This window comes from Planomonospora corallina (assembly GCF_042650625.1).
GTDB classification, from domain to species: domain Bacteria; phylum Actinomycetota; class Actinomycetes; order Streptosporangiales; family Streptosporangiaceae; genus Planomonospora_B; species Planomonospora_B corallina.
This window is the reverse complement of the sequence record NZ_JBHSBM010000009.1, coordinates 102,011-148,980: the sequence shown is the minus strand read 5'-3', so window position 1 is coordinate 148,980 and position 46,970 is coordinate 102,011. Positions and strand designations below refer to the sequence as shown.

General features: G+C 73.1%; 47 protein-coding genes. 26 read left to right on the top strand and 21 right to left on the bottom strand.

Annotation, left to right across the window (positions count from 1 at the left end; all coding sequences use genetic code 11):
- Positions 1 to 19 precede the first annotated feature (19 nt).
- The 3 genes from ACFOWE_RS03595 to ACFOWE_RS03585 are packed head-to-tail and all read right to left on the bottom strand — an operon-like array spanning position 20 to position 5,267.
- On the bottom strand, positions 20 to 1,966 hold the full coding sequence (locus ACFOWE_RS03595; RefSeq protein WP_377285324.1) for an amino acid transporter: 1,947 nt from the start codon (positions 1,964 to 1,966) through the stop codon (positions 20 to 22).
- 8 nt (positions 1,967 to 1,974) lie between these two features.
- Positions 1,975 to 2,643 carry a response regulator gene (locus ACFOWE_RS03590; protein WP_377285323.1) on the bottom strand — a complete coding sequence of 223 codons (669 nt, stop codon included), beginning with the start codon at positions 2,641 to 2,643 and terminating at the stop codon, positions 1,975 to 1,977.
- The gene (locus ACFOWE_RS03585; protein ID WP_377285335.1) at positions 2,640 to 5,267 is read right to left on the bottom strand and encodes a sensor histidine kinase; all 2,628 of its coding nucleotides are present in this window, start codon (positions 5,265 to 5,267) and stop codon (positions 2,640 to 2,642) included. Before ACFOWE_RS03585 ends, ACFOWE_RS03590 begins: the two co-directional genes overlap by 4 nt.
- Positions 5,268 to 5,501: 234 nt before the next feature.
- Here ACFOWE_RS03585 and ACFOWE_RS03580 point away from each other — a divergent pair, with 234 nt between their 5' ends.
- On the top strand, positions 5,502 to 6,290 hold the full coding sequence (locus tag ACFOWE_RS03580) for an arylamine N-acetyltransferase family protein (protein WP_377285322.1): 789 nt from the start codon (positions 5,502 to 5,504) through the stop codon (positions 6,288 to 6,290).
- Here ACFOWE_RS03580 and ACFOWE_RS03575 read toward each other — a convergent pair.
- A complete protein-coding gene (locus ACFOWE_RS03575) occupies positions 6,277 to 6,708 on the bottom strand; it encodes an SRPBCC family protein (RefSeq protein ID WP_377285320.1) in 432 nt (143 codons plus the stop codon). The two genes, ACFOWE_RS03580 and ACFOWE_RS03575, sit on opposite strands and share 14 nt — an antisense overlap.
- A gap of 120 nt (positions 6,709 to 6,828) precedes the next feature.
- Between ACFOWE_RS03575 and ACFOWE_RS03570 the strand changes: the two genes are divergently transcribed.
- Entirely contained in the window at positions 6,829 to 7,080 is a 252-nt protein-coding gene (locus tag ACFOWE_RS03570) for a TfoX/Sxy family protein (RefSeq protein WP_377285319.1), read from the top strand.
- 6 nt (positions 7,081 to 7,086) lie between these two features.
- On the opposite strand, the gene ACFOWE_RS03565 is transcribed toward ACFOWE_RS03570, so the two are convergent.
- Genes ACFOWE_RS03565 through ACFOWE_RS03545 form a run of 5 tightly spaced genes read right to left on the bottom strand, consistent with a single transcriptional unit; the run spans position 7,087 to position 11,813 of the window.
- Positions 7,087 to 8,367, bottom strand: a complete 1,281-nt coding sequence (locus ACFOWE_RS03565; RefSeq protein ID WP_377285318.1) for an ABC transporter substrate-binding protein — start codon at positions 8,365 to 8,367, stop codon at positions 7,087 to 7,089.
- Positions 8,368 to 8,370: 3 nt separating this feature from the next.
- Positions 8,371 to 9,396 carry a branched-chain amino acid ABC transporter permease gene (locus ACFOWE_RS03560; RefSeq protein ID WP_377285317.1) on the bottom strand — a complete coding sequence of 342 codons (1,026 nt, stop codon included), beginning with the start codon at positions 9,394 to 9,396 and terminating at the stop codon, positions 8,371 to 8,373.
- Complete coding sequence (locus tag ACFOWE_RS03555) at positions 9,393 to 10,274, bottom strand: branched-chain amino acid ABC transporter permease (protein WP_377285316.1); 882 nt, start codon at positions 10,272 to 10,274, stop codon at positions 9,393 to 9,395. Before ACFOWE_RS03555 ends, ACFOWE_RS03560 begins: the two co-directional genes overlap by 4 nt.
- Before the next feature lie 4 nt (positions 10,275 to 10,278).
- The gene (locus ACFOWE_RS03550) at positions 10,279 to 11,019 is read right to left on the bottom strand and encodes an ABC transporter ATP-binding protein (RefSeq protein ID WP_377285315.1); all 741 of its coding nucleotides are present in this window, start codon (positions 11,017 to 11,019) and stop codon (positions 10,279 to 10,281) included.
- A complete protein-coding gene (locus ACFOWE_RS03545) occupies positions 11,016 to 11,813 on the bottom strand; it encodes an ABC transporter ATP-binding protein (protein WP_377285313.1) in 798 nt (265 codons plus the stop codon). The genes ACFOWE_RS03550 and ACFOWE_RS03545 overlap by 4 nt, the downstream gene beginning before the upstream one ends.
- Positions 11,814 to 12,004: 191 nt before the next feature.
- Here ACFOWE_RS03545 and ACFOWE_RS03540 point away from each other — a divergent pair, with 191 nt between their 5' ends.
- Positions 12,005 to 13,462, top strand: coding sequence for a PucR family transcriptional regulator (locus ACFOWE_RS03540; RefSeq protein ID WP_377285312.1), 1,458 nt, complete (start codon positions 12,005 to 12,007; stop codon positions 13,460 to 13,462).
- Between the two features lie 45 nt (positions 13,463 to 13,507).
- Here the strand turns inward: ACFOWE_RS03540 and ACFOWE_RS03535 are convergent, their stop codons facing one another.
- Both ACFOWE_RS03535 and ACFOWE_RS03530 read right to left on the bottom strand, forming a co-directional pair.
- Positions 13,508 to 14,719, bottom strand: coding sequence for an ATP-binding protein (locus ACFOWE_RS03535; protein WP_377285310.1), 1,212 nt, complete (start codon positions 14,717 to 14,719; stop codon positions 13,508 to 13,510).
- Positions 14,720 to 14,826: 107 nt separating this feature from the next.
- A complete protein-coding gene (locus ACFOWE_RS03530; RefSeq protein ID WP_377285309.1) occupies positions 14,827 to 16,836 on the bottom strand; it encodes a beta-galactosidase in 2,010 nt (669 codons plus the stop codon).
- 208 nt (positions 16,837 to 17,044) lie between these two features.
- Between ACFOWE_RS03530 and ACFOWE_RS03525 the strand changes: the two genes are divergently transcribed.
- The 7 genes from ACFOWE_RS03525 to ACFOWE_RS03495 all read left to right on the top strand — a co-directional run bounded on the left by ACFOWE_RS03525 (position 17,045) and on the right by ACFOWE_RS03495 (position 23,406).
- A complete protein-coding gene (locus ACFOWE_RS03525) occupies positions 17,045 to 18,364 on the top strand; it encodes an ABC transporter substrate-binding protein (protein ID WP_377285307.1) in 1,320 nt (439 codons plus the stop codon).
- A complete protein-coding gene (locus tag ACFOWE_RS03520) occupies positions 18,361 to 19,260 on the top strand; it encodes a carbohydrate ABC transporter permease (protein WP_377285305.1) in 900 nt (299 codons plus the stop codon). Before ACFOWE_RS03525 ends, ACFOWE_RS03520 begins: the two co-directional genes overlap by 4 nt.
- Positions 19,260 to 20,162, top strand: a complete 903-nt coding sequence (locus ACFOWE_RS03515) for a carbohydrate ABC transporter permease (RefSeq protein WP_377285304.1) — start codon at positions 19,260 to 19,262, stop codon at positions 20,160 to 20,162. The genes ACFOWE_RS03520 and ACFOWE_RS03515 overlap by 1 nt, the downstream gene beginning before the upstream one ends.
- A gap of 39 nt (positions 20,163 to 20,201) precedes the next feature.
- Positions 20,202 to 21,200 (top strand): LacI family DNA-binding transcriptional regulator, encoded by a 999-nt coding sequence (locus tag ACFOWE_RS03510; protein ID WP_377285302.1) that lies wholly within the window; start codon positions 20,202 to 20,204, stop codon positions 21,198 to 21,200.
- Positions 21,201 to 21,598: 398 nt separating this feature from the next.
- Complete coding sequence (locus ACFOWE_RS03505) at positions 21,599 to 21,805, top strand: hypothetical protein (RefSeq protein ID WP_377285301.1); 207 nt, start codon at positions 21,599 to 21,601, stop codon at positions 21,803 to 21,805.
- Complete coding sequence (locus ACFOWE_RS03500) at positions 21,802 to 22,218, top strand: type II toxin-antitoxin system VapC family toxin (RefSeq protein WP_377285300.1); 417 nt, start codon at positions 21,802 to 21,804, stop codon at positions 22,216 to 22,218. The genes ACFOWE_RS03505 and ACFOWE_RS03500 overlap by 4 nt, the downstream gene beginning before the upstream one ends.
- A gap of 99 nt (positions 22,219 to 22,317) precedes the next feature.
- Entirely contained in the window at positions 22,318 to 23,406 is a 1,089-nt protein-coding gene (locus ACFOWE_RS03495; protein ID WP_377285299.1) for an RNA ligase, read from the top strand.
- A 252-nt stretch (positions 23,407 to 23,658) separates the two neighbouring features.
- On the opposite strand, the gene ACFOWE_RS03490 is transcribed toward ACFOWE_RS03495, so the two are convergent.
- Genes ACFOWE_RS03490 through ACFOWE_RS03475 form a run of 4 tightly spaced genes read right to left on the bottom strand, consistent with a single transcriptional unit; the run spans position 23,659 to position 25,360 of the window.
- Positions 23,659 to 24,114: a HEPN domain-containing protein gene (locus ACFOWE_RS03490; protein ID WP_377285298.1), complete on the bottom strand. Its 456-nt coding sequence runs from the start codon at positions 24,112 to 24,114 to the stop codon at positions 23,659 to 23,661.
- On the bottom strand, positions 24,111 to 24,695 hold the full coding sequence (locus tag ACFOWE_RS03485) for a helix-turn-helix domain-containing protein (RefSeq protein WP_377285296.1): 585 nt from the start codon (positions 24,693 to 24,695) through the stop codon (positions 24,111 to 24,113). The genes ACFOWE_RS03490 and ACFOWE_RS03485 overlap by 4 nt, the downstream gene beginning before the upstream one ends.
- A gap of 53 nt (positions 24,696 to 24,748) precedes the next feature.
- Positions 24,749 to 24,886: a hypothetical protein gene (locus tag ACFOWE_RS03480; protein WP_377285295.1), complete on the bottom strand. Its 138-nt coding sequence runs from the start codon at positions 24,884 to 24,886 to the stop codon at positions 24,749 to 24,751.
- A gap of 3 nt (positions 24,887 to 24,889) precedes the next feature.
- The gene (locus tag ACFOWE_RS03475) at positions 24,890 to 25,360 is read right to left on the bottom strand and encodes a MarR family winged helix-turn-helix transcriptional regulator (protein WP_377285293.1); all 471 of its coding nucleotides are present in this window, start codon (positions 25,358 to 25,360) and stop codon (positions 24,890 to 24,892) included.
- A gap of 59 nt (positions 25,361 to 25,419) precedes the next feature.
- Here ACFOWE_RS03475 and ACFOWE_RS03470 point away from each other — a divergent pair, with 59 nt between their 5' ends.
- The gene (locus ACFOWE_RS03470; RefSeq protein ID WP_377285292.1) at positions 25,420 to 25,833 is read left to right on the top strand and encodes a cupin domain-containing protein; all 414 of its coding nucleotides are present in this window, start codon (positions 25,420 to 25,422) and stop codon (positions 25,831 to 25,833) included.
- Here the strand turns inward: ACFOWE_RS03470 and ACFOWE_RS03465 are convergent.
- Both ACFOWE_RS03465 and ACFOWE_RS03460 read right to left on the bottom strand, forming a co-directional pair.
- The gene (locus ACFOWE_RS03465; protein WP_377285291.1) at positions 25,826 to 26,530 is read right to left on the bottom strand and encodes an SIR2 family NAD-dependent protein deacylase; all 705 of its coding nucleotides are present in this window, start codon (positions 26,528 to 26,530) and stop codon (positions 25,826 to 25,828) included. The two genes, ACFOWE_RS03470 and ACFOWE_RS03465, sit on opposite strands and share 8 nt — an antisense overlap.
- Before the next feature lie 46 nt (positions 26,531 to 26,576).
- Positions 26,577 to 27,626, bottom strand: a complete 1,050-nt coding sequence (locus tag ACFOWE_RS03460) for a phosphotransferase family protein (protein ID WP_377285290.1) — start codon at positions 27,624 to 27,626, stop codon at positions 26,577 to 26,579.
- A 449-nt stretch (positions 27,627 to 28,075) separates the two neighbouring features.
- On the opposite strand from ACFOWE_RS03460, the gene ACFOWE_RS03455 reads away from it, so the two are divergent.
- From ACFOWE_RS03455 to ACFOWE_RS03430, 6 genes are all read left to right on the top strand, one after another.
- Positions 28,076 to 28,441, top strand: a complete 366-nt coding sequence (locus tag ACFOWE_RS03455; RefSeq protein ID WP_377285289.1) for an isoamylase early set domain-containing protein — start codon at positions 28,076 to 28,078, stop codon at positions 28,439 to 28,441.
- 297 nt (positions 28,442 to 28,738) lie between these two features.
- On the top strand, positions 28,739 to 29,809 hold the full coding sequence (locus ACFOWE_RS03450; RefSeq protein ID WP_377285288.1) for a polysaccharide deacetylase family protein: 1,071 nt from the start codon (positions 28,739 to 28,741) through the stop codon (positions 29,807 to 29,809).
- Positions 29,810 to 29,855: 46 nt separating this feature from the next.
- The gene (locus ACFOWE_RS03445) at positions 29,856 to 30,746 is read left to right on the top strand and encodes a 1,4-dihydroxy-2-naphthoyl-CoA synthase (protein ID WP_377285287.1); all 891 of its coding nucleotides are present in this window, start codon (positions 29,856 to 29,858) and stop codon (positions 30,744 to 30,746) included.
- 28 nt (positions 30,747 to 30,774) lie between these two features.
- Positions 30,775 to 31,839: a DUF2293 domain-containing protein gene (locus ACFOWE_RS03440; RefSeq protein ID WP_377285285.1), complete on the top strand. Its 1,065-nt coding sequence runs from the start codon at positions 30,775 to 30,777 to the stop codon at positions 31,837 to 31,839.
- 154 nt (positions 31,840 to 31,993) lie between these two features.
- Entirely contained in the window at positions 31,994 to 32,368 is a 375-nt protein-coding gene (locus ACFOWE_RS03435) for an MmcQ/YjbR family DNA-binding protein (protein ID WP_377285284.1), read from the top strand.
- A gap of 190 nt (positions 32,369 to 32,558) precedes the next feature.
- The gene (locus tag ACFOWE_RS03430; RefSeq protein ID WP_377285282.1) at positions 32,559 to 33,611 is read left to right on the top strand and encodes a DUF418 domain-containing protein; all 1,053 of its coding nucleotides are present in this window, start codon (positions 32,559 to 32,561) and stop codon (positions 33,609 to 33,611) included.
- Between the two features lie 23 nt (positions 33,612 to 33,634).
- Here the strand turns inward: ACFOWE_RS03430 and ACFOWE_RS03425 are convergent, their stop codons facing one another.
- Entirely contained in the window at positions 33,635 to 34,354 is a 720-nt protein-coding gene (locus ACFOWE_RS03425; protein ID WP_377285281.1) for a MarR family winged helix-turn-helix transcriptional regulator, read from the bottom strand.
- A 94-nt stretch (positions 34,355 to 34,448) separates the two neighbouring features.
- On the opposite strand from ACFOWE_RS03425, the gene ACFOWE_RS03420 reads away from it, so the two are divergent.
- From ACFOWE_RS03420 to ACFOWE_RS03410, 3 genes are read left to right on the top strand one after another with little or no spacing between them, the layout of a single operon-like run.
- Complete coding sequence (locus tag ACFOWE_RS03420; protein WP_377285280.1) at positions 34,449 to 35,693, top strand: flavin-dependent oxidoreductase; 1,245 nt, start codon at positions 34,449 to 34,451, stop codon at positions 35,691 to 35,693.
- A 59-nt stretch (positions 35,694 to 35,752) separates the two neighbouring features.
- The gene (locus ACFOWE_RS03415; RefSeq protein ID WP_377285279.1) at positions 35,753 to 36,202 is read left to right on the top strand and encodes a DUF3237 domain-containing protein; all 450 of its coding nucleotides are present in this window, start codon (positions 35,753 to 35,755) and stop codon (positions 36,200 to 36,202) included.
- Positions 36,203 to 36,242: 40 nt separating this feature from the next.
- Positions 36,243 to 37,841: a CocE/NonD family hydrolase gene (locus ACFOWE_RS03410; RefSeq protein ID WP_377285278.1), complete on the top strand. Its 1,599-nt coding sequence runs from the start codon at positions 36,243 to 36,245 to the stop codon at positions 37,839 to 37,841.
- A 111-nt stretch (positions 37,842 to 37,952) separates the two neighbouring features.
- Here the strand turns inward: ACFOWE_RS03410 and kynU are convergent, their stop codons facing one another.
- Together kynU and ACFOWE_RS03400 are read right to left on the bottom strand one after the other, a co-directional pair.
- Positions 37,953 to 39,188: a kynureninase gene (gene kynU, locus ACFOWE_RS03405; RefSeq protein WP_377285277.1), complete on the bottom strand. Its 1,236-nt coding sequence runs from the start codon at positions 39,186 to 39,188 to the stop codon at positions 37,953 to 37,955.
- A gap of 144 nt (positions 39,189 to 39,332) precedes the next feature.
- Positions 39,333 to 40,805, bottom strand: a complete 1,473-nt coding sequence (locus ACFOWE_RS03400; RefSeq protein ID WP_377285276.1) for an MFS transporter — start codon at positions 40,803 to 40,805, stop codon at positions 39,333 to 39,335.
- A gap of 162 nt (positions 40,806 to 40,967) precedes the next feature.
- Here ACFOWE_RS03400 and ACFOWE_RS03395 point away from each other — a divergent pair, with 162 nt between their 5' ends.
- The 4 genes from ACFOWE_RS03395 to ACFOWE_RS03380 all read left to right on the top strand — a co-directional run bounded on the left by ACFOWE_RS03395 (position 40,968) and on the right by ACFOWE_RS03380 (position 43,582).
- Positions 40,968 to 41,672 (top strand): dienelactone hydrolase family protein, encoded by a 705-nt coding sequence (locus ACFOWE_RS03395; RefSeq protein WP_377285274.1) that lies wholly within the window; start codon positions 40,968 to 40,970, stop codon positions 41,670 to 41,672.
- 106 nt (positions 41,673 to 41,778) lie between these two features.
- Positions 41,779 to 42,312 carry a VanZ family protein gene (locus tag ACFOWE_RS03390; protein ID WP_377285273.1) on the top strand — a complete coding sequence of 178 codons (534 nt, stop codon included), beginning with the start codon at positions 41,779 to 41,781 and terminating at the stop codon, positions 42,310 to 42,312.
- Between the two features lie 173 nt (positions 42,313 to 42,485).
- Complete coding sequence (locus ACFOWE_RS03385) at positions 42,486 to 43,238, top strand: GntR family transcriptional regulator (protein ID WP_377285272.1); 753 nt, start codon at positions 42,486 to 42,488, stop codon at positions 43,236 to 43,238.
- Between the two features lie 125 nt (positions 43,239 to 43,363).
- On the top strand, positions 43,364 to 43,582 hold the full coding sequence (locus tag ACFOWE_RS03380) for a hypothetical protein (RefSeq protein WP_377285271.1): 219 nt from the start codon (positions 43,364 to 43,366) through the stop codon (positions 43,580 to 43,582).
- Positions 43,583 to 43,840: 258 nt separating this feature from the next.
- On the opposite strand, the gene ACFOWE_RS03375 is transcribed toward ACFOWE_RS03380, so the two are convergent.
- On the bottom strand, positions 43,841 to 45,160 hold the full coding sequence (locus tag ACFOWE_RS03375; RefSeq protein WP_377285270.1) for a DivIVA domain-containing protein: 1,320 nt from the start codon (positions 45,158 to 45,160) through the stop codon (positions 43,841 to 43,843).
- A gap of 126 nt (positions 45,161 to 45,286) precedes the next feature.
- On the opposite strand from ACFOWE_RS03375, the gene ACFOWE_RS03370 reads away from it, so the two are divergent.
- Both ACFOWE_RS03370 and ACFOWE_RS03365 read left to right on the top strand, forming a co-directional pair.
- Positions 45,287 to 45,838, top strand: coding sequence for a gamma carbonic anhydrase family protein (locus tag ACFOWE_RS03370; protein WP_377285269.1), 552 nt, complete (start codon positions 45,287 to 45,289; stop codon positions 45,836 to 45,838).
- A gap of 66 nt (positions 45,839 to 45,904) precedes the next feature.
- The coding region (locus tag ACFOWE_RS03365; protein ID WP_377285268.1) for a hypothetical protein at positions 45,905 to 46,970 on the top strand (1,066 nt) is incomplete at its 3' end.

The following is a 46,970-nucleotide window of genomic DNA, read 5'->3' as shown; positions in this document are numbered from 1 at the left end:
ACGTGGACCACCGAGCGGCTCAACCGACGTGGACCAGCGGGCGGCGGGCGGGGTCCGGCTCCGCCTGCCGGAGCACCTCGCGGGTGAGCGGCGGGATGTCACCGCCGCCGAAGACCAGATAGCGCAGGAGGGCGCCGATCGGGTTGCCCTCCGCGGCCCAGTGGAAATAGACGTGCGGGGTCTTGCCCGTCTCGTCCCGCAGGTAGAGCAGGAGCGCGGCGATCGCGTTGGCGACCGTGGTGCTCTCCATGCGCAGGACGCGGAAGCCGTACCGCTCCTCGCCGATCACGCGCAGCTCGCCGGCGAACTCCGAGGCGTCGGGGACCGTCACCTCCAGGAACAGCACTCCCTCGCCGCTGCGCAGCCGGTGCAGCTCCCACGCCTCCCGGGTCTTGCCGACGTACTCGGCGCAGTCCCGCGCGTTCGGCTCGTTGGCGACCAGGTGGATCTCCCCGGCCTCGTTGACGTAGCGCCGGGCCGTGTCGTCCAGGGTGACGCGGGTGACACGCAGCTCGGTGGAACGGGTGGCCCGCGAGACCAGGGAGACGGCCACGATGAACGCGACGAAGAACGCGGCGATCACCAAGCCGTCGGGACGCTCGACGACGTTGGCGACGGCGGCGTAGGAGAACAGGGCCGTGATGGCCCCGAAGCCGGCCGTCGCCGCGGCCCGCCGCCGCTTCCACGCCGACAGGGTGACCGCGACCGCCGCCGACAGGATCAGCGCGAGCACACCGGTGGCGTAGGCGCCGCCCTGGGCCTCGACATCGGCGTCGAAGAACAGCGTGATGGCGAAGGAGACGGCGGTGAAGACCAGCACCATCGGCCGGGTGGCGCGCGACCAGTCCGGAGCCATGCCGTACCGGGGCAGGTAGCGCGGGACGATGTTGAGCAGGCCCGCGAGCGCCGAGGCTCCGGCGAACCAGAGGATCGCGATCGTGGACAGGTCATAGGCGGTGCCGAACCAGTCGCCCAGGTAGGCGTGGGCCAGGTACGCCAGGGCGCGGCCGTTGGCGCCACCGCCCTCGGCGAACTCCGCGGCGGGGATGAGCACGGTGGTGGCGACGCTGGAGGCGATCAGGAAGACGCTCATGACGAGCGCGGCGGTGGTCAGCAGCTTCTTCGTGCCCGCGATCCGCCGGGTCACGTCGCCCCTGACCAGCGGCATGACGGCCACGCCGGTCTCGAAGCCCGACAGGCCCAGGGCGAGCTTCGGCATGACGTACAGCGAGACGGCGACCATCGCGAGCGGGCTGGAGTGCTCGGCCGTCAACACGCCGTACCAGTCGGCGACCAGGCGGGGCTCGGTGAGCACGTGCTCGACCGCGACGCCCACGACGACCACGTTCAGCACAAGGTAGACGGCGACCAGCACCACGGCGACGGAGATCGCCTCGCTGAAGCCGAGCAGGAACACCCCGCCCAGGGCGGCGATCAGCACCAGCGTGACCGGCACCCGCATGTCCGCGAGGACCTCCGGCACGAACGGGTTGTGCAGCACGTGCGCGGTGGCGTCGGCCGCCGACAGGGTGATCGTCACGATGAAGGCGGTGGCCACGAAACCGAGCAGGGACAGCACCAGCAGCTTGCCGCGCCAGCCGGGCAGGAGCTTCTCCAGCATCGAGAGCGAACCCAGCCCGTGGGGGCTCTCCTCGGCCACCGCCCGGTAGGTGGGCAGCGCACCGAGCAGGGTGAGGGCCACCAGCAGCAGTGTGGCGACCGGGCTGAGCGCCCCGGCGGCCAGTGCGGCGATGCCCGGCTGGTAGCCCAGGGTGGAGAAGTAGTCCACCCCCGTCAGGCACATCACCTGCCACCAGGCGTGCCGGTGGCCGGGCGCCTCGTCGTGGTGCGGGCCGGTGGTCCTGGCGTCGGTGCGCGGCAGGCCGTGCAGCAGCCACCTGCGCAGTGCGGACTCCCGGTGCTCCCGGTGCGCGGAGCCGGTCCGCGGTGGAATCGACGTGTTCATCCTGATCCTCAGGGGGTGAACCGGTAGCCCATGCCGGGCTCGGTGATCAGGTGGGCCGGGCGGGCGGGATCGGCCTCCAGCTTCCTGCGCAGCTGCGCCATGTACTGGCGCAGGTAGTGGGTCTCCCTGGCGTAAGAGGCGCCCCACACCTCGGTGAGCATCTGGCGCTGGCTGATCAGCTTGCCCGGGTTGCGCAGCAGCAGCTCCAGCATCCGCCACTCGGTGGGGGTGAGCCGCACGTCACCGGAGATCGTCTTGGCGACCAGGTCGACCTCGTGGCCTCCGACGCGGATCCGCGTCGGCTGCGCCTCGTGCGACGAGGAGCGGCGGGTGACGGCCCGGATGCGGGCCAGGAGCTCCTCGATGTCGAACGGCTTGGTGACGTAGTCGTCGGCACCGGCGTCCAAGGCGTCGATCTTGTCCTGGCTGCCTGCCCGGCCCGAGAGCACCACGATCGGCACGGACGTCCAGCCGCGCAGGCCGTGGACCACCTCCACGCCGTCGATGTCGGGCAGGCCGAGGTCCAGCACGACCAGGTCGGGGTGGAACTGCGCGGCCTGGCGCAGGGCGGAACCGCCGTCAGCTGCCAGGGCGACCTCGTAGTGGCGGGCGGCCAGGTTGATGCGGAGCGCCCGCAGCAGTTGCGGCTCGTCGTCGACGACCAGGACGCGGGTCACCTGTCCTCCTTCGGCACGTCCCCGCGAGGGGAGAAGACCGGCATGGAAACGATCATGGTCAGGCCGCCTCCGGGTGTCTCGTCGGGAGTGAGCGTGCCGCCCATGGCCTCGGCCAGACCGCGCGCGAGCGCCAGTCCCAGGCCGACCCCGGTGTGGCCGCCGCGGTCGCCCAGCCGCTGGAAGGGCAGGAAGACCTCCTCGCGCAGCTCGCGGGGGATGCCGGGACCGCGGTCGATCACGCGGATCTCCACGCGCCCGCCGTACCTGCTGGCGGTTACCAGGACCTTGTGCTCCGGTGGGCTGTAGCGGGCCGCGTTGGCCATCACGTTGACCAGGACGCGTTCCAGCAGGGCCGGATCCGCGGCGATCTCGGGCAGGTCCAGCGGGATGTCACCCTCGACGCGGTCGCGGAGCGGGCCCAGGGCGTCGACGGAGCGCGGCACGATCTCCTCCGGCGCCACCGGGCGCAGCACCAGGCCGAGCACGCCGGCCTGCAGGCGGCTCATGTCGAGCAGGTTGGCCACCAACCGGTCCAGGCCGGTCAGCGACTCGGCGGCGGTGGCGAGCAGCTCGGCACGGTCCTGCGCCGACCAGTCGATCTCGGTGCTGCGCAGGCTGTCGACGGCCGCCTTGGCCGAGGCGAGCGGGGTGCGCAGGTCGTGGCTGACTGCGGCCAGCAGCGCGGTGCGCATCTTGTCGGCCTCGGCCAGCGGCCTGACCCGCTCGGCCTCCTGCTGCAGGCGTTCCTGGCGCAGGGCGACGGCGGCCTCGGCGGCGAACGCCTCCAGCAGCCGGCGGTCGGCGGCCTCCAGCAGCCGCCCGCGCACCGCCAGCACCAGGGAGCCGTCGATGATCACATCGGTGTCGGCGGCGTCCGGGCTGGTGCAGGGCGGGCCGCCGGAGACGGCCAGGATGCGCCATGCCTCGGGATCACCGCGATCGTCGAGGCCGGGGTCACCGGTGCGCTCCAGCAGGGTCACCGAGGTCAGTGCGAAGGTCTCCCGGAGCCGGGCGAGCAGCGACGCCAGCGCGGCCTGACCGCGCAGCACGTGCCCGGCCAGCGTGGACAGCACCTCGGCCTCGGTGCTGGCCCGGGCGGCCTCCCGGCTGCGACGGGCCGCCAGATCCACGACGGTGCTGACGGTCACCGCGACCAGCACGAAGCTGACGAGCGCGAGCAGGTTCTCCGCCCGGGCCACGACCAGAGTGCGCAGCGGCGGGGTGAAGAACCAGTTGAGCAGCGCGAAGGCACCCATGGCCGCGGTGATCGCGGGCCACCGGCCGCCCACCAGCGCCACACCGACGACCATCAGCAGGAACAGCAGGATCCTGCTGGACAGGGTCAGCCCGTCCAGCGGGATCATCGCCGCGGCCAGGGCAGGAACGCCTAGGGCGGCCAGGCACCATCCCGCGGTCCGCCGGGTGCGGGTGAGCGCCGCCCGGGAGCGCGGCGGGCGCCGCCGACCCGCGCCGGACTCCTCGTGCGGGACCATGTGCACGTCGATGGAACCGGACAGCGCCGCGGTCTCCGCACCGACGCCCGGTGCGAGCAGCCGGGCCGGCCGGCGTCGGCGCGAGGCGCCCAGCACCAGCTGAGTGGCGTTGACCCCCCGGGCGAAGTCCAGCAGCGCGCGGGGGACGTCCTCACCCACCACCTGGTGGTAGGAGCCGCCCAGGTCCTCGACCAGGGTGCGCTGGCGGGCCAGGTGGGCCGGGTCGGCGCCGGCCGGGCCGCCCGCGCGGGTGACGTGCACGGCCAGCAGACCGGCGCCCCTGGCCCGGCCGGCGATGCGGGCCGCCCGCCGGATGAGCGTGTCGCCCTCCGGGCCGCCGGTCAGCGCGACCACGACCCGTTCCCGTGCCCCCCAGGTGGTGGCGATGCCGTGTTCGGCGCGGTAGCGGTCGAGCTGCTCGTCGACCTTCCCGGCCACCCAGAGCAGCGCCAGTTCCCGCAGCGCGGTCAGGTTGCCCTCACGGAAGTAGTTCGAGAGCGCGGCGTCGATCTTCTCCGGCGGGTAGACGTTGCCGTGGGCCAACCGGCGGCGCAGCGCCTGGGGGGTCATGTCGACCAGTTCGACCTGGTCGGCCCGGCGGACGACCTCGTCGGGCACGGTCTCGTGTTGCGGCACCCCGGTGATCTGCCGCACCACGTCGCCGAGTGACTCCAGATGGTGGACGTTGACCGTGGACACGACGTCGATGCCGGCGTCCAGAATCTCCTCGACGTCCTGCCAGCGCTTGGCGTTCTTCGATCCCGGCGCGTTGGTGTGAGCCAGCTCGTCGATCAGGGCGAGCTCCGGCCGGCGGGCGATCACCGCCTCGGTGTCCAGCTCGGTGTCCGCCTCGGTGCCCCTTCCGGTACCCGCCCGGACGTCCGTCCCAGAGTCCGTCCCGGAGTCCGCCTCCGGCCCCCCGGCGACGCCCCGGCGGGCCCCCTTCCTCCGGGGGAGGACCTCCAGCCCTTCCAGCAGCTCCGCGACGCGGGCGCGGTCATGAGTCTCCACCAGGCCCACGACCACGTCCCTGCCGCGCTCCGCCGCCCGGCGCCCCTCGTCCAGCATCGCGAAGGTCTTGCCGACGCCCGGGGCCGCACCCAGGTAGACCCGCAGCCGCCCGCGTGACATGCCGATCACCGCTCAGATTCCAGAGAACGCACCGAGATCCTCCGAAAGGAGGACCGAACCCCATGAAACAGCGCCGACCGGTGTCTTCCCCGCATCTTGACGGGTTCTCTACGCCTCCGAGCGGATTGTTGACGGGATCCATACGGGCACCACCGGCTCCGGTCCGGAGTTTCCGGGCGTTGCTCCGGCGCCGGACGGTGCCGCCGGTGCGCGTGATCGTGGTTTGCTTGCCCCGTGGACGAATCACAGATCACCCGTTATCTGGAGAGACTCGGCGCGGCCCGGCCTGCGGAGCCCGACGTCCGGAGCCTGCGGGCCCTGCAGCTCGCGCACCTGCGGGCGGTGCCGTTCGAGAACCTGAGCATCCACCTCGGCGAGCCGATCACGCTCGAACCCGGGGCGCTCTTCGACAAGATCGTGAACCGCCGGCGCGGCGGCTTCTGTTACGAGCTGAACGGGTTGTTCGCCGAACTGCTGGCCGCCCTCGGATACCGGGTGACGCTGCTGGCCGCCCGGGTCTTCCACGGCACCACGCCGGGGCCGCTCTTCGACCACCTGGCGCTCCGCGTCGACCTCGACGGGCCGTGGCTGGTCGACGTCGGCTTCGGCGACTTCGCCGACGAGCCGCTCCGGCTCGACGAGCGCGCGGAGCAGAAGGACGGCGGCGGTGTCTTCCGGATCGTGCCCGCCCCGGGGGACCACGGCGACCTCGACGTCCTGCACAAGGGCGATCAGGGCTACCGGCTCACCATGCGGCCCTACGAGCTGAGGGACTTTGTCCCGACGTGCTGGTGGCAGGCGACCTCCCCGCAGTCGCACTTCACCAGGTCGACGGTCTGCTCGATGCGCACGGCGCACGGACGGACCACGATCAGCGGCGCCAAGCTGATCCGCACCGAGCACGGCGAACGCACCGAACACGTCCTGGACGAGGACGGACTCCGCTCGGCCTACCTCGACCACTTCGGGGTCGCGCTCGACCGGATCCCGGCGGCTCCCGGGAGCCGGGTCAGCTCGCGGTGAAGTTCTCGCCGACCTCGCGGTCGAGGTTGCGCAGCGCCCGGTCCAGCAGCGCGTTGACGGCCTCCTCGTCCGGCGCCTCGCCCGGTGTCCCGCCTCCGGCGGCCCGCAGGCAGACGTCGACGCGGGCGCTGCCCGCTCCGGCCTCCTCGACCTCCAGCCATCCCGAGGAGCCGGCCGGCTCCTCGGCCCGCCACTCGACGCGCAGCCGCTCCGGGACGACGGAGACCGTGCAGCGCGCCTCGCCCTCCCGGTCGCCGGCCCGCCACCGGGCCGCCACGACGTCGTCGTGGAGCGGGACGACCGAGACCTCCTCGGGGAGCCAGCGGTCGAGCCGGCTCAGATCGCTCGCGGTGCCGAACGCCACCTCGGCGAGCGCGCCCAGCACACGCGTCCCGTGGTACTCCTTCGTGACGCCCATCACGCCCTCCCGGCCGTCGCCGTACCGGGGCGCCGCCTGCCGTACGCCCCGGTCACGCCCGCCCTACCCGGGGCCGGAGCGCCCATGCGCCCGGCCGCCGGTGTGCTGGAGAATGCCCGGATGAGGATCGGCGATCTGCGCAACCTGGGGCCGAAGATCGAGGAGTGGCTGGGGCGGGTGGGCGTCCACGACGCCGAGCGGCTCGCCGAGCTGGGCCCCGTGGAGGTCTACCGGCGCCTGCAGGACGCCGCCGTCCCGGGGCTGTCGCTGAACGCCCTGTGGGCGATGGAGGGCGCGCTCACCGACACCGACTGGCGCCTCGTCCCCGCCGGGCGCAAGCAGGAGCTGCTGGCCGAGCTCGCCGGGGAATGACCCGTCTCACTCGGTGAGCGGGCCGAACTCCTTGCGGGTGTCGATCACGTCGCCGAACAGCTCCCACCGCTCGCCCTTGAAGCGCATGAGCCGCATGGACTCGATGGGGAAGCCGTCGTCCGGCCCGGTGCTCATCGTCACCCCGGGCAGCAGCATGCCGACCTCGACCTCCTTGAGATCGCGCATGGCGTCGCGCAGTCCCTCGCGGGTCGGGCACGCCGCCGCCTCCATCGTCCGGTGGAAGCTGGAGGCCGCCGCCCAGCCGAAGGCGTGGTAGGGGACGCCCGGGTCGGCGCCGGGCGCGTACTGCTTCATCTTCGCGTAGTAGAGCTTCATCTCCGGGTCGTCGGCCCACTGCGGGTCGTTGGGGTCCTTGTAGTAGGTCGCGGAGACGACGCCCTGCACGTTCTCGAAGCCCACCGGCCGCAGCACGGTCACCGAGGCGGCGACGTTGTTGACGATGTGCAGCGGGTTCCAGCCGGTGTTCTTCGCGTCGGCCGCCAGCGCCTGGGAGCCGAACTTGGGCGTGGTCACGTTGAGCAGCACGTCGGCCCCGGACTCGGCGAGGTTGCGCATCTGGGGGTCGACGCTCGGGTCGGAGACCTCGTAGCTCTGCTCGGCGACGATCCGGATCCCGCTGCCCTCGACGGCCTTCTTGAAGCCGCCGAGCAGGTCCTTGCCGAAGTCGTCGTTCTGGTAGAGCACCGCCACCGTGGCGTCCGGCCGCTCCTGCCGGAGGTACTGCGCGTAGACGCGGGCCTCGGAGACGTAGTTCGGCTGCCAGCCGATGGTCCACGGGTGCGCCGTGTCGGTGCCCCACTTCGAGGCGCCGGTCGCGACGAAGACCTGCGGCACCTTGCGCTGGTTCGCGTAGTCCCAGGTCGCCGTGGTCGAGGGGGTGCCCAGCGTCTGGAAGAGCGCGAAGACCCGCTCCTGCTCGACGAGCCTGCGGGCCTCCTCGACGGCCTTGGGCGGCTGGTAGCCGTCGTCGCGGACCAGGAACTCGACCTTGCGCCCGCCGATGCCGTTCTTCTCGGCGTTGACGTAGTCGAAGTACGCCTTGATGCCCTTGGGGATGTCCCCGTACGCGGAGGCGGGTCCCGAGAGCGGGTAGATGCCGCCCAGTTTGATGCCCGTGTCCGTGATGCCGGTGGTCTGCTGGCCCTGGCACCGCCCCTCGGCCGTCGCCGCCGGGGCGGCTCCGCTCTCCTCCCGTCCCCCGCAGGCCGCCACGGCGAGCAGCAGGGTCGTCGTGGCCGCCGTACGGCCGATGGCAGATAGCCGCATTTCCTACCCCTTCCGGAGAACCCTCCGCGCCGAGCGCGCCACGCGTCCCGCCAGACCGGCGAGGCCGGCCGGGGCGACGTACATCACCGCGATGATCAGAAGACCGAAGACGACGCCGGGGGCGGCGTCGTTGACGTCCTGGGCGATGCTCGGCACGAACATCACGAACAGCCCGCCGAGCGGCGGCCCGGCGAGCGAGCCCAGACCGCCGACGACGATGCCCGCCAGCAGGGTGATCGAGAGCGTGACCGTGAACGAGTCGGGCGAGACGAACCCGATGACCCAGGTGTAGACGGAGCCCGCCGCGCCCGCGAACAGCGCGCTCCAGGCGAAGGCGAGGGTCTTGTACCGCGACGGCCGCACGCCCATGACCTCGGCCGCGGCCTCGTCGTCCCGGAGGGCGTGCAGGGCCCGGCCGACCCTGGATCGCAGCAGGCCGCCGGCGAGCAGGAAGGCCGCCGCGGCCACGGCCAGCGCCAGGAAGTACAGCCACTGGTCCTCGGCCAGCCCCGTCCAGGCCGGCGGGACCGGCTTGCCGAGCGTCAGCCCCATGGAGCCGCCGGTCACCTGCTCGAACCGCTTGAGCAGCGGTACCAGGAAGACCGCGATGGCCAGCGTCACCAGCGCCAGGTACGGCCCGCGCAGCCGCATCGCGGGCACGCCCAGCGCCAGCCCGAGCACGAACGCCACCGCGGCGGCGACCGGCAGGGTCAGCAGGTGCGGCAGCTCCCACCGGTCGAGCATGATCGCGGTCCCGTAGGCGCCGACGGCGAAGAACGCGCCGTGGCCCAGGGAGATCTGCCCGGCGTGGCCGACGAGGAGGTTGAGGCCGAGCAGCGCCACCGCGTAGACCAGCACCATCGTGAACTGGAAGACGTGGAAGGGCGCGAGCTGGAACGGCAGGGCGCAGGCCGCCGCGAGCAGCGCCGCCGCCGTGATCCACCGCCGGTGGACGGCGGCCGGGCGCACCCGGGGCCCTCCCCGGGCGAGCGCCCCGGACCTCCTCATCCGCTCGCTCCGCCCGCTCATGCCCGCTCCACCGCCGCCCGGCCGAACAGTCCCTGCGGCCGCAGCAGCAGGACCACCAGGATGACGGCCAGCGGCACGCCGACCTTGAGGTCGGAGCCGATGACGTCGACGTACGCGCCGGCGAGCGTCTCGGCGACGCCGACGACCAGGCCGCCCGCCACCGCGCCGGCCGGGCTGTCGAACCCGCCGAGGGTCGCGGCGGCGAAGGCGTAGATCAGGACGCCGCCCATCATGTTGGGCTCCAGGAAGAGCAGCGGGGCCACCAGGACGCCGGAGACCGCGCCGACGGTGGCGGCGAGCCCCCAGCCGAGCGCGAGCGTCCAGCCCACCCGGATGCCGACGAGCCGGGCGGAGACGGGGTCGGCCGCCACGGCGCGCATGCCCAGCCCGATCCTGGTGTGCTGGAAGAGCAGGTACAGCAGGACCATGACCGTGCCGACCACGGCGAGCACGCCCAGCGTCGAGTGGCTCACGCTGATCCCGGCGGCCTCGACCGCGCCGCCGGGGAACGGGTTGGGGAAGTCCTTGATGAGGAAGGACCAGATCCACCCGGCGGCGGCGTTGACGAAGATGAACAGCCCCACGGTGACGATCACCACGGTCAGGTGGGAGGCGCCCTCCACGGGGCGGATGACGACCCGCTCGATCAGCGTCCCGCCGGCGAACGACACCGCCAGCGTCAGCGGCAGGGCCGCCCAGAACGGCAGGCCCGCGGCCGTGAACTGCCAGGCGACGTAGGTGGAGAACATCGCCAGCTCGCCCTGGGCGAAGTTGACGATCCCGGTGAACCGGTAGATCAGCACCAGGGCCAGGGCGAGGCCGGCGTAGATCGCGCCCGCGCCGAGTCCCTCGACGACCTGCTGCAGGAACCCCGTCATGGCGCTAGATCCGGTATCCGAGATAGGACCGGGCGACCTGCTCGTCCGCCCGGATGCGCTCCGCCGGTCCCGACAGGACGATCCGGCCGCTCTCCAGGACGTGCGCCTGGCCGGCGACGCCGAGGGCGAGGTGGGCGTTCTGCTCGACGACGACCACGGTGGTCCGCTCCTCCTCGTTGATCGTCCGCACGATGCGGAACAGCTCCTCGGTGACCATGGGGGCGAGCCCGAGGGACGGCTCGTCCAGCAGCAGCAGGCGGGGCCGGAGCATGAGCGCCCGGCCGATCGCCAGCATCTGCTGCTCGCCGCCGCTGAGGCTGCCGGCCGCCTGCCGCATCCGCGCCCGCAGCACCGGGAAGTAGGCGCAGACGCGCTCCAGGTCGGCCTCGACCGCGGCGCGTCCCCGGCGCCGCCCCGAGCGGGTGAAGGCCCCCAGCCGCAGGTTCTCCTCGACGGTCAGCGGCATGAACGTGCCGCGCCCCTCGGGGACGTGCGCGACCCCCTGCCGGGCGAGCGCGTCCGGCGGGCGCCGGGTCAGGTCCATCCCGTCGAGCCGGACGCCGCCGCGGACCCGGACCATGCCCGACAGGGCCCGCAGCAGGGTCGTCTTGCCCGCGCCGTTGGGCCCGAGGATGGCGCAGATCTCCCCCCGGCCCACGGCCAGGTCCACCCCGTGCAGCACCCGGGCGTCCCCGTAGCCGGCGTGCAGGTCCGTGACCTCCAGGAAGGCGCCGGAGGCGCTCATCCGGCCTCCCCTCCCTGCGGTCCTCCCGGCGGCCCGGGGTCCGCCGTCCCCAGGTAGGCCTCCATGACGGCGGGGTCGCGCTGGACCTCCTCCGGCGGCCCCTCGGCGATCTTCCGGCCGAAGTTCAGGCAGACGACCCGGTCGCAGGTGCCCATGACGAAGCCCATGTGGTGCTCGACCACGACCACCGTCACGTCGAACTCCTCGCGGATCCCGCGCAGGGTGCCGGCGAACTCCCCGACCTCGGCGGAGTTGAGCCCGTTGACGGGTTCGTCGAGCAGCAGCAGTCTGGGGCGGGCGGCCAGCGCGCGGGCCAGCTCCACCCGTTTGAGCGTGCCGAACGGCAGGCCGGTCGCCGGGTGGTCCGCGACGCCGGTCAGCGCCAGCCGGTCCAGCACGTCGTCCGCCTCGGCGCGGAGCCGGGCCTCCTCGCGGCGGACCCGGGGCAGCCGGAGCGAGGCGGCCAGGAAGCCCGCCCCGCCTCGGTGGTGCGCGCCGGTCAGCACGTTGTCCCGGACCGACATGCGGGGGAACAGGCCGAGGTTCTGGAAGGTCCGGGCGATGCCCGCCTCCGCGATCGCGTGCGGCGGCACGGCCAGCAGGTCCCTTCCCTCGTAGCGGACCCGCCCCGCGTCGGCGCCGTGGCGCCGGGTCAGGCAGTTGAACAGGGTCGTCTTGCCCGCGCCGTTCGGCCCGATGAGGCCCACCATCTCACCGCGCGCCACCGAGAAGCCCACGCCGTCCAGCGCGGTGATGCCCCCGAAGCGGACGGTCAGCCCGTGTACCTCCAGCATCCGTCCTCCTGGCGGGGCAAGCGGAAGAACAATGTTCTGAGGTTGTGGTCAGCGTAGGTTCCGCTCCCGGGGACCGCATTGGGCACGGCGCCCCAACCTTGCGCCGGGGATGTTGTCCACGGCGCACAGCACCGGTGTCAGACCGGTGACGAATCGTTGACCACCCGACTACGAAAAGGGATCATCCCGACATGGCACGTGGTTTCAGCGTGGCAGCCGGACCCGCCACAGGAACAGGACCCGTCACGGGAACGGGACCCGGTGCGGGAACGCTCACCGCCGCGGAGGCCGTCCGCGCCGAACGCGCGCGCATCCTCGCCGAGCTCGCCGCCGACGTGGACCGGCTGGCCGCCGTCGCGGTCGGGACGATGCGCGCCGAGATCCCCGCCTACGCCGCGCTGGACGAGGAGTTCCACACCGACGTGCGGGACCAGGTGGCCCGGCACTACCACAGCAAGCTGGCCGTGCTGCTCGCCGACCGGACCGTGACCCCGGAGGACGTCGCCTTCACCCGCCGGGCGGCGCGGCGGCGCGCCCGGGCCGGGGTGGCCCTGGCCGACTACATCAACGCCTTCCGCGTCGGCCAGCAGGTCTTCTGGGAGTCGGTGCTCGAGCGCGCCGGCCGCTCACCCGCCGGTCACGACGCCGCGCTCTCGCTGGCGGGCCCCCTGATGCGCTACTGCGACTTCGCCAGCACGCACGCGGCCAACGCGTACATGGAGTTCCAGCAGTACGCCGCGGCCGAGGCGGTGCGCGAGGGCAGGGACCTGCTGGAGACCCTGCTGGCCGGGGAGACGCCCGCCCGCGGCCGGCGGCTCGCCGCGGCCCGCGCGCACGGCCTCGCCCCCGGGGGCCGCACGCCGCTGCTCGTGGTGGTCGCGGTCCTGTCCCCCCGGTTCCCGGGCTCCTGCGGCCAGGCCGCGCGGAGCGGGCCGGACCCCGGGTCCTCGTGGAGCGGGCCGGGCATCGGGTCCTGCGGCCAGGCCGTGCCGAGCGGGCCGGACCGCGGGGCCGACGCCCGGCACGCGACGTGCGCGGCGATCGCCCGGGCCTGGGGGAACGGCGTGCGGACGCTCGCGGTCGTACGGCAGGCGGAGATCGTGGCCGTCCCCGTGCTCGGCCCCGGCGGCGACCCCGGGGAGCTGTGCGACCGGCTGGCGGCGGTGCGGGAGAACCTGCTCTGCGAGGAGATCGCCCTGGCGGTGGGGGTGAGCACCGTGGTCTCCGGCCCCTCCCGGATCCCGCAGGCCTACCGGGAGGCCCGCACCGCGCTGGAGTTCCTCCCCGAGGGAGGAGGGGTGGCGGCGCTGCCCATGGTCACGCCCTTCCAGTATCTGGCGCTGCGGGCGGACGAGACCGCCCGGCGCCTGGTGGACCCGCGGGTCTCCGCGCTCCTGGCCGAGGACCGGGTGCGCGGCGGCGGGCTCACCGACACGATCCGGGCCTTCGCCGCCGCCGACCTGAACCTGCGCGCCGCCGCGGAGCGCATGCGGATCCACCCCAACACCGCCCACTACCGCCTGCGCCGGATCCGCGAGCGCACCGGGCGCGACCTGCGCCGGATCGACGACCTGGTCGACCTGCTCGTCGCGATCGCGCTGCACGACCCGCCGCCACCGCAGCGGGAGACCGCCGTCAGGCGCGGCTGAGCGCGTCCCGGCTCACCGGCCGGTCCACCCGGCGGCCCCGTCCGCTCACCGGGCGGCCCGCTCGTCCGCCCGCTCCGCCGGGACCGGGCCGTCGCCGGGCAGGGTGACGGTGAAGCGGCTGCCGGGATCGGCCGGGGCGTAGGAGACCGCGCCGCCGTGCGCGCGGGCCAGCTCCTGGGTGATCCACAGGCCGAGGCCGACCGAGTCGGGGCTGGTGTCGGCGCTGCTGAACCGGGAGAAGAGCATCTCCCGCTTGTCCTCGGGCACGCCGGAACCGTGGTCGCGCACGCAGACGGAGACCGCGCGCCCCTGGCGCCGGGCGCTGATGACGATCGGCGGCGCGCCGTGCCGGATGGAGTTGGTGGCGAGGTTGACGAGGATCTGCTCCAGCCGCTCCGGGTCGGCGCGCACGGTCAGCCCCTCGGGGACCTCCACGGCGACCGGGGCGTTCAGGTAGCCGGCGATCTCCTCCGCCAGGGAGCGCACGTCGACGGTCTCCAGGTCGAGCCGGAGGCCGCCGGCGTCGACCCGGTCGGCGTCCAGCAGGCCGGCCGCCAGCCGCCGGATCCGGTTCACCTGCCGCAGCGCCGTGGCGGCGATCGCCTCCCGGCGGGCCGGCGGCAGGTCGTCCTCGCCGTCGGCCAGGCACTCCACGGCGAACTGCACCGACGTCAGCGGGGAGCGCACGTCGTGGGCCAGGGTCGCGGTCAGCGCGGCCCGCCAGCGCTCCATCCGGCGGACCTCCTCGCGGGCGCGGCGGTGGTAGGCGACCTGCCGGGCGATCAGCACGCCCACGCCCGCCGACATGCAGACGAACAGCGCCGCGCTGGCGAGCATGACGGGGGTCTGGCCCACGGCGATCCGCGGCGGCAGGTAGACCAGCAGCAGGAACGGGCCCAGCGCCAGCGCCGTCCGAGCCGTGTAGTGCAGTCCCGCCCAGGCCGCCAGCAGCATCAGGAAGGGCGCCGTGCCGACGCCGTACCCCGCGAACGCCCACGCGCAGGCGCACAACACCCCGAGCAGGGGGACGCACAGCACCAGCGGCGCGCGGGGACCGTACCGGGGCCAGGGGGACCACCACGCCACCGCGGCCAGCCCCGCGGAGACCGCGCCGACCGCCGGGAGCGCCCACCGCCGCCCGTCCGGCGAGAGCAGCGATTCCGCCAGGGAGAGGACGGCGAGCAGCGCGCACATCATCGCCAGCTGCCGTGCGGCGTGTTCAGGTCCTTCACCGAGCACGAGTCGTCGTCCGGGCATCACCACTCCCCTGCGCCGGATGCCACGAGCCCTCTTCGGCGGGTGCCACCGGCGTTCGGATTGACCGCAAGTGACGGACAACAGACGATCTGTGATCGTCTATTCCCTTACGCCCGCTCGACGACCGCGACGCCGCCGGCCGGTACGGTCACCGTCCCCGCGGCCGGGCCGGCGCCGAGCAGCGCGGCCCCCTCGATCCCCTCCACCGCGACCGGCGCGTCGCCGTGGTTGAGGAGGAAGAGGAAGGCGCCCCGCCGGACGAGCTCCAGGGTGTCGGGCAGGCCCGCCGGCCGGGACACCCCCGCCCGGTCGAGCACCGGCGCGAGCAGGGCCCGCAGGTCGTCCCCGTTCCTCCCGGCCGCGTCCGGGGCCGGGTCCAGGGCCGTCGCGACGTACCAGGCGGTGCCCGCGCCCAGCTCGTGGCGGGTCACCGCCGGGTGCCCGGCGTCGGGGCCGGTGGCGAAGCTCCGCACGGCCCGCGCCCCGGCGAGCCGGACCCGCTCGGACCAGATCCGGCCGCTCGCCCCCGGGCCGTCGAGGGCGACGGTCCCGTTCTCGGGCAGCGGGTGGAACTCCTCGACCCACAGGCCCAGTACGTCCCGCAGCGCGCCGGGGTACGGCCCCGGGTGGACGTTGTCGCAGGCGTCGACGATGCCGGAGAAGTAGGAGACGAGCAGGTGCCCGCCGGACTCGACGTAGCGGTGCAGGTTCTTGGCCGCCTCCCCGGTCAGCAGGTAGGAGCTGGGCGCGACGACCAGCCGGTAACGCGAGAGGTCGGCGTCGGGGTGGACGAAGTCGACGGTGACGTGCTCGCGCCAGAGCGCCTCGTAGTACGCCTCGATCCGCTCGCGGAAGCGCAGGTCCACCGAGGGCCGCCACTCCAGCTCCAGCGCCCAGTAGGACTCCCAGTCCCACACGAGCGCCACCTCGGCCTCGACCCGGGAGCCCCGGACGCCGGACAGGGCGGCCAGGTCGGCGCCCAGGCCCACCACGTCCCGCCAGACGCCGGAGTCGGTCCCGGCGTGCGGGACCATCGCCGAGTGGAACTTCTCGGCCCCGTGCCGGGAGGCCCGCCACTGGAAGAACATGACCGCGTCGGAGCCCCGGGCGACGTGCGCGAGGCTGTTGCGCCGCATCTCGCCGGGGCGTTTGGCGAGGTTGCGCGGCTGCCAGTTGACCGCGCCGGTGGAGTGCTCCATCAGCATCCACGGCTCCCCCGCGGCCACCGCGCGGGTGAGGTCGGCGGCCATCGCCAGCTCGATGTGGTTGTCGGCCCTGGCGGCGTCCAGGTAGTGGTCGTTGGAGACGACGTCCACCTCGCCGGCCCAGCGCCAGTAGTCCATCGGCTTGCAGTTGGGGATCATGAAATTGGTGGTGACCGGCCGGTCGCTGTGCCGGCGGATGGCCTCGCGCTCGCGGCGGAAGCACGCCAGGTGCTCCTCGACGGAGAAGCGCGCGTAGTCCAGCCTCAGGGCGGTGAGCTGGCCGGGCGGGGCGACGCCGGGCGGCTCGACCTCCTCGAAGGAGCCGTAGGTCAGGCCCCAGAAGGTGGTCCCCCAGGCGGCGTTCAGCGTGTCCACGTCGCCGTACCGCTCCCGCAGCCAGGCGCGGAACGCCTCGGCGGAGGCCCGGCAGTGGCACTCGGCGTTGGCCCAGCCGTACTCGTTGTGCACGTGCCACATGGCCACCGCCGGGTGGTCGCCGTACCGGGCGGCGAGCTTGCCGGCGATCCGGGTGGAGGCGGCGGCGTAGGCCGGGGAGCTGGGGCAGAAGCCGTGCCGGGAGCCGCCCGCGACGACGCGCCCGGAGGCGTCGACGAGGCGGCTGCCGGGGTGGCGGTTGCGGAACCAGACCGGCGGCGAGGCGGTGGGGGTCGCCAGGTTGACCATGATCCCGGCGGAGTGCAGCAGGCCGATGATCCGGTCCAGCCGGTCGAAGTCGTAGACGCCCTCGGCGGGCTCGATCAGCCCCCAGTTGAAGATCCCGAGACTGACGAGGTTCACGCCGGCCTCGCGCATGAGGCGGACGTCCTCGTGCCAGACCTCCTGCGGCCACTGCTCGGGGTTGTAGTCCCCGCCGTAGGCGATGCCCTCCGGCAGGGCGGGATATCCGGGCACGTCTCCCCCTCGAATCCAGTCTGTGAACGTGCACAGTAGACCATTACCTCCGCCTTCCGGAAAGCCCTCCCGTCATCCCGCAGGTAGAAAGCGACAGTTAACAAGAACGTAACGGGCATTGACAGCGGGGATGCCGGAATTTGAGTCTGTGAACGTTCACAGAGACACGGCTTCTCGCCCCTCCCGACCCCCCGCCCCGGAGGAACGTATGCGCACACACCGGCTCACGGCGGCAGCCGCCGCGGCCCTCGCCGCCGCCCTGGCCGCAGGATGCTCGGCCGGTTCCGGCGCCGCGCCGGAACCGGACGCCGCCGCGCAGGGCTCGGCCCCCGCCGGGCCGGTCAAGCTCACCTACTGGACCTGGGCCCCCAACATGGACAAGATCGTCAAGGTCTGGAACGACGCGAACCCCGCCATCCAGGTCACGGTCAGCAAGCAGGCCGGCGGGGACGACGCCGCCGCCAAGTTCCTCACCGCCGCCAAGGCGGGCAACCCGCCGGACCTGGTCCAGGCCGAGTACCAGATGCTGCCGTCCTTCGTCGCCTCCGACGCGGTGGCCGACCTGTCCGCCGAGGCCGGGCAGGCCAGGGCCGCCTTCAGCGAGGGCACCTGGGGCCAGGTCACCCTCGGCACCGAGGGCGTCTACGCGATCCCGCAGGACAGCGGGCCGATGATGCTCTACTACCGCCAGGACCTGTTCGACAAGTACGGCATCGAGGTGCCCCGGACCTGGGACGAGTACGCCGAGGCCGCGCGCGCCCTGCGGAAGAAGGACCCGGAGGTCTACCTCGGCACCTTCTCCAGCAAGGACCCCGGCTCCTTCGCCGGTCTCGCCCAGCAGGCCGGCGCCCGGTGGTGGTCGATCAGCGGCGACGCCTGGAAGGTCGCCGTCGACGACCCCGCCACCGTCAAGGTCGCCGACTACTGGGGCGGCCTGGTGAAGGAGGGCGTCATCGACGACCAGCCGTACTTCACCCCCGAGTGGAACAAGGCCCTCAACGACGGCACCCTGCTGACCTGGCCCTCGGCCGTCTGGGGCCCCGGCGTGCTGTCCAGCAACGCCCCCAAGGGCAAGGGCAGGTGGGCCATCGCCCCGCTGCCGCAGTGGAGCGAGAGCGAGAACTACAGCGGCTTCTGGGGCGGCTCCTCCACCGCGGTCGCCGCGAAGTCGCCCAACAGGGCCGCGGCCGTGAAGTTCGCCACCTGGCTGAACACCGACCCGCAGGCGCTGGACCTCCTGATCGAGGAGGCCGCCGTCTACCCCGCCGCCACCAAGGGCGGCGAGCTGCTCACCGAGGCCCCCGAGTACTTCTCCAACCAGCCCGGCTTCTGGCAGCAGGCCGCGGCGGTCTCCGCCACCGCGCGGGGCTTCACCTTCGGGCCCAACGTCAACGTGACCTACGACGCCTTCAAGAACGCCTTCGACAAGGCGGTCCAGGACAGGTCCTCCTTCGCCGACGCCGTCCGGAAGATGCAGGACGCCACGGTCGCCGACATGCAGAAGTCCGGGTTCCAGCTCGCGCCATGAGAACCCGACGCCGCGGCGGCGCCCCCTCGGGCGCCGCCCCCTACCTCTTCCTCCTGCCGGCCCTGGTGCTGTTCACCCTCTTCATGGCCGTCCCGATCTGCTACACGGTCTACCTCAGCCTGCGGCGGACCAAGGTCTCCGGCCTGGGCCTGGGCAGAGGGGCGCGCACCGAGGTCTTCGCCGGCCTCGACAACTACGCCGCCGCGATCGGCGACGGGGAGCTGTGGGCCGGCTGGCTGCGGGTCCTCGGCTACGGCCTGATGGTGCTCTTCGTCATGCTCGGGCTCGCCCTGCTCTTCGCGCTGCTGCTGGACTCGGCCCACGTGCGGCTCGCGCGGTTCTCCCGAATCTCGATCTTCCTGCCGTACGCGGTGCCCGGGGTGGCCGCCAGCCTGCTGTGGGGCTTCCTCTACCTGCCCAGCCTCAGCCCGATCCGCCAGGTGCTCGACGTCGACCTGCTGGGCGCCGGGACCGTCACCTTCTCCATGGCGAACGTGGCCGTCTGGGGCGGCACCGGCTTCAACATGCTGGTGCTCTACACCACCCTGCGGGCCGTCCCGCGCACCTACTACGAGGCCGCCCGCCTCGACGGGGCGGGCGAGCTCCAGATCGCGCTCCGCATCAAGATCCCGATCCTGATGCCCGCGATCATCCTGACCACGGTGTTCTCCGTCATCGCCACCGTCCAGGTCTTCACCGAGCCCACCACGCTCCGCCCGCTCACCAACACGATCAGCTCGACCTGGAGCCCCCTGATGAAGGTCTACCGCGACGCGTTCGTCACCGGCGACCTGTACTCGGCCGCCGCCACCTCGATCGTCATCGCCGGGATCTCCCTCGTGCTCTCGTTCGGCTTCCTGCGCGTCGTGCGCGAGCGCGCCTTCGGGGAGGGCTGATGGCCACCGCGACCCCGCCCACCGCGACCCCGGCGGCCCGGCCCGCCGCGGGCCACCGCGCGGCCCCGCGGCGGCGCCGGCCGATCGGCGCCGTCCCGACGGTGATCCTGCTGCTCGGCGCGCTCTACTGCCTGTTCCCGGTCAGCTGGGTGGTGGTGGCGGCCACCAAGTCCAAGGCGGAGCTGTTCTCCACCGCGGCCTTCGCCCCCGGGACCGGGCTGCTGTCCAACCTGGCCGACCTGGCCGGCTACCGGGACGGCGTCTTCTGGCTGTGGATGCTGAACACCCTGCTGTACGCAGGCGGCGGCGCGCTGCTGTCCACCGCGGTCTCGGCTGTCTCCGGCTACGCGCTGGCGAAGTACCGCTTCCGCGGCCGGAACCTGATCTTCAACCTGCTGATCGGCGGCATCCTGGTGCCCTCCGTGGTCCTGGCCGTCCCCCAGTACCTGCTGCTGTCGGAGGTCGGGCTCGCGGACACCTACTGGTCGGTCCTGCTCCCGCAGATCCTCCACCCCTACAGCATCTATCTGGCGCGCATCTACGCCACCGCGGCCATCCCCGACGCGCTGCTGGAGGCCGGGCGCATCGACGGGGCCGGCCACTTCCTGCTGCTGCGCAGGGTGGCGCTGCCGCTCATGCTGCCCGGCATGGTGACCATCTTCCTGTTCCAGTTCGTCGCGATCTGGAACAACTTCCTGCTCCCCTTCATCATGCTCGGCGACGACCAGAAGTTCCCGCTGACCGTCGGCCTCTACACGATGCTCGCCGCCGGGGCCAACCAGCCCTCGCTGTTCAACCTGATCCTCACCGGCGCGCTCGTCTCGCTCGTCCCGCTGATCGCGCTCTTCCTGACGATGCAGCGCTACTGGCGCACGGACCTGTCCGACGGAGCCGTGAAGTAGGTGAAGCGGGAAAGGATCTCCGGACGGAACAATGGGGGCATGAAACGCCCCACCATCCACGATGTCGCGGCGGCGGCGGGAGTGTCCCGGGGCACGGTGTCCCGGCTGCTCAACGGCGACCGGTACGTCAGCACCACCGCCCGGATCGCGATCGAGCGCGCCATCGCCGAGACCGGCTACGTCGTCAACCGCAACGCCCGCAGCCTGGTGACCCAGCGCACCGGATCGGTCGTGATGGTGCTCTCCGAGCCGCACGAGAAGCTGTTCGAGGACCCCAACTACAGCGTGATGATCCGCACCGCCGTACGCATGCTGGCGGAGCGGGACATGTCGCTGGTCATGATGGTCGCGGGCGACGACGGCGACCGCGACCGGGTGATCCGCTACGTGCGGGGCGGGCACGCCGACGGCGTCCTCCTGCTCTCCACCCACGCGGGCGACCGCATGGTGGACGCGCTGGTGGACACCGGCGTCCCGGCCGTGGCGCAGGGCGCGGTCATCGGCCGGGAGAACGTCATCCCCTACGCCGCGGCCGACGACCGCGAGGGCGCCCGGCAGATGACCCGCTACCTGGTGGAGCAGGGCCGCAAGAAGATCGCGACCGTCACCGGGCCGATGGACACCCCCGGCGGCATCCAGCGCCTGGAGGGCTTCACCGACGTGCTCGGCCGCAAGGCGTCCAAGAAGCTGATCGAGCACGGCGACTGGACCCAGCTGAGCGGGGAGAGCGCCATGGCCCGGCTCCTGGAGCGGGTCCCCGACCTCGACGCCGTCTTCGTCGCCTCCGACCTGATGGCGGCCGGCGCCCTGTCCACGCTCCGGATGGCCGGGCGCCGGGTCCCGCAGGACGTGGCGGTGGGCGGCTTCGACGACTCCTCGGTGGCCGCCACCACCCACCCCCCGCTCACCACGGTCCGGCAGCCGCTGGCCCGGGTGGCGGAGGAGACCGTACGGCTGCTGCTCGCCCTCATCGACGGCGAGCGGCCGGAGAGCCCGGTGATCCTCCCCACCACCCTCGTCGTCCGCGACTCGGCGTGACCTTCCCTTCCCGGTGGAGGAGCCGGCCCGCGGGTGCCGCGCGGGACCTGTTGGATTCGATGTACGCGACAGCGCGGGGATCGCGCACACGCTCGGGTCCCAGTCTGTCCACCAGGGATGCGGAGGCTGAACCGGAAGGGGTGAAGCCAGGCGGCTCATAGGGTGATCAGCCACTGCGGACCTTCATGTTCACAGGCAGGGGCCATGATGACCGCATGGCGGAGAACGGGATCATCGAGCACACTCCGGAGGAGGCCGCCGCCCCGGCCACCAGAATCTGCACTGCCCCGGGCACGTGGCTCGAGTGACCTCCGTGGTCGCGAAGGCGGAGTTCCCGCGGATGGTACGGCTGCGCTTTCCGCTTCTGGCTCCGATACCGCCCTGGTTAGACTCGATGCATGAGCGTGATGCGTGAGGAGCTCCACCATCTGGTGGACCGGTTGCCCGAGGAGAAGGTGGCTCCCCTGCTCCGCCTGGTCCGGGAGCAATTGGACGAACAGCCCGTGGTCCGTGACCTGCCGTTCATCGGCATGCTGGAGGCGGAACCGGATTTCGCCGAACGCGCTGAGGAGATCCTCCGCTCGGAGGACAATCCTCCTTTGTGATCGTCATTGACTCAGGCCCCCTCGTCGCGGCGGTCAACAGCCGGGACAATCATCACGATGCCTGTGCCCGGCTTCTCCGGACCCATCCGGGGCCGTTGCTCGTCCCAGCGACAGTACTCACCGAGGTCTGCCAGCTTGTCGAGAAACGACAGGGAAGCAAGGCGGAGGCGGCGTTCCTCGGTTCCTTCGGCTCAGGCCTGACGCTCGTGGATCTGACCAGCGAAGACCTGACCCGTATGGGCGTCCTAGTGGAAAGGTATGCGAGCCTCCCGCTCGGTGCGGTCGACGCGTCTGTGGTCGCGATCTCCGAACGCCTGGGCATCACCGAAGTGGCGACACTGGACCGGCGTCACTTCACCGTTGTCCGTCCCCGTCACAGGGGTGCCTTCCTCCTGCTACCCGAGAAGCTCTGACCCGCGTACAAGCCCTCAGTCCATCGGTTGGGCTGTCATCGCGGCCGGTCTGCAGCCGGCCGCAAGCGGGAGGCAAGCGGGGGGTGCGAGGGTCGGGGCGTGACCTCCACCGCGCCGCTTCTCTCCGACCTGTTCGACCCCGCCCTCCTGCGCACCGCGATCGAGCGCGGCCTCGTCCGCGAGCAGGCCCACCCGGAGCTGCCGCTGCGCATCCTCAACTACACCGACAAGGCCCAGGCCGAGCAGGCGTGGGACGAGGCCACCCTCACCTGCCGCGGCCTGGTCGTCGACGACGGCGGCCGGGTGGCGGCCCGCCCGTTCCGGAAGTTCTTCAACCACGGCGACCCGAACGCCGGGCCGCTCGACCTGTCGGCGAAGGTCACCGTCCTCGACAAGCTCGACGGCTCCCTGGGGATCGCCTACCCGGTCCCCGGCGGGTTCGCGCTGGCCACCCGGGGGTCGTTCACCTCCGAGCAGGCGCGCCACGGCACGGAGCTGCTGCGCACGCGTCACGCCGGCTTCGTCCCACCGGAGGGCGTCACCGCGCTGTTCGAGATCGTCTGCCCGGGCACCCGGAACGTCTGCGACTACGGCGAGACCGACGACCTGTTCCTCCTCGGCGGCGTGCGCGTCGCCGACGGGACGGTCCTCGCCCCGGCCGAGATCCCCGGCTGGGAGGGGCCGGTCGCCGCCTCCTTCGACCTGCCGACCCTCGCCGACGCGCTCGCCGCCCCGCCCCGGCCCGGCGCCGAGGGCCTGGTCGTCCGGCTGACGGACTCCGGGCGGATGCTGAAGATCAAGCAGGCGGACTATCTCGCCCTGCACCGGGTGCTGTCCGGGCTCAACGCCCGCGTCGTCTGGGAGCGCCTGGGCGCCGGCCGTACGGTGGCCGGGATCTGCGAGGGCCTGCCCGACGAGTTCCACGGCTGGGTCCGCGACCTGGCGGAGCGGCTGCGCGCCGAGGCGGAGCGGATCGAGGAGGGCGCGCGCCGGGAGCACGGGCGGATCCTGGCCGGGCTCCCGGAGGGCTGGGGCCGGAGCGAGTACGCCCGGGCGGCCGCCGCCTCCCCGTTCCGGCAGTGGCTCTTCCCGCTGCTCGACGGCAGGGACCCGCGCCCCGGCATCTGGCGCTCGCTCCGGCCTGCCGGGGACGAGCGGCCCGTCGGGCTTCCGGGCGGCGACGCGTAGGGGACGTGTAGGGGGTGACGCGTCACGGGACGGGGAGCGGAACGTCCCGTCTCCGGGACGGGGAGCGGACCGGGCCTCTCCCGCGGCGGGGCAGGGACCGGCGGGGACCGGCGGGGATCACTGCCCGGCGAACCAGCCGGGCACGTCGAGGCGGAAGACGTCCGGCGGCGTCGCCCCGCGCAGGCCGGCCTCCAGGGCGCAGGCGCTCACCATGCTCGGCGCCCGGCATGCCCGTGGTCACCGCCCGAGGCCTCAGAACAGGCCGAGGTGATCGATCACCTTGCGAGCCGCTTCGATGATGGAACCCGCCATGTCCAATGCCTCTTCGGCTTCCTCCTGTTCCACGGACTCGTCAGGAAAGATCGGATACTCGAGTTCGTTCCTACGCCGTCGCATGACACCGAAGGGTTCGAATGCGGAACCGAACTGGCGGCTCACTGCCTGCTGGACCGCGTAGTGGCCGCCGGTCGTGGTGGCGCGCAGCCCTTGCTGAGCCAGGAGTCCCGCGCAGGCGAATCTGGCGGCGTCGTAGGCGAGGGTGTAGGCCGAGTTCGGATCGGACTCCACCAGCTCCCGCGCACTCGCCAGGACGACTCCGGCCTTTTCCAGCCAGCCTGCTCCATCGGTGGCATCGCCCTGGACACGCTGAAGTTCCCTGGCGGAGAGCATGCGCTCGATATCGGCCTCGCCGCGCGTCCACCGCATCATCGGTCACGTTCCTTCCGCTCGGCTCCGGCCGAGGTGAGGTCGATCGTGGGACTCGCCTTGATCTGGCGGATCAGGGCGTCGGACGCCGCCTGCCAGCGTCGCGGGGAGGCGAGAACCGGATTGACCGGCATGCCGATGCGCACCTGGGCGCGATCGGCTGCGGCGTAGACCTCGGCGCGGTCCACGTCTCCGACCACCAGCACGTCGATGTCATGGGGCGGGGGTCCCGGCTCACCGTGGTGACGGGCCGCCCAGGAACCGAAGACGAGGAGAAGGTCGGTTTCCGGGATGGAACCGAACTCCTCGGCGATGACCACCTCCGGACCGTAGAGGTAGCCGAGTATCTCCGCCAGGGGTTTCGCGATGGGGTGGCTCTGATCGATGCCCAGCACCCGTGACCGGCCGATCACTGTGACGGTCAGAAGCCCGGCTTCTTCCAGGCGGCGGACTTCCGGATGAAGACCGGACACACTGACTCCCAGTTCCCGGGCGAGGGAGGTGAGCGTCCACGTCCGGTCGGCACGGAGAGAGAGTGCCGCCAGAAGCCTCGCCTGCGTCTCGGTGCGGAAGATGGGGACCACCCGAGACCCGACACTTCGCATTTAGCGAAGATATATTCGCGATCTCCGAAGTGTCAACTCATCGTATCCGGCCGGTCACCAAGGGCCTCGGCGGGCCGATCGTCGTGGACGACGAACTCCGAGCCCGATCCGTCGGCGTTGATCCACAGCACCCACATGTGCGGGCGATCAGCGCCCGAGGTGCTGCCCATCGGTCACTGCCCGGCGAACCAGCCGGGCACGTCGAGGCGGAAGACGTCCGGCGGCGTCACCTTGCGCAGGTCGGCCTCCAGGGCGCGCAGGCGCTCCTCGCCCAGCTCGCCGGCCCAGCGGCGGCGCAGGTCGTCGAAGATGCGGGCCGAGCGCTCCAGCACGTCGAACCCGCGCGCGGTGAGCCGCACGATCTTGCGCCGCGTGTCGCGGGGGTCGGTGGCGCGCTCGACGTAGCCGAGGCGCTCCAGCGTCTCGACGGTCTTGCCCGCCGCCTGCTTGGAGACCCCGAGCGTACGGCCCAGCTCCACGGCGGTGTCCCCGCCGCGCATGATCGCCTGGAGCACGAACCCGTGCATGGGGCGCGCGTCGGGGTGCCCCTGCCGGGCGAGCTCGGCGTGCAGCTCGTCGATGAGGACACGGAAGGCGAGGAAGAGCCGGAGCGGCAGCTCGAAGCCGGGCGGATCACTTGACACGATAGACAACCTGATTGACTATATGGACAACGACGTTGACCATCTTAGGAGACGCGACCATGCCTGTCATCCGTGCCGCCGAGGCCCGCCGTACCGCCACGCCCAACGCCGCCATGACCACCTTCGCCTCGCCCACCCTGGGCGGCGCCGGGCAGGTCCTGTGGCGCGTGGACATGGAGCCGGGGCGCCAGGGCCCCCCGCACGCCTTCGAGACCGAGCAGATCTGGACCCTGCTGGAGGGCGGCGCCACCGTCGACCTGGACGGAGAGAAGATCGACCTCTCCGCCGGCGACACCGTCGTCATGCCGGCGGACGTGCCCCGGCAGGTGTCCGCCGACGCGCGGACCGGGTTCACCGCCATCGTCACCGCGCCCCCGGGCGGCCGGGCCTACAACCCGGACGGCGTCACGGCCGGCGCGTGCGAGCTGGCCCCCAGGGACGACGAGCGGGTCCTGCCGCCCTGGATCAGGTGAGGGAGGTGCAGAGGCGGGGGACCGCGACGCCGATCGGCTCGTCGACCACCTCGTCGGCCAGGTCGTCGTAGGGCGTCGGCTCGCCGTTCACGATCACCAGCCGGGCGCCCGCGTCGACCGCGACGCGGACCAGGGAGGCGGCCGGCTGCACCTGGAGCGAGGTCCCGACCGCGAGGAACAGCTCGCACTTCTCGGCCGCCTCGACCGCCCTGCCGAGCACGGTCAGGTCGAGGGACTGGCCGAACATCACGGTGGCCGTCTTCAGGATGCCGCCGCAGCCGCGGCAGGCGGGGTCGTCCTCCCCGGCCAGGACCCGGTCGATCGCCTCCCGGGTGGTCGAGCGGGCGCCGCACTCCGTGCAGACCGCGCCGAACATGTTGCCGTGCAGCTCCAGCACCCGCTCCGGCGGGGAGCCGGCCCGCTGGTGCAGGCCGTCGACGTTCTGGGTGACGATCCAGGCGTCCGGCAGGGCCGCGAGCGCGCGGTGCGCCGCGTTCGGCTCTGCCGTCCAGGCCGGGCTCTCGTGCCGGAACAGCCAGGAGCGCCGCCGGATGTCCGGGTCGGCCAGGTAGAAGTCGTAGGTGACCAGTTTCTCGTAGCCGGGATCCCTGTTCCACAGCCCGCCCGGACCGCGGTAGTCGGGGATCCCCGACTCCGTGGAGATCCCCGCACCGGTCAGCACCGTCACCGTCGTCATGCCGGTGATCGTAGACGGCGCCCCCGGGGCTCGCGGGGCGTCCGGGTCAGGAGCGCACGCCCGCCAGAGCCGAGGCGCGGCCGACCAGGATCCGGACCGCGTCGCCGAACATCGCGAACGCCGGGTTGGTGGTCTGCCCCGCCCGGTAGCGGAACCAGATCTGCTGCGCGATCACCGCCAGCCGGAACAGGCCGAACACCTCGTAGAACGTCCAGTCCCCCATCTTCAGGCCGGTCCGCGCCAGATAGCGCTCCACGAACTGCTCGCGGGTCGGCATGCCGGGCAGGTGGGTGGGCTGGCGGCGCAGGAGGGCGTAGAGCTCGTCGTCGTCCGCGGTGATCCAGTAGGCCATGGAGGAGCCCAGCTCCATCAGCGGGTCGCCGATGGTGGCCATCTCCCAGTCCAGGACGCCCACGATGCGCGCCGGGCCGCTCATGTCCAGGACGAGGTTGTCGAGCTTCCAGTCGTTGTGGATCAGCCGCAGGGCGGCGTCCTCGGGCCGGCGCCCGTCCAGCCAGGCCATCACCGCCTCGCCGTCGGGGACGTCGTCGGTCAGCGCGCCGCGGTAGCGCCGGGACCAGCCCTCCACCTGGCGGCGCACGTAGCCCGGCCCCTTGCCCAGTTCGGCCAGGCCGGCCGCCCCGGGGTCCACGGTGTGCAGGTCGGCCAGGGTGTCGATCACGGTGTGGCCCAGGGCCCGCGCCTCGTCCGGCCCGAGCGTCATCCCCGGCGGGAGCTCGCTGCGCAGGACCGTGCCCTTCAGGCGCTCCATCACGTAGAACTCACCGCCCAGCACCCCGGGGTCGTCGCAGAAGCCGACCATCTGCGGGACCGCACCGAAGTGGGGCCGCAGCCGCTGCTGCACGGTGAACTCGCGCCGCATGTCGTGCGCGGAGGCGGCCTTGTGCCCGCGCGGCGGCCTGCGCATGACCAGGTCGCGGTCGGCGTAGCTCAGCAGGTACGTCAGGTTCGACACCCCGCCCCGGAACTGCCGTACCCGCGGCGGCCCGTCCAGGCCCGCCACCCGGTCCGTCAGCCAGGCGTGCAGGGCGGCGACGTCGAACGCGTCCTCCTCGCGGACCTCTCCGGCATCCAACGTGACTCCTTAGGTGAGACGAGAGGAACATACTAAACGGTCGGTATGTATCGGCACGGGTCACCCTCCGGTGACCGGGCCACACCCGCCACCCGTCCGACCGTCACCCTCCGTCATCCTTCGGCCATCGATGGAAGGCCGGGAAACCGCGTCGGGATAGCGACATGCGGCAGTAAATCCTGCCTAATGCCCGGTGTGTCCGTAGCGCCCCATGGGGACGAGAAATAGAGATTCTCGTGGTCTGTACCAATTAGCCGGACGGATCCCTGATTCCGCCGTGACCTGCACGGACAGGTCGCACAACGCCCCCGCACGGGCAGGCGACACGTCCTGCCCGGCGGAGGTCCGCGAGCCGAGACGAGACGGGACGCCCGGCGCCCCGCCGTCCGGCGGCCGTGAGAAGACCGTCACCGCGACGGCCATGAGGCAACGAGTTCAGGAGGACACCAGTGATCAAGCGTGGTAAGCCCACCAAGAACGGGCAGGTCAAACTCACCTTCATCCTGCCGGCCGACCAGGTGCGCGGTCACGTCTCCCTCGTCGGGGACTTCAACGGCTGGAACCCCTACGCCCACCCGATGCGCCGTGGCGACGACGGGACCCACCAGGTCACCGTCACCGTCCCCGCGCAGCGGGGCATCTGCTTCCGCTACCTCGCCGAGGGCGGCGTCTGGTTCGACGACCCCGACGCCGACCACCACGACGAGCACGGCGGGCACCTCCGTCCGGCGGGCCCGCGCGACCACCGCGTCGAGATCACCCGGGCGGCCGTGCTGGAGGACCACCGGGAGCAGCCGCTCACGGCCGCCCGGTAGCGCGGCCCGATAGCGCGAGAGCCCGCCGTCCCCGTCCACGGGGGCGGCGGCCCCCGAAAGACCCCTGAGAAGACCCTCGAGAAGACCGACCGAAGAAGACCGACCGAAGAAGACCACCCGTACAAGACGGCAGCCGGCATCGGGCCGCCCGGCGCGGCCCTGCGGCGATCCACCCCCCGGAGCCGTCGTCCCGGCCCGTGGGCCGTACCCGGCGGGGCTCACCGCCCCGGGCGGAGACGGAGCCGCGGACGGCCGGGCTTCCGAAGAACCAACTGTCAACGTTTCCGGGGAGATGCGATGAGCTGTCGTAAGGCGAGCGTGGCCCTTCTGGCCGCCGTGGTGGCGTGCACGGCGCTGGCCGGATGCATGCCGTGGGGTGACGACGAGCCGGAGAAGAAGATCGGGGCCGCCGCGGACAAGGCACAGGGCGGCAAGGCCGACCAGGCGGCCGCCCGCAAGGAGAAGACGGCCAGGGCCGCCAAGGTCAAGGCCAACGAGCTGGGCCAGATCCCCGTCCTCATGTACCACCGGGTGGTGGACAAGCCGACCGCCCCCGACGACCGCACGCCCAAGCAGTTCCGCGCGGAGCTGGAGCGGCTGGCCGCCGAGGGCTACGTCCCCATCACCGCCGCCGAGTACGTCCGCGGGCGCATCGGCATCCCGGCGGGCAAGCACCCCGTCGTCCTGACCTTCGACGACGCCTCCCCCGCCCAGCTCACCCTCGACGGGTCGGGCAGGCCCATGCCGGACACCGCCGTCGCCATCCTGCAGGACGTCGCCAAACGGCACCCGGGCTTCCGGCCGGTCGGCACCTTCTACGTGACGAGCGACCTGTTCGGCAAGACCAGGCCGGAGGAGCAGACGCAGATGCTCACCTGGCTGCGGGAGAACGGCTTCGACGTCGGCAACCACACCTACGGCCACCGCAACCTCCTCGGCATGTCCAAGAAGGAGGCGATGACCGAGATCGCCAGGGGCCACGATCTGATCATCAAGCTGATCAACACCGAGCCGGCGTCGCTGGCGCTGCCGTACGGCAACCAGCCGAGCACGCCGTCGTGGGCGCTCAAGGGCAACTCGGGTGACATCGCCTACACCTACGGCGGCGTCTTCCGCGCCGGGTACACCCCGGCGGCCTCGCCCTTCAGCAAGGACTTCGACCCGGTCGATCTGCCGCGCATCCGCTCGATGGACAAGGTCAAGAAGGACGAGTGCCACCGCTTCTGCTCGACCGCCTGGCTCGACTGGCTGAAGGCCAACCCCGACGAGCGCTACACCTCCGACGGCGACGTCGGGACGGTCGCCTACGCCAAGTTCAAGGCCCCGTTCATGGCCCCGCGCTTCGCGCCCTACGCTCTTCCCTACTGACGGTTCCCCAGTAGCCGGCGCACCGGGCCGGGAAGAGGTGGCGAGCATGGTCTCCGAGTTGTTCGACCCGCAGGCGTGGCGGGAGGTCGAGGGCTTCGGCTTCACCGACATCACCTACCACCGGGCCGTCGACCAGGGGACGGTGCGCATCGCCTTCAACCGGCCCGAGGTGCGCAACGCGTTCCGCCCGCAGACCGTGGACGAGCTCTACCGGGCCTTCGACCACGCCCGGATGAGCTCCGACGTGGGCTGCGTGCTGCTCACCGGGAACGGGCCCTCGCCGAAGGACGGCGGGTGGGCGTTCTGCTCGGGCGGCGACCAGCGCATCCGCGGGCGCGACGGCTACAAGTACGCCGAGAACGGCCAGGTCGACCCGGCGCGGGCCGGCCGCCTGCACATCCTCGAGGTCCAGCGGCTGATCCGCTTCATGCCGAAGGTCGTCATCTGCGTGGTGCCGGGCTGGGCCGCGGGCGGCGGGCACAGCCTGCACGTCGTGTCCGACCTGACCCTCGCCAGCCGGGAGCACGCCCGGTTCAAGCAGACCGACGCCGACGTGGCCAGCTTCGACGGCGGGTACGGCTCGGCCTACCTGGCCCGCCAGGTAGGCCAGAAGTTCGCCCGCGAGATCTTCTTCCTCGGTGACACCTACACCGCCGAGGACGCCCACCGGATGGGCATGGTCAACGCCGTCGTGCCGCACGCGGAGCTGGAGAGGACCGCGCTGGAGTGGGCGCGGAAGGTCAACGGCAAGAGCCCGATGGCGCAGCGCATGCTGAAGTACGCCTTCAACCTGGCCGACGACGGCATGGTCGGCCAGCAGCTCTTCGCCGGCGAGGCCACCCGGCTGGCCTACATGACCGAGGAGGCGGTCGAGGGCCGCGACTCCTTCCTGCAGAAGCGCGACCCCGACTGGAGCCCCTTCCCCTGGTACTTCTAGGCCCGCGCCGTACGGCAGGCTTGGGGGCGTGTCGAAGCTCGGACGGCGGGTCGCGTCGGCGGCGGAGGCCGCGCTCGCCCAGCGCAGGTACGTGACCGCGATCGACGTGCTGACCGGACTGGGCTGGCTGCGCGCCCGGCAGGTCGACCTCTGGCGGCAGGGCAGGGCGGCCGCCCTGGAGGAGCTGGCCGCCGTGGACGGCGCGCGGATGACCGACGCGGTGGCGGCGCTGCGGGAGTGGGCCGCCGAGCGGGGGCTCGTCCCGAGCGAGACCCCGTACGTGTCGGCGTCCCGCGACCGGGCGCCGCTGAGGTTCCTGGCCGGCGGGGACTCCGCCGGGGACGAGGACGCCTTCCGGGTGCACTGGATCTCGCCGGACATGAGCGAGGCCCGGCGCAGACAGCTGGCCGAGCGGCAGGCCAAGGCCCCCGACCTGGTGGCCGTCGAGGCGGAGCGGCCGTGGGAGTGCGCCGGCTGCCGCGGCACCGGTCCCTACCTGATCATGGAGGACGGCGAGCCGCACTGCCTGACCTGCGCGGACCTGGACCACCTGGTCCTCCTGCCCGCGGGGAACGCCGCACTCAGCCGCCGGGCCAAGAAGGAGAGCGGGCTGGCCGCCGTGGTCGTCCGCTTCAACGCCCGGCGCAAGCGGTACGAGCGGCGGGGCGTCCTGGTCGAGGAGGCGGCGCTGGCCCGGGCCGAGGAGCAGTGCCTGGCCGACGAGGAGGTACGGCTGCGCCGCCGCGAGCGCGACCGGGAGCGCCGGGCCGACGAGGACCTCCGCTTCCAGGCGCGGATGGCCGAGGAGATCGTCCGGATGTTCCCCGGCTGCCCGCCGGAGCGGGCCGGGGAGATCGCCCGGCACGCCGCGCAGCGCGGCAGCGGCCGGGTGGGCCGTACGGCCGCGGCCAAGGTCCTCGACGCGAACGCGGTCACCCTGGCCGTGGTCGCCTCGGTCCGGCATCTCGACACCGACTACGACCGGCTGCTGATGGCCGGGGTGCCCCGGGCCGAGGCGCGGGACCGGATCCGGGACGGCGTGGAGCGGGTGCTCACCGCCTGGCGCGCACCGGCCGGCGGGAGGACCGGCTGACCTCCGCCGGGCGACCGGGGCCCGCCGGACGGGCTCATCGGCGGCACGGAGTCCGGGCGCGGCCTCCGGGTGACGGGGAACGACGGGTGACGGGGAACGACGGGTGACGGGGAACGACGGGAAAACGTCGGGCCCCGCGCCCACAATGGGCGGCATGGAGAAATGGCGTCAGGTCCGCGAGACACTGCGCGAGTTCGCGCTCCGTTTCCCCGGGGCCTACGAGGACCACCCCTGGGACGAGACGGTCGTCAAGGTCAACAAGAAGATCTTCGTCTTCCTCGGCGTCGAGGAGCCGACCGAGAAGTGGAGCCCGAGCCTCGGGGTGAAGCTCCCGGAGTCGAACGGTCACGCGCTGGCCCTCGACGGCGTCCGCCCCTCCGGCTACGGGCTCGGCAAGGCCGGCTGGGTGACGGTCCCGCTGACGGGCCCGCTCCCGGAGACCGAGCTGCTGCTCGAGTGGATCGAGGAGAGCTACCGGGCCGTGGCCCCCAAGAAGCTCGTCGCCGCGCTGGACGCGCCGGACGACTGATCTCCGGGCCTCGGGCATCGGCCGTGCCGCCCCCGCTGTGGCCACCGCCCCGGCCCGATCGGGAACACGCGCGCCGTCCGGGCCAGGAGAGGGCCCGTCGGCCCGTACCGGCCGAAAGTACCGTCTCGTTCCGCGTTCTCCACACTTTCCGCCGATACGGGGGCGGGCCGGAGTCCGCAGGATCGGGCCCATGTCACCTGAAACGCTCCCCCCGGCGCCGGAGGCCGGGGGACCGGAGCGGCCCGGGACGACCTCCTCCGGCCGGCCACGTGTCGCCGCGCTCGACGTGCTGCGCGGCTTCGCCCTCTGCGGGATCCTGCTCGCCAACGTCAAGCCGATCGCCCACCTGGGCGGCACCGCGCCGGTCACAGAGTCCGCGGTGGCCGCCCAGGACGGCGCCTGGCTGGGGCTCCTCGTCGACCAGCGCTTCTTCCCGATCTTCTCCCTGCTGTTCGGCGTCGGTTTCTCGCTGCTGCTGGACTCCGCGGGACATCGCGTGCCGCGCCCGCGGGTGGCGCTGCTGCGCCGGCTCCTGGTCCTGCTCGCGCTGGGCCTGACCCACATGTTCCTGCTGTGGCGGGGCGACATCCTGACCGTCTACGCCGTCGTCGGCCTGCTGGTGCTGCTGCCCTCGACCTGGCTGCCGCGCCGGGTCGTCGCGGGGCTCGCCGCCGTCCTCATCGCGGCGCCGCCGATCCTCGGCGGCAACGGTGTTCCACTGGTGCCGGGGCTGTTCCTGCTGGGCTCGGCGCTGACCCGGTACGGCGTGGTCGACCGGTTGGAGCACTCCGTCCGCGTCCCCGCCGTACTGGGCCTGGCCTTCGCGGCGGGGGCGGTGCCCGCCCTGTGGCTGCAGGTCGGGACGCCGGTGGGCGGGGCGGCCTTCAACCTCTGGTTCGCCCTCGCCGGGCTGCTGATCGCGGGCGTCTACGTGTGCGCCCTGCTGCTCCTGCTCGCGACCCCGCTCCGGCCCGCGCTGGAGAAGGTCTTCGCCCCGCTGGGCCGGATGGCGCTGACCAACTACCTGTCCGCCACCGTCCTCGTCCTGGTGGCCGCCCGCGTCGTCGGCGGTTCCCCGGACGGCTGGTCGTCGGCCACGGTGCTCCTGATCACGGGAGGCGTCCTCGTCCCCCAGTGGCTGGTGTCCACGCTCTGGTTGCGCCGCTACCGCCAGGGCCCGCTGGAGTGGCTCTGGCGCTGGGCCACCTGGGCCCGCCGCCCGCCCCTGCTCCGCGCCCCCTGACCGCCGGGTCCGTCCCCGGCCCGTCAGGGCGTGCCGGGCGGGCGGGCGGCCAGGATGCGGGTGAGCAGGCCGGTCAGGTGCTCCCGTTCGGCGGCCTCCAGCGGGGCGAACCACTCCTGCTCCCGTCTGGTCTGCTCGGCGAAGGCCTCGCGCACGGCCGCCTCGCCCGCGACGGTCAGCACGACCTCCACGGCCCGGCCGTCCTCCGGCACCCGGCGCCGCTCGACCAGGCCGTCGCGCTCCAGGGTGTTGACCGCGTTGGTCACCGCCGAGCGGGACATGGCCGAGATCTCGGCGAGCCGGGCGGGCTGGGCGGGGCCGAGCAGCCAGAGCTTGAACATCAGCCGGAAGCCCGGGAGCGTCCAGCCGCGCGGGCGGTGGATGCGGGTCTCCAGGTCGGTCACGAGCAGGTAGGCCAGCTGGAGCAGGTTGTAGGCGAGCGCGAACGCCTCGGCGTCGGCCGGGGGCGGCAGGGCCGCCAGGCGCTCGCGCGCGAACTCGGCGTACCGGACGTCGGCCCGTGCTCCGGACTGGACGGCCCGTGCTCCGGACCGGACTCCGGCCCGGAGTTCCGCCCACAGCTCCTCGGCCCGGGGACGCGCGCCGGGGTCCCGGGCGTCCTCCCCGGGGCGGGTCCGGGGATCGCGCTCTCCCGTACCGGCCCGCGCGCCGGGACCCGGGTCCCCTGCTCGGGGCGCCTGGGAGTCCGTGCGGGGATCTGCGCCGGGGCCGGGTCTGCTCACCGGTCAAGTCTTGCGCAGCGGGACACTCGCCGTGAATATTGTTTCGGCCGTAACAATCTCCCGTCACGGCCGCGAGAACAGCCGGGAGGCGCCCGTGCGCATCGTCATCGCCGGAGCCGGGATCGGCGGCCTGGCCGCCGCGCTCAGCCTGCACGCCGCCGGGTTCGAGGACGTGACCGTCCACGAGGCCGTGCCGGAGATCCGCCCGCTGGGCGTGGGCGTCAACCTCCTGCCGCACGCCGTACGGGAGCTGACCGAGCTCGGCCTCGCCGACCGGCTCGCGGCGATCGGCGTCGCCACCGCCGAGCTGGCCTACTTCAACCGGTACGGCACGCCGATCTGGTCCGAACCCCGGGGTCTGGCCGCCGGCTACGCCTGGCCGCAGTACTCCGTCCACCGCGGGCGCCTGCAGCTGCTCCTGCTGGAGGCGGTCACCGAGCGGCTGGGCCCGCACGCCGTGCGGACCGGGAGCAGGATCACCGGCCCCGGCGACGAGGACCTGCTCATCGGCGCGGACGGCATCCACTCGGCGGTCCGCGCCCGCCTCCACCCCGGCGAGGGGCCGCCGCCGTGGAACGGCCTGGTCCTGTGGCGCGGCACCACGTACGGCGAGCCGTTCCTGACCGGTCGATCCATGATCATGGCCGGGGACGGCACGCAGAAGTTCGTCGCCTACCCGATCGAGACCGGCGGGCGCACGCTCATCAACTGGATCGCCGAGCGGCCCCTGGACGGCGAGGCCCCCGACCGGGGGAACTGGAACCGCCCGGCGGACCCGGCCGAGATCGTCCGGCACTTCGCGGACTGGCGCTTCGACTGGCTGGACGTGCCGGGCGTCATCGCCGGGGCCGGGGCCGCCTACGAGTACCCGATGGTCGACCGCGACCCGCTGCCCCGCTGGACCTTCGGGAACGTCACCCTGCTGGGCGACGCGGCCCACGCGATGTACCCGATCGGCTCCAACGGAGCCTCCCAGGCGATCATCGACGCCCGGGTGCTGGCGCACTCCCTCGCCCGCGGGGACCTGGCCTCCTACGAGGAGCAGCGCCGGCCCGCCGCCACCGCCCTGCAGCTGTCGAACCGCCGGATGGGTCCCGAGGTCGTCATGAAGCTCGCCCACGAGCGGGCGCCCGGCGGCTTCGACGACATCGAGGAGATCGTCCCGTACGCGGAGCGCGCCGAGATCGCCGCCTCCTACAAGCGCACGGCGGGCTTCGACCCGGCCTCCCTCAACGAGCGCCCCTCCTGGAGCGTCACCCGGCGCTTCTCCCCGCGCCCCTCCCCGCGCCCCTCCCCGCGCCCCTCCGGCGCGCACCGCCCCGGCGCCTCCTCCGGGTGAGCCCCACTCGCCCTGGCCGCCCTCCGACCTCCCCGACCCCCACCCGGAGCGCCACCGACGTGAACCTCGAACCGCTCGCCACGTTCCACGTGGAACTCGACCCGATCCTCGACCTCGGCGACTCGCAGTGGGGCCGCCGCCGCGTCATCAACATCACGGGCGGCTCCTTCACCGGCCCCCGCCTGACGGGGACCGTGCTGCCCGGCGGGGCCGACTGGCAGGTCGTGCACGCCGACGGCATGGCCAGCATCGACACCCGCTACACGCTGCGCACCCACGACGGGGCGCACCTGTACATCTCCACCAGCGGCCTGCGGCACGGCCCCGCCCAGGTCCTCGGCCGCCTGGCCCGGGGCGAGGAGGTGGACCCCTCGGAGTACTACTTCAGGCTGTTCTGCCGCTTCGAGACCGGCGACGAGCGCTACCTGTGGCTCAACCGCACGCTGGCCGTGGCCTCCGGCGCCCGCACCCCCGGCGCCGTCCGCTACGACGCCTACACGCTGACCTGACGTACGGCCCCGGCCACCCGCCCTTCCCCCGAGGAGCCCCATGCCTAAGCTCGACCGCACCCCGCTGGCGATCACCGCCGAGCACGACGTGCCCATGCCGATGCGCGACGGCACCGTCCTGCGCGGCGACGTCCACCGCCCGGCCGAGGGCGGGCCGTTCCGCACGCTGCTGGTCCGCACGCCGTACGGCGAGGGCACGTTCCGGTCGGTGCCGGTGCGGTCCGCGCTGCAGGCCGGGTTCGCGGTGGTGCTGCAGCACTGCCGGGGGCGCGGGAGCAGCGACGGCGAGTTCCGGCCCTGGCTGGACGAGGGCGCCGACGGCCACGACACGATCGCCTGGATCACCGCGCAACCCTGGTCGGACGGCGAGGTCGTGATGAGCGGCATGTCCTACCTGGCCGGATGCGCGCTGCAGGCGGCGGCCACCCGGCCGCCGGGGCTGAGGGCGGTGGTCGCCTCGGTGACGCCGCACGACTTCCACGACGGGCTGAAGTACCACGGCGGGGCGTTCGCGCTGGGCTCGGCGCTGAACTGGGGCGCGCTGCAGGCGATGCTCGGGCTGGTGCACGCCGCGGAGGCGGGCGAGGACGCCGGCGCCGGGTTCGGCGCGCTGCTGCCCGTGCTGGGCGACCAGGACGCGGCGGCGCGCACGCTCCCGGTGCGCGACGTCCCGGGCATCCCGTGGTGGCGCGACTGGACCGGCCACCCCGAGCGCGACGCGTACTGGCAGGAACTGGCCGAGACCCTCCGGCACGACCGGATCGAGGTGCCGGTCATGCACGTCGCGGGCTGGTTCGACCTGTTCCTGGCCGGCACGCTGGAGAACCACCGCCGCCTGGGCGGCCCGCTGGTCATCGGCCCCTGGACCCACCTGGGGCTGGGGGGTTCCGCCGCCGGGCGGCTGGACTTCGGGTCCGGCGCCTCCGGGCAGGCGATCCGGCTGGAGCAGCGGCAGCTGGCCTTCCTCAGCGGCGAGGACACCGGGCCCGCCGTGCAGATCTTCGTGATGGGCGAGAACGTCTGGCGGGCCGAGGAGTCCTGGCCACTGGAACGGGCCGTGCCCACCCGCTACCACCTGCACGCCGACGGCCTGCTCTCCCCGGCCCCGCCCGCGGCGGCCGAGCCGGCCGCGTTCACCTTCGACCCGCGCGACCCGGTCCCCACGACCGGCGGCCCGACCCTGCTGTCCGACTCCGCCAACACCGGCCCCCAGGACCAGCGCGACGTGGAGCTCCGCCCCGACGTGCTCTGCTACACCACAGAGGTGCTCGGCGCGGACGTCGAGGTGACCGGCCCGGTCACGGTGACCCTGCACGCCGGGACCTCGGCGGCCTCCACCGACTGGACGGCCAAGCTCGTGGACGTGCATCCCGACGGGCGGGCGATGAGCGTGGTCGACGGCATCGTCCGGGCGTGGGAGTCCTCCGGCACGTTCGAGATCGACCTGGTCGCCACCAGCCAGGTCTTCAGGGCCGGGCACCGCATCCGGGTGGAGGTCTCCAGCTCGAACTTCCCCCGCTTCGACCGCAACCCCGGCACCGGCCGGCCCGCCGCCGAGGCGGCCGAGGCCGACCTGGTCGTCCAGCACCAGAAGGTCTTCCCCGACTCCTACATCACGCTCCCGATCGTCCCGCGCTGATCGCCCCGGACCGACCCGTGCTGATCGCCCCGGACCGCCGGGCGCCGGGCCCTCCCCGGGCCGCCCGTCCCCGTCCCGGGCGGCCCGGGGATCCGGAGCGGGCCCCGCCGGTCAGGTGACGGCGAGCCGCCGCCGGTAGCGCTCGTCGCGCCAGAGCTCCTTGCCGAGCACCTCGGCCAGCGTGACCGCCGCGTCGTGGACGTCCACGTGGCGGAGGTAGAGCGGGGCGAAGCCGAAGCGGAGCACGTCGGGGGCGCGGAAGTCCCCGTGCACGCCCCGGTCGATCAGCGCGCGCATGACCGGGTAGCCGTCCGGGTGGGTGAAGCTCACCTGGCTGCCCCGGCGCTCCGGGTCGCGGGAGGTGACCAGGGTGAGCCCGTACGGCTCGCACAGCTCCTCCACCAGGTCGATGAAGAGGGACGTGAGCGCCACGCTCTTGGCCCGCACCTGTGCCATGTCCACCCGCTCCCAGATGTCCAGCGAGGCGTTCAGGGCGGCGAAGGAGAGCACGTGCGGGGTGCTCACCGCGAAGCGGCGCACGCCCTCGGCCGGGCGGTAGCCGGGCTCGAACGCGAACGGCGCGGCGTGGCCGTGCCAGCCGGTCAGCAGGTGCCGGGCCTCCGCCTGGTGGCGGGGGTGGACGTAGACGAACGCCGGGGCGCCGGGGCCGCCGTTGAGGTATTTGTAGGTGCAGCCGACCGCGAAGTCGGCCGGGGACATGTCCACCTGGTAGGCGCCGGCGCTGTGGCACAGGTCCCAGATCATCAGCGCGCCGGCCGCCTGGACCCGGGCGGTCACCTCGGCGGTGTCGTGGCGGTCGCCGGTCCGGTAGTCGACCTCCGACAGCAGCACGCAGGCCACGTCCCCCGGCGCGAGCGCCTCGTCGAGGCCGTCGGCGCCGCGCACGTCGCGGATCTCGTAGCCGCCCAGCGCCTCGGTGAGCCCCTGGACCATGTAGCGGTCGGTCGGGAAGTTCTCCAGGTCGGAGACGACCACCCGGCGGCCGGGGCGCAGGCCGAACGCGGCGGAGACGGCCTTGACGATCCCGATCGAGGTGGTGTCGCCCACCACCACCTGATCGGGACCCGCGCCGATCAGCGGGGCGATCCGGTCTCCGGTGGAGGTCGGCAGGTCGAACCAGCCGTCGGCGTTCCAGGCGCCGACCAGGCGGCCGCCCCACTCCTGCTCCACGGTCCGCAGCAGCGCCGCCGAGGCGCGCTTCGGCGGCGCGCCGAGCGAGTTGCCGACCAGGTAGATCGTGCCCTCGGGCAGGGTGAACTCGTCCCGCAGGCCCTTCAGGGGGTCGTCGGCGTCGAGGGCGGCACAGTCCGCACGACTGATCGTCATGAATCATCTCCAGGTTGGATCCTTACCAACCCGTCCATAATCCGGCACATGGGCAGATGTCCGCTACCAGGCGACATGCGGCTTTCCATATGGCTTGCCGCTGTCCGCCCGGCCCTCCGGCCAACCGGCCAACCGGCGTCCGGCTCACGCGGCGCTCTTCGCCCTGGCCTCCTCCGCCGCGATCAGGGCGCCGGCGTGCTCGGCCGTGCTCCTGGCCCAGGGGCCCGTGGTGACGGCGCCGAGGACGAGCACGGCGGCCCCGCAGCCGGTGATGATCCACCATGACGCGTGCGCGGCGCCGGTGAACCCCGGGCCCGCGGCGACGGCCCCGCCCACCCCGGCGGCGATCACCGAGCCGATGACGGCGACGCCCAGCACCTGCCCGACCTGGCGGCTGGTGGAGGCGATCCCCGCCGCCACCCCGGCCTGGGAGGCGGGCATCCCGGAGACCGCCGTGTCGGTGACGGGCGCGTTGAGCAGCCCCATGCCGACCCCGAACAGGACGAAGGAGACGAGCAGCAGCACGTCGTGGATCCCGTCCCCCGCCCCCCGGACCCCGGCCCCGGTCACCGCGGGCAGCGCCCCGCCCAGCGTCATCGCCGCCCCCGCCGCCAGCAGCGACGGGCGCGCGCCCCGGGCGGCGACCAGCCGGCCCGCGAGCGGGGAGGACAGCAGCATCGTCAGCGCCATCGGCAGCAGGTACAGCCCGGCGTGCAGGGCGGACATGCCGCGCACGTCCTGCAGGTAGAGGGTGTTGAGGAACAGGAAACCGCCGAGCGCGGCGAACCCGCACACCGCGATCGCCGAGGCCCCGCTGAACGGTGCGCTGCGGAAGAACCTCGGGTCGATCAGGGGGTCCTCGCGGCGCCGCTCGTAGAGCACGAGCCCGGCCAGGGCGCAGCCGGCGACCACGAGGCAGCCGGTGATCAGGGGGGAGGTCCAGCCGAGGGCGGGCGCTTCGATGATCCCGAAGGTGAGCGGACCGAGCAGCAGGACCACCAGGACCTGCCCGACGGGGTCGATCCGCCGCGCCCGGGCGGCCCTCGACTCCGGGACGAAGAGCGCGGTGAGGACCAGGGCCGCCACGCCCACCGGAAGGTTGATCAGGAAGACGGAGCGCCAGCCGACCGTGTCCACGAGCAGGCCGCCGACCAGCGGTCCGGCGGCCATGCTGATGCCGACCACCGACCCCCAGAAGCCGATCGCGCGGGCGCGCTCCCGGGGGTCGGTGAAGGTGTTGGTGATGATCGACATGGCCACCGGGTTGAGCATCGACCCGCCGACCGCCTGCACCATGCGGAAGGCCACCAGCCAGCCGAGGCTCGGCGCGAGGCTGCACAGCACCGAGCCCGCGGTGAACACCACCAGGCCGGTCTGGAAGACGCGGCGGCGCCCGACCCGGTCGGCGGTCGATCCGGCGAGCATCAGCAGCGAGGCCAGGACGAGGATGTAGGCGTCGATCGTCCACTGCAGGCCGGAGACGGAGGCGCCGAGCTCCCGCCGGATGGCCGGGAGGGCGACGTTGAGGATGGTGGTGTCGAGGCTCACGATCAGCAGGCTCATGCAGCAGATCGCCAGCACGCCCATGCGCCGCCGGTAGGTGAGCTCGGCTGTCAAGGTGCCCCCGGGTGGTCGTCGGCGGAACGTGCTCCGCACGGAGGTGAAACTCCACTTTTCCCCGTGCACCACGCGTATCACTCGCTGACGGGGAACGGATGCCGGGGACGGCTGTTCCACTGTTCTACCCTGGCCGTTGAAATCAAGATCCAGGAGGGCCCCGTGGAAGCTCGGACCGAGAAGGTCACCGTCGCCGACGGCTCGTTCGACCTGCACCTGTGGCTCCCGGCGAGCGGTCGCGGCCCGGCCGTCCTGCTGGTCCAGGAGATCTTCGGGGTCGGGCCGTACATCAGGAAGGTCGCCGAGGACCTGGCCGCGCTGGGCTACGTGGTTGGGGCGCCGGACCTGTTCTGGCGGATCGAGCCGGGCTGGGAGGCCGAGCACACCGAGGCCGGGACCCTGGCCTCCATGGAGGTCGCCTCCCGCCTCGACTTCACCCACGCGGTCTCCGACGCCGCCATGGCGCTGGCGCACCTGCGGGCGCTGCCGGAGGCCACCGGCCGGAGCGGGGTGCTCGGGTTCTGCCTGGGCGGCTCGATCGCCTACGTCCTGGCCGCCTCGGTGGAGACGGACGCGCTGCTGTCGTTCTACGGCTCCGGCGTGCCGGACGCCGTCGGGCTGATGGAGAAGATCTCCTGCCCGGCGCTGCTCGTCTTCGGCGGCAACGACCCCTACATCCCCCGCGACCAGGTCGCCAAGGTCGAGGGGGCCGCCTCGGTGCGGCCGAACGTCGAGATGTACGTCGCGGAGGAGGCGGGGCACGCCTTCCACAACCACGAGGCGGCGCAGTTCCACCACCCGGAGGCCGCCCGGGCCGTCTGGGCCCACACGGCGGCCTTCCTCGCCCGCCACCTCCCCGTCACCTGACGGCCCGGCCCACCCCCGCCGCCTTCCCGTCACCCGGCGGCCCGGCCCGCTCCTGTCACGTGACCGCCCCGGCGCGCTCCCGCCGCCCTCCCGGCATCATGTCCCCATGCGGCAGACCTGGGACGCATGGGGACATGTCATCATCACGGCGCTCGCCTCCGTTCCGGCGGTCGTGCTCGCCGCGCTCCTCCTGGCCCGGCTCCGCCGCCGCGGCGGGCATCCGGCCCCCTGGCGCACGGCCGCCGCCGACGTGGCCATGGCGGCCGGCACGGCCCCCTGGCTCTGGATGATCCTCACCCCGGGGAACGGGCAGGGCGTCGCCCTCGTCCCGCTGGCCGACCTGGTCCGGCAGCTCGCGCACCTGCCACCGCAGGGGGCGCTCGTGCAGGTCGGCGGGAACCTCTTAGTCTTCGCCGCGCTCGGCGCGCTGCTCCCGGTCCGCTCGCCCCGCCTGGCCTCGCTCCGCGCGGTCGCGGCCGTCACCGCCACCGCCTCCACGACCGTCGAGCTCCTCCAGTACGGCCTCCGCCTGGGCCGGGTGAGCTCCGTCGACGACGTGATCGTCAACACCACGGGCGCCGTGCTCGCCGCCCTCGCCACCCGCCGGTGGTGGGCCCGCCGGCACCCGGACCGTGGATAGCGGTCAGGACCGTTCCACCGAAAAGGACAAAGAAAACCCCCGGAGATCACCACACGGGCACGATCCACCCAAAAGAATCCCGGTACCAACCTCTGTATCTGTGCGATCGTGGACAAGGCGGGGCAAGTTCTCTGGAGACGCCAAACCCGGTTGGTGACAGAGGGTGATCAAACGTGCAGCAGTCCCCGGTACCCCCCGAGACCCCGATCTATCGGCGCATCGCCGACGGGCTCCGCGAAGCGATCCTGTCCGGCGAGCTCCGGGACGGGGATCGGCTCCCGGGCGAGAACGCCCTCATGGCGCAGTACGGCATCGCCCGTGCGACCGCCAGGCAGGCGCTCTCGGTGCTCATCAACGAAGGACTGGCCGTGCCCAGGCGCGGCTCGGGGGTCTACGTCCGGCAGTTCCGGCCCATCCGGCGGCACGGCTCCCGGCGGCTCTCCCACGGGCACTGGGGCCGGGGCCGGGCCATCTGGGACGCCGACACCGAGGGCCGGCCGTACACCGTGGACGAGGTCCACGTGGACCGCGAGACCGCGGAGGAGGAGATCGCCCGCGTGCTGGGCGGGCCCGACGTCTGGGTGCGGCGGCGGCGCTACTCGGTGGACGGGCGGCCGGTGCAGCTCTCGGTCTCCTACTTCCCCGCCGGCCTGGTGGAGGGCACCCCGATCGTGGCGGAGGACACCGGCCCCGGCGGCGTCTACGCCCGCCTGCGCGAGCTCGGCAGCGCACCGGCCCGCTTCACCGAGGAGGTACGGGCCCGGATGCCGCACCCGCACGAGACCGTCCAGCTCGACCTGCCCGCGGGCACCCCGGTCATCGTGATCATGCGTACCGCCCACACCGCCGAGGGCACCCCCGTCGAGGTCAACGAGATGGTCCTCGACGCCGCCTCATATGTACTCCAGTACGACTTCGACGCATAGATCAAGCCCGGCTGTCAACCGGTAGGTTGACCTGACCTTCGCGATCATTGATTTCTCTAGAGAAGTGCCGCACCGTCTGAAGGTGGAACGTCACAGCGGTACCGGGCTCGGGGAAGGGTGCGTGGATGTCTTTCGACCGGCATCTGGCGGAGATAGCCCGGGAGTTTCCCGCCTGGACGATCTGGCGGAGCGACGCGGGGCGGTGGTGGGCCACCCGCCACCACCCGCTGAGCTCCGCCCAGCGCGAGGCCGGCTGCGCGATGACCGTCGACGCGGACGACCCGGAAGGACTGCGCGGGCAGTTGCGTGAGCAGGAGGAGCTCTTCGGCGGGACCTCTGCCTGATGGATCACCCGGTGAGCGGTCACCGGACCCTGGTCGCGGAAGCCCTCGACCCTATCGGGGGCGAGGGCTTCCGCTCCTTCTCCGGACTCCCGCGCACGGCTCGCGTGCGACCGCTGCGTGCGGCCCCTACGACCCCTACGCGGCCTCTGCGACCACTGCGTGCGGCCTCTACGACCCCTACGCGGCCTCTGCGACCTCTACGTGCGGCCTCTACGTGCGGCCTCTGCGACCTCTACGTGCGGCCTCTGCGCGCGGCCTCTACGTGCGGACGGCGAGTTCGCCGTCCCCCTCCCGCGCCGGCCCGCTACCGGGAGCGGGTCCGGAGCCCTGCCCGGACTCCGGACCGGAGTCCTGACCGGAGTCCGGCGCGGTGCCGTCGGAGGCCACGGCGTGGCGCCCCTGGCGCGGGCGCCGCTCGTCGTCCTCGTGCTCCGGCCGCGCCTCTCCGATCTCGTCCTCGACGATCACCCGGAGCGCGTCGACGTCGTCCTCGGAGACGGAGGCGGAGGCGGGTCCGGGGTCGGCGTCCGGGCCGGGCCGCTGCGGCGCGGAGGCGGCGGGTCCGGCCTCCGCGCCGGGGGACACGGCGCCCACGGCGGGGAACACGGGAAGCACGTTGACGGGCCCGGCCGCCGCGGGGGCGCCGGAGGGCGCGGCGGGGGCCGGGGGCACGACCGCGGCCTCGTCGATCAGCGGGCCGGCGGCGCTCTCCCGCTGGAGGAGGTCGCCGAGGACCGAGCCCATCTCGTTGAGGCGGCGCATGACCTCACGGTGGGTCTCGGTGAGGTAGGCGACCCGGCGGCCGGTGCTCTCGTCGAGGATCGCGGCGCGCTGCTGGGCGGCGCTCAGCGTGGCGTGGGCCTCGGCCGTGGCCGAGGACACGGCCGACTCCGCCTCGGCCCGCGCGCGGGACAGGGTGGACTCCGCCTCCGACCGGGCGCTCTCCAGCGTGCGCTCGGCCTCGCTCCTCGCCGAGCCGATCGTCCGCTCCGCCTCGGTCCGCGCGCGGTTCAGCGTGAACTCCGCCTCGGCCCGCGCCCGGTTGAGAGTCTCCTCGGCCTCGGCGCGCGCCGTGCCCAGCTTCTCCTCGGCGTCCCCGTCCGCCTGGGCGAGCAACCGCTCGGCGTTCGCGGTGGCGTCCGTGATCCGGCGCTCGGCCTCCTGCTGCGCGGCCGTCAGGATGCCCTCGGCCCGCTCCTGGGCGGTGCCGACCAGCCGCTCCGCCTCGGCCGCCGCCTCGTCCCGCAGACGGGCGGCCTCCGCCTCGGCGACCTCCCGCTTGGCCGCCGCCTCCTCCTCGGCGAGCTTCAGGATCTGGCTGAGCCGCTGGCCGAGCTCGTCGTAGTCCTGGGGCGCCTCGGAGAGCCTGCGCCGGGCCTCGGCGAGCTCCAGCCGGCTCTGCTCCGCCTGGTCGATCGCCCGCGCGACCCGCTCCTCCAGGTCGCGGATCTGGTTGCGCGTGCGGATCATGTAGTCGTGCACCTGGCGGCGGCTGTAGCCCCGCATGACGACCTCGAACGAGTCCTCATGCATCAGGTCGGGAAAACTCTCGTGCTGGTTCGTCATCGTGCTGCCCAAGGAGGTTGCGTGGCGGAAAAGGAGACGTCAGACATGACTCTGCTGCCAACCACCCGCAATCGCAACCGGAACCGCGACATGCTTACGGAAATACCGGACAGCCGCGCGGCCCGTAACATCCACTCCATGAGCCTCACGCCGCACATCGCCGCCCTGGACGGGGGCGCCGCCCCGGACATCCATCCCGACGCCTACATCGCGCCCGGCGCGGTGGTCGTGGGCCGCGTACGGCTCGGCCGCGCGGCGAACGTCTGGTACGGCTCCGTCCTGCGCGGCGACGACGAGGCGATCGAGGTCGGCGAGGAGTGCAACATCCAGGACCTGTGCTGCCTGCACGCCGACCCCGGCGAGCCCGCCGTGCTGGAGCCCCGGGTCAGCCTCGGCCACAAGGCCATGGTGCACGGCGCGCACGTCGAGACCGGGGCGCTGATCGGGATCGGCGCGATCGTGCTCGGCGGGGCGCGGATCGGGGCGGGCACGCTCGTCGCGGCGGGCGCCCTGGTCGCGCCCGGCAAGCGGATCCCGGCGGGGGTCCTGGTGGCGGGCGTCCCGGGGAAGATCGTCCGGGAGCTCACCGACGACGACCGCGCCTCCTTCGCCCGCACCCCGGACAACTACACGGCCAAGGCCGCCCGGCACCGCGCCGCCACCCCGCTGCCCGCCGTACCGGGGGCCTGACGCCTCCCCGTCTCCGGGATCCGCCGTCTCCGGGATCCGCGCCGCGCCCGCCGGTACCATGACGCGGTGCGGCACTGGGACGGTTTCGACGCCATCGAGGGGGACGTGCGCGCCGTGGTCGCCGACCCCCGGTGGCCGTCGCTCCCACCGCTCGCGCGCGCCCAGGCGGTCGCGTTGCGCACCCTGGTCACCCCGGACGGCGGCCGGTGGTTGTTCGGCGCGCACGCGCGGTGGTACCGGCAGGATCCGGCCGACGGCCGCTGGTTCCCGTCGCCGCCGCCCGCCGAGCCGGCGCTGCGGGCCTCCGCGCACGTGGTGCACGCCACCTCGGTGCTCCCGTTCCACCTCGTCCCGGACGGTCCGGACTTCACCGCGGACCGGGGGTCGGTCCAGGCGTTCGTCGGCCCGGACGTGCCGCACCACGTCACCGGGCGGATCCGCGAACTGCTCGCCGCCCAGCGGGGCAGGCGTCCGGAGGACTTCCCGCTGCACGGGGCGTTCGCCGGGCTCTTCGCGCCCGAGGTCGCCGGCACGGTCGCCGCGGTCTGGGGGACGCTCATGTGGTGCGCCTACGCGCCCGCCTTCGACGGCAACGAGGTGCTGCTGTCGATGTTCGGCGAGTTCCTGGCGCGCCCGCTCCCGGGCGACGAGTGGGTCCGCTGGCTGCCGCCCGCCCGCCTCGGCGACCTGGCCGCCCTGTACGGCGAGCGCGTGCGGGCGGGCCATCCCGAGGCGGGGCGGCGGCTGGTGGCGGTGATGGCGGGCACCGCCCAGGCCGTCCTGTCCGACCCCCGTTTCCGGCCCAGGGCCCGGGCGCTGCTGGCCATGGTCGAGCCGGTCCTGCACCGGACCGGCGACGACACCGCCGCGGCCCACCGGGGCGACGAGGACCTGCGGCGGGCGTGGCTGGCGCGCCGCCCGCCCCACCCGCTCCTGGCGGAGGAGGCGCCCGGCGAGCACTTCCAGCACGTCTTCTACGACCTGGTCCAGACGCTGGGCTTCGTCGCCGCCCGGGGCGCCGATCCCCGGGCGGTGGCGGTCGCCCTGCTCGCCGCCGACCTGGAGGCCCACGCGGACGCCGGGTTCTTTCATCTGCGCATCCACACCGACCGCCTGAGCCCGGACGCCGCCG

Coding starts and splice junctions, on each gene's coding strand:
- ACFOWE_RS03595 (WP_377285324.1), bottom strand. CDS start 1,966: ATGAACACGTCGATTCCACCGCGGACCGGCTCCGCGCACCGGGAGCAC.
- ACFOWE_RS03585 (WP_377285335.1), bottom strand. CDS start 5,267: ATGTCACGCGGGCGGCTGCGGGTCTACCTGGGTGCGGCCCCGGGCGTC.
- ACFOWE_RS03575 (WP_377285320.1), bottom strand. CDS start 6,708: ATGGGCGTCACGAAGGAGTACCACGGGACGCGTGTGCTGGGCGCGCTC.
- ACFOWE_RS03570 (WP_377285319.1), top strand. CDS start 6,829: ATGAGGATCGGCGATCTGCGCAACCTGGGGCCGAAGATCGAGGAGTGG.
- ACFOWE_RS03565 (WP_377285318.1), bottom strand. CDS start 8,367: ATGCGGCTATCTGCCATCGGCCGTACGGCGGCCACGACGACCCTGCTG.
- ACFOWE_RS03560 (WP_377285317.1), bottom strand. CDS start 9,396: ATGAGCGGGCGGAGCGAGCGGATGAGGAGGTCCGGGGCGCTCGCCCGG.
- ACFOWE_RS03555 (WP_377285316.1), bottom strand. CDS start 10,274: ATGACGGGGTTCCTGCAGCAGGTCGTCGAGGGACTCGGCGCGGGCGCG.
- ACFOWE_RS03550 (WP_377285315.1), bottom strand. CDS start 11,019: ATGAGCGCCTCCGGCGCCTTCCTGGAGGTCACGGACCTGCACGCCGGC.
- ACFOWE_RS03545 (WP_377285313.1), bottom strand. CDS start 11,813: ATGCTGGAGGTACACGGGCTGACCGTCCGCTTCGGGGGCATCACCGCG.
- ACFOWE_RS03540 (WP_377285312.1), top strand. CDS start 12,005: ATGGCACGTGGTTTCAGCGTGGCAGCCGGACCCGCCACAGGAACAGGA.
- ACFOWE_RS03535 (WP_377285310.1), bottom strand. CDS start 14,719: ATGCCCGGACGACGACTCGTGCTCGGTGAAGGACCTGAACACGCCGCA.
- ACFOWE_RS03525 (WP_377285307.1), top strand. CDS start 17,045: ATGCGCACACACCGGCTCACGGCGGCAGCCGCCGCGGCCCTCGCCGCC.
- ACFOWE_RS03520 (WP_377285305.1), top strand. CDS start 18,361: ATGAGAACCCGACGCCGCGGCGGCGCCCCCTCGGGCGCCGCCCCCTAC.
- ACFOWE_RS03515 (WP_377285304.1), top strand. CDS start 19,260: ATGGCCACCGCGACCCCGCCCACCGCGACCCCGGCGGCCCGGCCCGCC.
- ACFOWE_RS03510 (WP_377285302.1), top strand. CDS start 20,202: ATGAAACGCCCCACCATCCACGATGTCGCGGCGGCGGCGGGAGTGTCC.
- ACFOWE_RS03505 (WP_377285301.1), top strand. CDS start 21,599: ATGAGCGTGATGCGTGAGGAGCTCCACCATCTGGTGGACCGGTTGCCC.
- ACFOWE_RS03490 (WP_377285298.1), bottom strand. CDS start 24,114: ATGATGCGGTGGACGCGCGGCGAGGCCGATATCGAGCGCATGCTCTCC.
- ACFOWE_RS03480 (WP_377285295.1), bottom strand. CDS start 24,886: ATGGGCAGCACCTCGGGCGCTGATCGCCCGCACATGTGGGTGCTGTGG.
- ACFOWE_RS03470 (WP_377285292.1), top strand. CDS start 25,420: ATGCCTGTCATCCGTGCCGCCGAGGCCCGCCGTACCGCCACGCCCAAC.
- ACFOWE_RS03465 (WP_377285291.1), bottom strand. CDS start 26,530: ATGACGACGGTGACGGTGCTGACCGGTGCGGGGATCTCCACGGAGTCG.
- ACFOWE_RS03450 (WP_377285288.1), top strand. CDS start 28,739: ATGAGCTGTCGTAAGGCGAGCGTGGCCCTTCTGGCCGCCGTGGTGGCG.
- ACFOWE_RS03445 (WP_377285287.1), top strand. CDS start 29,856: ATGGTCTCCGAGTTGTTCGACCCGCAGGCGTGGCGGGAGGTCGAGGGC.
- ACFOWE_RS03435 (WP_377285284.1), top strand. CDS start 31,994: ATGGAGAAATGGCGTCAGGTCCGCGAGACACTGCGCGAGTTCGCGCTC.
- ACFOWE_RS03430 (WP_377285282.1), top strand. CDS start 32,559: ATGTCACCTGAAACGCTCCCCCCGGCGCCGGAGGCCGGGGGACCGGAG.
- ACFOWE_RS03410 (WP_377285278.1), top strand. CDS start 36,243: ATGCCTAAGCTCGACCGCACCCCGCTGGCGATCACCGCCGAGCACGAC.
- kynU (WP_377285277.1), bottom strand. CDS start 39,188: ATGACGATCAGTCGTGCGGACTGTGCCGCCCTCGACGCCGACGACCCC.
- ACFOWE_RS03390 (WP_377285273.1), top strand. CDS start 41,779: ATGCGGCAGACCTGGGACGCATGGGGACATGTCATCATCACGGCGCTC.
- ACFOWE_RS03380 (WP_377285271.1), top strand. CDS start 43,364: ATGTCTTTCGACCGGCATCTGGCGGAGATAGCCCGGGAGTTTCCCGCC.
- ACFOWE_RS03370 (WP_377285269.1), top strand. CDS start 45,287: ATGAGCCTCACGCCGCACATCGCCGCCCTGGACGGGGGCGCCGCCCCG.